At 42.6% G+C, this 57,671-nt stretch carries 61 protein-coding genes and 2 pseudogenes (2 of these 63 only partly in view); 32 read left to right on the plus strand and 31 right to left on the minus strand.

Translation table 11 applies throughout. From position 1 onward, the window contains the following. Positions 1-4, minus strand: the 5' portion of a protein-coding gene (locus CMAQ_RS02760; RefSeq protein WP_012185606.1) for an elongation factor 1-beta. It extends 272 nt beyond the left edge of the window; only the first 4 of its 276 coding nucleotides appear in the window; its start codon is at positions 2-4; its stop codon lies beyond the left edge, outside the window. A 308-nt stretch (positions 5-312) separates the two neighbouring features. Here CMAQ_RS02760 and CMAQ_RS02765 point away from each other — a divergent pair, with 308 nt between their 5' ends. Next, complete coding sequence (locus tag CMAQ_RS02765; protein ID WP_052290688.1) at positions 313-798, plus strand: zinc ribbon domain-containing protein; 486 nt, start codon at positions 313-315, stop codon at positions 796-798. A 307-nt stretch (positions 799-1,105) separates the two neighbouring features. On the opposite strand, the pseudogene CMAQ_RS02770 reads toward CMAQ_RS02765, so the two are convergent. Beyond that, a pseudogene (locus CMAQ_RS02770) lies at positions 1,106-1,258 on the minus strand (zinc finger domain-containing protein); the annotation flags it as partial. A gap of 179 nt (positions 1,259-1,437) precedes the next feature. Between CMAQ_RS02770 and CMAQ_RS02775 the strand changes: the two are divergent. Then, positions 1,438-2,913, plus strand: a complete 1,476-nt coding sequence (locus CMAQ_RS02775; RefSeq protein WP_048062632.1) for a hypothetical protein — start codon at positions 1,438-1,440, stop codon at positions 2,911-2,913. On the opposite strand, the pseudogene CMAQ_RS11000 reads toward CMAQ_RS02775, so the two are convergent. Beyond that, positions 2,910-3,114 (minus strand): annotated as a pseudogene (locus CMAQ_RS11000) (RNA-guided endonuclease TnpB family protein); the annotation flags it as partial. The gene CMAQ_RS02775 and the pseudogene CMAQ_RS11000 sit on opposite strands and share 4 nt — an antisense overlap. 165 nt (positions 3,115-3,279) lie before the next feature. Between CMAQ_RS11000 and CMAQ_RS02780 the strand changes: the two are divergent. Beyond that, a complete protein-coding gene (locus CMAQ_RS02780) occupies positions 3,280-4,239 on the plus strand; it encodes an NAD-dependent epimerase/dehydratase family protein (RefSeq protein ID WP_156769820.1) in 960 nt (319 codons plus the stop codon). On the opposite strand, the gene CMAQ_RS02785 is transcribed toward CMAQ_RS02780, so the two are convergent. Then, positions 4,220-4,750: a hypothetical protein gene (locus CMAQ_RS02785; protein ID WP_048062633.1), complete on the minus strand. Its 531-nt coding sequence runs from the start codon at positions 4,748-4,750 to the stop codon at positions 4,220-4,222. The two genes, CMAQ_RS02780 and CMAQ_RS02785, sit on opposite strands and share 20 nt — an antisense overlap. A gap of 1 nt (position 4,751) precedes the next feature. Then, a complete protein-coding gene (locus tag CMAQ_RS02790) occupies positions 4,752-5,060 on the minus strand; it encodes a translation initiation factor aIF-1A (RefSeq protein WP_012185611.1) in 309 nt (102 codons plus the stop codon). A 151-nt stretch (positions 5,061-5,211) separates the two neighbouring features. On the opposite strand from CMAQ_RS02790, the gene CMAQ_RS02795 reads away from it, so the two are divergent. Then, positions 5,212-5,430: a 4Fe-4S dicluster domain-containing protein gene (locus CMAQ_RS02795; RefSeq protein ID WP_012185612.1), complete on the plus strand. Its 219-nt coding sequence runs from the start codon at positions 5,212-5,214 to the stop codon at positions 5,428-5,430. Here the strand turns inward: CMAQ_RS02795 and CMAQ_RS02800 are convergent. Both CMAQ_RS02800 and CMAQ_RS02805 read right to left on the minus strand, forming a co-directional pair. Further along, positions 5,414-6,394: an aldose 1-epimerase gene (locus CMAQ_RS02800; protein WP_012185613.1), complete on the minus strand. Its 981-nt coding sequence runs from the start codon at positions 6,392-6,394 to the stop codon at positions 5,414-5,416. The two genes, CMAQ_RS02795 and CMAQ_RS02800, sit on opposite strands and share 17 nt — an antisense overlap. 115 nt (positions 6,395-6,509) lie before the next feature. Beyond that, a complete protein-coding gene (locus CMAQ_RS02805; protein ID WP_012185614.1) occupies positions 6,510-7,274 on the minus strand; it encodes a helix-turn-helix domain-containing protein in 765 nt (254 codons plus the stop codon). Between the two features lie 160 nt (positions 7,275-7,434). Between CMAQ_RS02805 and CMAQ_RS02810 the strand changes: the two genes are divergently transcribed. Beyond that, a complete protein-coding gene (locus CMAQ_RS02810) occupies positions 7,435-9,801 on the plus strand; it encodes an ABC transporter substrate-binding protein (RefSeq protein ID WP_012185615.1) in 2,367 nt (788 codons plus the stop codon). A gap of 52 nt (positions 9,802-9,853) precedes the next feature. Here CMAQ_RS02810 and CMAQ_RS02815 read toward each other — a convergent pair whose 3' ends face one another. Next, positions 9,854-11,095, minus strand: coding sequence for a M20 family metallopeptidase (locus tag CMAQ_RS02815; protein WP_012185616.1), 1,242 nt, complete (start codon positions 11,093-11,095; stop codon positions 9,854-9,856). Between the two features lie 73 nt (positions 11,096-11,168). Here CMAQ_RS02815 and CMAQ_RS02820 point away from each other — a divergent pair, with 73 nt between their 5' ends. The 6 genes from CMAQ_RS02820 (at position 11,169) to CMAQ_RS02845 (ending at position 17,135) form a co-directional block, all read left to right on the plus strand. Beyond that, positions 11,169-11,381, plus strand: coding sequence for a DUF3311 domain-containing protein (locus CMAQ_RS02820; protein WP_012185617.1), 213 nt, complete (start codon positions 11,169-11,171; stop codon positions 11,379-11,381). Next, positions 11,378-12,844, plus strand: coding sequence for a sodium:solute symporter family protein (locus CMAQ_RS02825; protein WP_012185618.1), 1,467 nt, complete (start codon positions 11,378-11,380; stop codon positions 12,842-12,844). The genes CMAQ_RS02820 and CMAQ_RS02825 overlap by 4 nt, the downstream gene beginning before the upstream one ends. Positions 12,845-12,978: 134 nt before the next feature. Then, complete coding sequence (locus CMAQ_RS02830) at positions 12,979-14,199, plus strand: acyl-CoA dehydrogenase family protein (protein ID WP_012185619.1); 1,221 nt, start codon at positions 12,979-12,981, stop codon at positions 14,197-14,199. Between the two features lie 108 nt (positions 14,200-14,307). Next, positions 14,308-16,095, plus strand: a complete 1,788-nt coding sequence (gene glmS / locus CMAQ_RS02835; protein WP_012185620.1) for a glutamine--fructose-6-phosphate transaminase (isomerizing) — start codon at positions 14,308-14,310, stop codon at positions 16,093-16,095. 218 nt (positions 16,096-16,313) lie between these two features. Then, positions 16,314-16,802: a protein-tyrosine phosphatase family protein gene (locus CMAQ_RS02840; RefSeq protein ID WP_012185621.1), complete on the plus strand. Its 489-nt coding sequence runs from the start codon at positions 16,314-16,316 to the stop codon at positions 16,800-16,802. 51 nt (positions 16,803-16,853) lie between these two features. After that, a complete protein-coding gene (locus tag CMAQ_RS02845; protein ID WP_048062634.1) occupies positions 16,854-17,135 on the plus strand; it encodes a DUF504 domain-containing protein in 282 nt (93 codons plus the stop codon). Here CMAQ_RS02845 and CMAQ_RS02850 read toward each other — a convergent pair. Beyond that, positions 17,125-18,324, minus strand: a complete 1,200-nt coding sequence (locus tag CMAQ_RS02850; protein WP_012185623.1) for a tetratricopeptide repeat protein — start codon at positions 18,322-18,324, stop codon at positions 17,125-17,127. The two genes, CMAQ_RS02845 and CMAQ_RS02850, sit on opposite strands and share 11 nt — an antisense overlap. Positions 18,325-18,481: 157 nt before the next feature. Between CMAQ_RS02850 and CMAQ_RS02855 the strand changes: the two genes are divergently transcribed. Further along, positions 18,482-19,576 (plus strand): sugar phosphate nucleotidyltransferase, encoded by a 1,095-nt coding sequence (locus tag CMAQ_RS02855; RefSeq protein ID WP_012185624.1) that lies wholly within the window; start codon positions 18,482-18,484, stop codon positions 19,574-19,576. Here the strand turns inward: CMAQ_RS02855 and CMAQ_RS02860 are convergent. The 7 genes from CMAQ_RS02860 to CMAQ_RS02895 form a co-directional block, all read right to left on the minus strand. Beyond that, positions 19,573-19,854 carry a hypothetical protein gene (locus tag CMAQ_RS02860; protein ID WP_012185625.1) on the minus strand — a complete coding sequence of 94 codons (282 nt, stop codon included), beginning with the start codon at positions 19,852-19,854 and terminating at the stop codon, positions 19,573-19,575. The genes CMAQ_RS02855 and CMAQ_RS02860 overlap by 4 nt on opposite strands. A gap of 58 nt (positions 19,855-19,912) precedes the next feature. Further along, on the minus strand, positions 19,913-20,641 hold the full coding sequence (locus CMAQ_RS02865) for a phosphoribosyltransferase family protein (RefSeq protein ID WP_012185626.1): 729 nt from the start codon (positions 20,639-20,641) through the stop codon (positions 19,913-19,915). Between the two features lie 374 nt (positions 20,642-21,015). Then, the gene (locus CMAQ_RS02875; protein ID WP_012185627.1) at positions 21,016-21,984 is read right to left on the minus strand and encodes a beta/alpha barrel domain-containing protein; all 969 of its coding nucleotides are present in this window, start codon (positions 21,982-21,984) and stop codon (positions 21,016-21,018) included. After that, a complete protein-coding gene (gene pyrE / locus CMAQ_RS02880; RefSeq protein WP_012185628.1) occupies positions 21,971-22,516 on the minus strand; it encodes an orotate phosphoribosyltransferase in 546 nt (181 codons plus the stop codon). The genes CMAQ_RS02875 and pyrE overlap by 14 nt, the downstream gene beginning before the upstream one ends. Beyond that, positions 22,517-23,008, minus strand: coding sequence for an aspartate carbamoyltransferase regulatory subunit (gene pyrI / locus CMAQ_RS02885; RefSeq protein ID WP_012185629.1), 492 nt, complete (start codon positions 23,006-23,008; stop codon positions 22,517-22,519). It lies immediately after the preceding gene. Positions 23,009-23,095: 87 nt separating this feature from the next. Next, positions 23,096-23,440 (minus strand): 4Fe-4S dicluster domain-containing protein, encoded by a 345-nt coding sequence (locus CMAQ_RS02890; protein WP_012185630.1) that lies wholly within the window; start codon positions 23,438-23,440, stop codon positions 23,096-23,098. Positions 23,441-23,647: 207 nt separating this feature from the next. Next, positions 23,648-23,959: a hypothetical protein gene (locus CMAQ_RS02895; RefSeq protein ID WP_012185631.1), complete on the minus strand. Its 312-nt coding sequence runs from the start codon at positions 23,957-23,959 to the stop codon at positions 23,648-23,650. Positions 23,960-24,040: 81 nt separating this feature from the next. Here CMAQ_RS02895 and CMAQ_RS02900 point away from each other — a divergent pair, with 81 nt between their 5' ends. Beyond that, the gene (locus CMAQ_RS02900) at positions 24,041-24,487 is read left to right on the plus strand and encodes an SRPBCC family protein (protein ID WP_012185632.1); all 447 of its coding nucleotides are present in this window, start codon (positions 24,041-24,043) and stop codon (positions 24,485-24,487) included. A gap of 13 nt (positions 24,488-24,500) precedes the next feature. On the opposite strand, the gene CMAQ_RS02905 is transcribed toward CMAQ_RS02900, so the two are convergent. The 3 genes from CMAQ_RS02905 to CMAQ_RS10660 are packed head-to-tail and all read right to left on the minus strand — an operon-like array spanning position 24,501 to position 25,530. Continuing rightward, positions 24,501-25,142, minus strand: coding sequence for an ABC transporter permease (locus CMAQ_RS02905; protein ID WP_232203796.1), 642 nt, complete (start codon positions 25,140-25,142; stop codon positions 24,501-24,503). A gap of 36 nt (positions 25,143-25,178) precedes the next feature. After that, the gene (locus tag CMAQ_RS10815; RefSeq protein ID WP_232203797.1) at positions 25,179-25,388 is read right to left on the minus strand and encodes a hypothetical protein; all 210 of its coding nucleotides are present in this window, start codon (positions 25,386-25,388) and stop codon (positions 25,179-25,181) included. Then, the gene (locus tag CMAQ_RS10660) at positions 25,378-25,530 is read right to left on the minus strand and encodes a hypothetical protein (protein ID WP_156769821.1); all 153 of its coding nucleotides are present in this window, start codon (positions 25,528-25,530) and stop codon (positions 25,378-25,380) included. The genes CMAQ_RS10815 and CMAQ_RS10660 overlap by 11 nt, the downstream gene beginning before the upstream one ends. 370 nt (positions 25,531-25,900) lie before the next feature. Here CMAQ_RS10660 and CMAQ_RS02910 point away from each other — a divergent pair, with 370 nt between their 5' ends. Together CMAQ_RS02910 and CMAQ_RS02915 are read left to right on the plus strand one after the other, a co-directional pair. Further along, positions 25,901-26,929: a helix-turn-helix transcriptional regulator gene (locus CMAQ_RS02910; protein WP_048062636.1), complete on the plus strand. Its 1,029-nt coding sequence runs from the start codon at positions 25,901-25,903 to the stop codon at positions 26,927-26,929. 302 nt (positions 26,930-27,231) lie between these two features. Continuing rightward, positions 27,232-27,720 (plus strand): hypothetical protein, encoded by a 489-nt coding sequence (locus CMAQ_RS02915; RefSeq protein ID WP_012185634.1) that lies wholly within the window; start codon positions 27,232-27,234, stop codon positions 27,718-27,720. A 3-nt stretch (positions 27,721-27,723) separates the two neighbouring features. Here CMAQ_RS02915 and CMAQ_RS02920 read toward each other — a convergent pair whose 3' ends face one another. Both CMAQ_RS02920 and CMAQ_RS02925 read right to left on the minus strand, forming a co-directional pair. Next, positions 27,724-29,319, minus strand: a complete 1,596-nt coding sequence (locus CMAQ_RS02920) for a (Fe-S)-binding protein (protein WP_012185635.1) — start codon at positions 29,317-29,319, stop codon at positions 27,724-27,726. Continuing rightward, positions 29,309-30,142, minus strand: coding sequence for a respiratory nitrate reductase subunit gamma (locus tag CMAQ_RS02925; protein WP_012185636.1), 834 nt, complete (start codon positions 30,140-30,142; stop codon positions 29,309-29,311). Before CMAQ_RS02925 ends, CMAQ_RS02920 begins: the two co-directional genes overlap by 11 nt. A gap of 469 nt (positions 30,143-30,611) precedes the next feature. Between CMAQ_RS02925 and CMAQ_RS02930 the strand changes: the two genes are divergently transcribed. Beyond that, positions 30,612-30,845 carry a hypothetical protein gene (locus tag CMAQ_RS02930; protein ID WP_232203798.1) on the plus strand — a complete coding sequence of 78 codons (234 nt, stop codon included), beginning with the start codon at positions 30,612-30,614 and terminating at the stop codon, positions 30,843-30,845. A 105-nt stretch (positions 30,846-30,950) separates the two neighbouring features. Here CMAQ_RS02930 and CMAQ_RS02935 read toward each other — a convergent pair whose 3' ends face one another. Both CMAQ_RS02935 and galT read right to left on the minus strand, forming a co-directional pair. Then, the gene (locus tag CMAQ_RS02935; protein WP_012185638.1) at positions 30,951-31,580 is read right to left on the minus strand and encodes an METTL5 family protein; all 630 of its coding nucleotides are present in this window, start codon (positions 31,578-31,580) and stop codon (positions 30,951-30,953) included. A gap of 39 nt (positions 31,581-31,619) precedes the next feature. Beyond that, the gene (gene galT, locus CMAQ_RS02940; RefSeq protein WP_012185639.1) at positions 31,620-32,603 is read right to left on the minus strand and encodes a galactose-1-phosphate uridylyltransferase; all 984 of its coding nucleotides are present in this window, start codon (positions 32,601-32,603) and stop codon (positions 31,620-31,622) included. 38 nt (positions 32,604-32,641) lie between these two features. Between galT and CMAQ_RS02945 the strand changes: the two genes are divergently transcribed. Genes CMAQ_RS02945 through CMAQ_RS02955 form a run of 3 tightly spaced genes read left to right on the plus strand, consistent with a single transcriptional unit; the run spans position 32,642 to position 35,631 of the window. Next, on the plus strand, positions 32,642-33,727 hold the full coding sequence (locus tag CMAQ_RS02945) for a galactokinase (protein ID WP_012185640.1): 1,086 nt from the start codon (positions 32,642-32,644) through the stop codon (positions 33,725-33,727). 45 nt (positions 33,728-33,772) lie between these two features. After that, the gene (pyk, locus tag CMAQ_RS02950; protein WP_012185641.1) at positions 33,773-35,143 is read left to right on the plus strand and encodes a pyruvate kinase; all 1,371 of its coding nucleotides are present in this window, start codon (positions 33,773-33,775) and stop codon (positions 35,141-35,143) included. A gap of 53 nt (positions 35,144-35,196) precedes the next feature. After that, the gene (locus tag CMAQ_RS02955) at positions 35,197-35,631 is read left to right on the plus strand and encodes a metal-dependent transcriptional regulator (RefSeq protein ID WP_012185642.1); all 435 of its coding nucleotides are present in this window, start codon (positions 35,197-35,199) and stop codon (positions 35,629-35,631) included. A 23-nt stretch (positions 35,632-35,654) separates the two neighbouring features. Here CMAQ_RS02955 and CMAQ_RS02960 read toward each other — a convergent pair whose 3' ends face one another. From CMAQ_RS02960 to CMAQ_RS02970, 3 genes are all read right to left on the minus strand, one after another. After that, entirely contained in the window at positions 35,655-36,065 is a 411-nt protein-coding gene (locus tag CMAQ_RS02960; protein ID WP_012185643.1) for a translation initiation factor IF-2 subunit beta, read from the minus strand. Positions 36,066-36,504: 439 nt separating this feature from the next. Further along, on the minus strand, positions 36,505-37,077 hold the full coding sequence (locus CMAQ_RS02965) for a hypothetical protein (protein ID WP_012185644.1): 573 nt from the start codon (positions 37,075-37,077) through the stop codon (positions 36,505-36,507). Positions 37,078-38,004: 927 nt separating this feature from the next. Beyond that, positions 38,005-38,256, minus strand: a complete 252-nt coding sequence (locus tag CMAQ_RS02970; RefSeq protein ID WP_048062896.1) for a sulfurtransferase TusA family protein — start codon at positions 38,254-38,256, stop codon at positions 38,005-38,007. A 96-nt stretch (positions 38,257-38,352) separates the two neighbouring features. On the opposite strand from CMAQ_RS02970, the gene CMAQ_RS02975 reads away from it, so the two are divergent. From CMAQ_RS02975 to CMAQ_RS03000, 6 genes are all read left to right on the plus strand, one after another. Beyond that, complete coding sequence (locus CMAQ_RS02975) at positions 38,353-39,519, plus strand: cobalamin-independent methionine synthase II family protein (protein WP_012185646.1); 1,167 nt, start codon at positions 38,353-38,355, stop codon at positions 39,517-39,519. A 100-nt stretch (positions 39,520-39,619) separates the two neighbouring features. Beyond that, positions 39,620-40,159: an OsmC family protein gene (locus tag CMAQ_RS02980; RefSeq protein ID WP_012185647.1), complete on the plus strand. Its 540-nt coding sequence runs from the start codon at positions 39,620-39,622 to the stop codon at positions 40,157-40,159. Between the two features lie 2 nt (positions 40,160-40,161). Beyond that, entirely contained in the window at positions 40,162-40,917 is a 756-nt protein-coding gene (locus CMAQ_RS02985; RefSeq protein WP_012185648.1) for a sulfurtransferase, read from the plus strand. A 62-nt stretch (positions 40,918-40,979) separates the two neighbouring features. Then, positions 40,980-43,058: a thioredoxin domain-containing protein gene (locus tag CMAQ_RS02990; RefSeq protein WP_012185649.1), complete on the plus strand. Its 2,079-nt coding sequence runs from the start codon at positions 40,980-40,982 to the stop codon at positions 43,056-43,058. Between the two features lie 153 nt (positions 43,059-43,211). Continuing rightward, the gene (locus CMAQ_RS02995) at positions 43,212-44,120 is read left to right on the plus strand and encodes a thiaminase II/PqqC family protein (RefSeq protein WP_012185650.1); all 909 of its coding nucleotides are present in this window, start codon (positions 43,212-43,214) and stop codon (positions 44,118-44,120) included. After that, a complete protein-coding gene (locus CMAQ_RS03000) occupies positions 44,117-44,434 on the plus strand; it encodes a TA0938 family protein (protein ID WP_012185651.1) in 318 nt (105 codons plus the stop codon). The genes CMAQ_RS02995 and CMAQ_RS03000 overlap by 4 nt, the downstream gene beginning before the upstream one ends. A 177-nt stretch (positions 44,435-44,611) precedes the next feature. Here the strand turns inward: CMAQ_RS03000 and CMAQ_RS03005 are convergent, their stop codons facing one another. Then, the gene (locus CMAQ_RS03005; protein WP_420805660.1) at positions 44,612-45,502 is read right to left on the minus strand and encodes a sulfurtransferase; all 891 of its coding nucleotides are present in this window, start codon (positions 45,500-45,502) and stop codon (positions 44,612-44,614) included. Between the two features lie 111 nt (positions 45,503-45,613). Between CMAQ_RS03005 and CMAQ_RS03010 the strand changes: the two genes are divergently transcribed. Then, positions 45,614-45,880, plus strand: a complete 267-nt coding sequence (locus CMAQ_RS03010; RefSeq protein ID WP_012185653.1) for a hypothetical protein — start codon at positions 45,614-45,616, stop codon at positions 45,878-45,880. A 252-nt stretch (positions 45,881-46,132) separates the two neighbouring features. Here CMAQ_RS03010 and kae1 read toward each other — a convergent pair whose 3' ends face one another. Both kae1 and CMAQ_RS03020 read right to left on the minus strand, forming a co-directional pair. Beyond that, entirely contained in the window at positions 46,133-47,128 is a 996-nt protein-coding gene (gene kae1, locus CMAQ_RS03015; protein ID WP_012185654.1) for a KEOPS complex N(6)-L-threonylcarbamoyladenine synthase Kae1, read from the minus strand. Between the two features lie 82 nt (positions 47,129-47,210). Beyond that, on the minus strand, positions 47,211-47,429 hold the full coding sequence (locus tag CMAQ_RS03020) for a 30S ribosomal protein S27ae (protein WP_012185655.1): 219 nt from the start codon (positions 47,427-47,429) through the stop codon (positions 47,211-47,213). A 156-nt stretch (positions 47,430-47,585) separates the two neighbouring features. Here CMAQ_RS03020 and CMAQ_RS03025 point away from each other — a divergent pair, with 156 nt between their 5' ends. From CMAQ_RS03025 to CMAQ_RS03045, 5 genes are all read left to right on the plus strand, one after another. Further along, a complete protein-coding gene (locus CMAQ_RS03025; RefSeq protein WP_012185656.1) occupies positions 47,586-48,593 on the plus strand; it encodes a phosphate signaling complex PhoU family protein in 1,008 nt (335 codons plus the stop codon). 295 nt (positions 48,594-48,888) lie between these two features. After that, a complete protein-coding gene (locus CMAQ_RS03030; RefSeq protein WP_012185657.1) occupies positions 48,889-50,028 on the plus strand; it encodes a PhoH family protein in 1,140 nt (379 codons plus the stop codon). 83 nt (positions 50,029-50,111) lie between these two features. Beyond that, complete coding sequence (locus CMAQ_RS03035) at positions 50,112-50,549, plus strand: CBS domain-containing protein (protein WP_012185658.1); 438 nt, start codon at positions 50,112-50,114, stop codon at positions 50,547-50,549. A gap of 117 nt (positions 50,550-50,666) precedes the next feature. Continuing rightward, positions 50,667-51,119, plus strand: a complete 453-nt coding sequence (locus CMAQ_RS03040; RefSeq protein ID WP_012185659.1) for a 30S ribosomal protein S15 — start codon at positions 50,667-50,669, stop codon at positions 51,117-51,119. Between the two features lie 74 nt (positions 51,120-51,193). After that, a complete protein-coding gene (locus CMAQ_RS03045) occupies positions 51,194-52,231 on the plus strand; it encodes an aldo/keto reductase (RefSeq protein WP_012185660.1) in 1,038 nt (345 codons plus the stop codon). Positions 52,232-52,576: 345 nt separating this feature from the next. On the opposite strand, the gene CMAQ_RS03050 is transcribed toward CMAQ_RS03045, so the two are convergent. Further along, complete coding sequence (locus tag CMAQ_RS03050; protein WP_012185661.1) at positions 52,577-54,949, minus strand: ABC transporter substrate-binding protein; 2,373 nt, start codon at positions 54,947-54,949, stop codon at positions 52,577-52,579. A 108-nt stretch (positions 54,950-55,057) separates the two neighbouring features. Then, a complete protein-coding gene (locus CMAQ_RS03055; RefSeq protein ID WP_048062640.1) occupies positions 55,058-56,098 on the minus strand; it encodes a TrmB family transcriptional regulator in 1,041 nt (346 codons plus the stop codon). Positions 56,099-56,201: 103 nt separating this feature from the next. Between CMAQ_RS03055 and CMAQ_RS03060 the strand changes: the two genes are divergently transcribed. After that, positions 56,202-57,671, plus strand: the 5' portion of a protein-coding gene (locus CMAQ_RS03060; RefSeq protein ID WP_012185663.1) for a glycosyl hydrolase-related protein. 1,101 nt of this gene lie beyond the right edge of the window; only the first 1,470 of its 2,571 coding nucleotides appear in the window; it begins with the start codon at positions 56,202-56,204; its stop codon lies beyond the right edge, outside the window.

A 57,671-nucleotide genomic window follows, 5' to 3' on the forward strand; every position in this document is an offset into this window, starting at 1 on the left:
CCATTTAATTCACCATGTCCCCTAAAATACGCATTATATAAAATTTACTGTACCAGTTAATTAAAACAGGAGCCACATTTCAGCCTATTTACAGCTGAAAGCCTCGCCTTTTCAAGGTGGGGATACAAGGGGAAAACAGTTCTACGCTACGTGCCTAAGGTGCCTCAGGAAGGTAAGCATAAGGAAGTATAGGGGTGAGTGAGGGTTCCAAAGCCTGTGAAAGTAGAGCCTATAGGTTGTTCTAGCCGTGGACATTAACGAGAGGTATATCTACTTTGGCAACTCAGCATTGTTAAAAGAGTTGAAACAACTGTGGATAGAGCCATGCACTACAGGTTACTTGCCGAGAAGCTCATGAAGAAGTACTCTCATGGAAAGTACAGACCATGGATGCGCAGGAAGAGAATACATGAGCGTATAAGGTACTTCCACAGAAAGGCTAGAAACATTGCCGAGTACTGGGCGAAGAAGACGGCTCTAAAGATAGATCTCGAAGCTAAGCGAAACAGCTTAGCTGTAGCCAGAGAGGACTTGAAAGGGTTAGTGGAAGCTCTAAGAGAGCTACCAAAGACACACAGAGTAAGAATGATAGTGCTCTCCTATAGAAGACTCATCTACTGGATTGACTGGCAGGCAGAAAAGCATGGTGTAAAAGTAGTTGCTGTAGAGCCTAAGGGAACATCGACAACGTGCCCTAGGTGCGGAAACAGGCTTGTTGCAAACGGCTATAAGGCATTAAAGTATTCTACATGCGGATTCGAAGACAATAGAGATGTAATAGCCTTGCTGAATATTTAGAAGAGAATTCTAGTCAAAATGGGAGGAGCTTCTGACCCCCCTCGACTGCCCCACGGATGAAAGATATAGCCCGAATAGATGCGGGGAACCAATGAACCACCCTAAAGGAACCCTCACCCTTTAGGGCGGGGAGGAGGTCAGTTCATTAATCCACGGCATTAAAAATGCGTAAAGAAGTAATAATAGCACTGGGTAAGTCTGGTTTTTAATTTCATGGGGAACCCATAATTAAGCCTCCTTTGATTCTAACCAGGATCCACTTAATTTAATATTGAGGTTAAGCGGGAAGTAATATTTAGACACTTAATTAGGGGCCCTCAAAGCCGCAGACCGGGCACTTGTAGGTATTTCCCTCCCTCCTACAGCGTTCGCACCTCCAAATCTCATATTTACCGCAGTTTGGGCATAGGAAGTGGGTTGCCCTCTTAAATGGCGCAATTGGGCTACCGCATGATGTACAGTAGTAAACCTCTGGTCCATAAAGCTTCGGCCTCGGCCTAGAGCGTGCACTTACTGCCGCCATTACCAGCCACTAATTTAAGTGTTTTTAAGGATTTAGCGGACTTAGGGTTACTTCATTGCGCCTCAGAATAGTGGAATATGAAAAACCTTATTAACAACTACTCATTTACTCAACACATGAAGTGGAGGTACCTGGCCTTAATAGCCGTAGCAGCACTGGTGGTTAGTGTTATTGCGGTTCACTCACTTACCCAGAAACCAACGGCCTCAAGTGACCCTCCAGTTAATTACACTATTACCGTTAACTCATCATTAACCTGCACTGCAGCCAGCGTCAACATGATGATAGCCCAGGAATTATACATTAAGGTACTCATAATAGCCAACGCCACTGGTGAGTATTCAATAATTAATACTGACCTACTGAATGCTTCCCAACTCTTAAGTGAGGCTAATGAAACACTTAACCTTGGTGAATGCATTAAGTCCCTCAACTACATCCAGCAGGCAGTGGGCTATGAGGAGGAGACGTATGTTACCTTAATGAGTAGGCTGAGTCATGAAGGGACTATTAACTACACGTGCCTACAAATAATAGACTTAATTAAGGCTAAGGTTAATGCAGCTGCGGAGTTAAGCCTAAGACTTGGCAATACGACGGCTTATAATGAGACTCAATCCATACTTAAACTCCTGAACTCAAGTAACTTAACATGCAGTGAACTTAACAATATAATGAATGAGGCATCAGTATTATTAAACAGCCTTAAGCATGAGGAGGAGGCGGCATTAGCCAATAGCCTTTACGCTAGGGTTAAGGCCCTGACGGTTACGTACATTAAGGGTGGTGAGTATGGTCGCCTAGCTCAATTAGCGGCGATACGTAATGGCACTTATGGTTCATTCATTAGGGAGGCCTTAATCAATGCACTTAATCAATACGCTAATGAGGTTAATCAAACCATTAATGAATTATTAACTAAGGGTGATTTAATGGGCTTACTATCAATGAACAATACAATTAGTAAGCTTGGCGAGGTTTTAAACATCTTTAAGTCACATGAATTATACTGCATCAACGCCTCCTACGTATACCTGAATACAACAGTGACCCTGGCTAGGGTAAGTTCAATATACCGTGAATTAGGGTATAATGCAACCGAATTAAGCCTAATAGGTCGCATTACTTCCCAGGTTAAGTTAAGTTACCTAAACGGTACATTAGGTTTACTTATCTCAAACATTTATACTGAATACAATGTAAGTGATACATTAAGCATAATGAAGTATATTAATCATACGATTAATAATTATGAAGCGAAAGGCATACTTAAATGGGGTAATGGTGGATACATGGTGGGTATTAGGATGCCTAAGAGCATTGCAAGACTCCTTAACCTAACTTTAAGCAACTTCACGTTATCAATATATGAGTTAAACCAATGCATATCAACATACTCATTAATTAATAACACAATGATTAACATTATTAGGGTTAAGGGCCTCAACAGTACCCTACTCCTAGACCTCGCCCTTAAACTATACTCAATGAGGATTTACTGCCCCATGGCCTTCATGCACGCTAAGTTAGCTAAGCAATCACTGAACTACTTCACCATGTACTTCAATAATTCAACAGGTGTAAGTCACTAACCTCCTCTCCCTAGGTGGTTTATTGGTTTGTGGTTTACCGTCTTCATTCTCACTGCTTCACCGCTAGTGGAGGATTCCCCTCCACCCCGCTCCACTCATCCAACAGTGAACCTTTAGGCCTGCGTTAATTACCTTCCCCATGCGAGGACACTTAAACAAACCACGATAAACCCCCATGAGGGTTAATTCCCCACATAGGGTAATACTCCCCATTCACCATTTACAATAAAGTATTCGAACTTTACCCTGCCTTAAAAGGTAAGGCTTGTTGTTCTTTTGCAATGGCTGCCTTAAGACTAGTCTTAATTAATGTACAGGGGTTAAGTTTTAGAAGGTTCCGTTAGTTCAGTGAATGGGAGGATTATAGTGAGTAGGGTAATTGTGACTGGTGGGGCAGGTTTCATAGGAAGCCACCTTGTGGATAGGCTTGTGAGGGATGGTTATGAGGTCACTGTATTGGATAATTTCAGTAGTGGGGATGTAAGTAACCTTAAGGAGTCGTTGAGTACAGGTAGGGTTAATGTTGTTAAGGCTGATCTTAAGTATTGGGGGGACTGGGTTAGTGAGTTTAAGGGTGCATACGCCGTATTCCACCTAGCCGCTAACCCTGAGGTTAGGGTATCCTCAGTAGAGCCTAGGAGCCACTTCGATAATAACCTGGTTGCAACATTTAATGTGGCTGAGGCGGCTAGGGTGAGTGATGTTAAGTACATTGTCTTCGCCAGTAGTAGTACAGTGTATGGTGATGCTAAGGTTTTACCAACACCTGAGGATCACCCAATAATACCCATAAGCGTCTACGGCGCCACTAAGGCCGCTGGGGAAATTATACTGGATACGTATTCTAGGCTTTACGGTATTAGGGTTGTTAACTTAAGGTACGCTAACATTGTTGGACCCAGGTCAAGGCACGGTGTAATATATGACTTCTACATTAAACTCACCAGGAATCCCAGGGAACTTGAGGTTCTTGGTGACGGTAGCCAGAGGAAGAGTTACCTATATGTTGATGATGCTGTTGATGCATCATTATTCCTATTCAATAAACTAATTAATGGTAGTCTTCAGGAACAGGCCTTTAATGTGGGTAATAAGGATTGGGTTACTGTAATGGATATAGCTAGGATTGTTATTGAGGAACTTGGGTTAAGGAACGTTAACATAGTTACCAGGGCCATGACCCCTGATGGTAGGGGTTGGTTAGGTGATGTTAAGTACATGCTTCTTGATGTTGATAAGTTAAGTAAACTGGGTTGGTCCCCAAGGTACAGTAGCGCGGATGCGGTTAGGTTAACCATTAGGTGGCTTAAGGGGAACGCCCCCTAACCTTAATCCTATACGCCTTAGCAACCTTAAAATTAGTAACCAACTCAATCGCATCCTCCTTGGGTAAAATAACCAAGTCACCCACAGTGGGTTCATTAATCATGCTACCCTTACTGGTCTTAATACTGAAGTAGCTTGAAGTGAACCTAACTATCATAACCCTACTAGGCGCCTTAAGGGCGCTTGGCTTAAGCAGACGCTCCAAGTCCTCTAATACTGAGACTAATTTAGTCTCCTCAACCATAAGGTTACCCCTGGGTACATTACCCTCTGAGGCTTGGTCAAGTATCTTAAGTAACCTAGCCCTAAGTAATGCAATCAGCAGGTCCTTAACCATGCCTAAGTACGTTAATGTTAATGTATTCTCCAATGCCCCACCAAACTTAACATTACCCACCAGTCTACTAATTAACTCCCTATAGGACCTGTAGGGTAACTTCACAAGCTCCTTACTCTCCTGCTCCATCTTAACCAGGTCCCTTAATCTATTTAATTCCTGTTGATCCATCACGCTACAGGGCTAATTCATCAAGCCTATTTAAAACCTCACTGTACTTACTAATCCTCCTAAGTTCATTAACCTCACCCTTCTCATACTTATAAACAACATCAGCCTTGCTGGGTTCAAAATCCCATGGAGCAACGATTAAATAATCCCCAATCCTAATCCACATCCTCTTCCTATACTTACCTGGAATCCTAGCTATCCTGACGTTACCATCCTCGCAAACAACCTTAACTCTATCATCCCCAACTATGTCAGTAACCTTAGCAAGCATCTCCCCCTCATCCGGAACCCTAACCTTAGACTCTGCACTCACAGGAACCCAGCCCCAGGACTCTTAATAAACCTCCCGTCAATCAATATAATTAACCCTACTCTACACGTATACGTGTAGTATACGTATACGTGACTCTGAGAGAGTAACTAAGCAAACTTAATAAGCATCAGTTTAATAAGGATCATGAGTAGTGGTCATTACGTTCAGGGTAATGGTTCTGGATAATTGCATTGGATGCGGAATATGCTGGGCAATATGCCCTAAGGGTGTATTAATTGGTAAACTAAGAGCTAAGGCTGTGGTTGCCTCAGAGGAGCAATGCATGGGTTGCTTCTCATGCCAATACAACTGCCCCTTCAATGCAATAATCGTTAAGGTTAACCCTAAGGAGGTTAAGAGGTTATCTTAAATCTAATCCAAGTGTTTAATTCACCATTACCCTGAATCTCATAGGCCGTCCCAGCCTTAACCTGTCCAGCCAGTCCAGTGGCTGGCCAACTGGTGGCTAATTCAATTGAAGCTGCGTAAATCCTACTGAACCACGGGTAATTTAATCCACCACCCAGTGGTCTCCAAAGCCACATTGACCTGAACACTGATGAATCCCAATTAGCCTCAAGGGTAATACCTAAATCCTCATTAATTAACCTAAACCAATTACCATTAACATTAGGCACATAAACTAAGTCATTAGTGTTAATACCCCTTGGGAACCTTGATAAATCAATCATCCCCCCATCCTTAGATTTAACCATTGGGAAGAAGCCCCTGTAACCAGGTTCAAGTATTGATGAATCACCGTTAAGGTACTTATCAACCTCAACCTCAGTACCCTCAGGTAACTCAAGTGTAGTGCATTCGCTCAGTAAGTCACCGCCGAAGTTTGGGTGATGCAGCCATGAGAATTTTAAATTCTGTCCACTTAAGTTAATTAACCTCTCCTTAACTAAAACCTCATTACTGTTAATTAACCTAATTCGCCTATACAGTTTAAGCGGATACTTCCTCAAGGTCACAATCATGAGCATTGAGTACTCGTCAACCTCCTCATCATACTCAACCCTCCATGGTAAGTAAGGAGTCTCATCATGTAGACCAAAGAATACGCCAGCGTACTTTGAGGCATAGCCGGCGTTGGGAATCACCTCAAACCAACCACCGAAGAAGACTACATTATAGAAGTCCTCTGGTGTTAGGCCTTCTCTAAAATACTCAATGGGTTCAGGATCCTTATGATGGTGAAGCAGCTCATTACCATTGTACCTAATGCTCCAAATTAAGCCACCGAGTTCAGGGATAACAGTGACCTCAAGTTCATTCCTACTAATCTTAATCACCCTCAACCCATTCACAGACCATTCATCATTAATCACACGGATCCCTAAGTTTAATTCAATACACTATATTTTATAACTATTTATTCAATACCTTGGAGAATAACTATAAACCTAATGAATTTAACTCTACATGCTTCTAAAAGCGTGAAGATTAAGGAGTGAAGCGAAGTGTTTCATCATCTAATGGATTGAATTCATCATTAATTATAATGTTCAGCACCCTCTTAATTACTCTACTTAAATTCCTGGATAATGTTGATTCACTCACACCCAATTCCTTAGCCAACTGCCTTACCGTTATCCTCCTCGGCGTATCAAATAACCCATTCTCATGAGCTATCCTTAACAACTTCTCCTCATCACTACTCAACAGTACCTTAACCTTACTCCTCACTATGGCTGCCACCACATCCTCAGGATTCACCGCACTCTCCCTTACTCTACCCACCTCACCATTACCACTAATAATCCCTATAAACATGTCAACAGCCTTACTACTCGGGAACAGGAAGACCCAATGCTCAACACCACCACTGGTACTGTACCCTATCTCTAAACCACCAAGAATGTGAGCCTTAAACCTAGTGGAGTCCGCGTAATCACCCCTAACAACCATTCTAATTAACCTAGGGTAAGTGGAGTTAATGGGTTTAACATCATCAATACTTAAGACATTCCTATGACTATTCAAGGTCTTAAGGAAATTCTTAAAGTCAAGCCTACTACCAACCCTCACCAGAGCATACTCCACTATGAATGGTGAAGAGGAGTCAACGAAACTGCTTAAAACCCTATACTCAAGGTTAAGTTCAGAAACCTTAACAGTCCAGTCTGAGTAATGATAGTAATCTAGGTAAACTAACCTAGGTGAGTTAAGTAAACCATTAAGTAACATTAATGCCTCAGTGTCATACATAATTTAATTACTTCTAAGGGTCTCTTATTAATTTTTTACTACAGCATGCGGTTCCTAGGGTATGCATAATAGTATACTGAAAATTAACAAGAAACAGCATCTCTATGCAGTATTAATGAGCTAGGTGATTTTATAAGGGAGAGCAATAATAAGTTGAACTATGGGTAAAACACTCATATACATACTAGTAACTACGGTAGTACTCATAGTAGTTGCAGCATATAGTGTGGCTATAGTTCAAGCTCAACAGAAGCCTCAAATAATAGGAGGCGCCCCTGTCACAATAATATTAACACCAGGTTCACCCATGTGGAATCCCTATGCGCCAAGTAACATGATTGGTAATACATGGGATTACTTACCATTAGCGGCGTTTAACCCATTGACTGGCCAATGGTGGCCTATTCTAGCTGAGAATTGGACTGCTGAGGTTTTGCCTAATGGTAGTGGTATTTTAACGATTTACCTTAGGCCTGGCTTATACTGGTATAATGGTTCTGCTACATTGCCTTTCACAGCATGGGATGTTTATGCTGAATTCTATATTGGTATGAAGGCTTTTGGTTGGTATGTGCCTTGGATTAACCAATCACTCGTTGATGAGGATATTAGAGTATTAAATAATTACACAATACAATTCCTATTCCAAATCTGGACACCGTACATACCATATTGGCTATTAACAAGTTGGATTGATGTACCATACGCCGCATGGAAACCAATAGTAGATGCATTAAAAACAATGAACGTGACACAAGCAACAAAATACTCAACAAATATTACTGAGTTTGTTGCACCATATTATGGTCTATATCCATATTACGTAAGTTACGTTAGCACAACATATACCCACTTCACCCTTGAGCCGCCTAACTTATTGTCATCATGGTATAAGGTCTTCCCCTTCGCATCATGGGGGTACTATGATCCAACGGCAATAGTGTGGGAGACTGGCGGCAATACACAGGCCTTAAGCGGTATGTTAGCTGGGAAAATAACATATGATTGGATCGGTTTATCTGAATCCCAGCTTAAGGTTATTAATAGCACACCAGGCTGGTCTTCATTCGCCTTACCAGTATTCGCAACGATGGGTATTGCCATTAATCCTCATGATTATCCTTGGAATATTCCTCAGGTCAGGGAGGCTTTATGCGATGTTATTAATAGGACTGAGGTTGCTGCAGCATGGGGCTTAGCCATCAGTAAACCAGACTACTACCCTGAGCCAGTACCCACTGAAGCCATTGATACTTATCCGCCAAGTGTTAGGCAGTTCATTATACCGTGCTCCTACAACTGGACCAAGGCCGAACAACTCCTTGAAAGCCTAGGATTCAAGAAGATTAACGGATACTGGTACACACCAAACGGAACAGAATTAACGCTCTATATTTATGGGACTAGTGGTTGGACTGACTGGATGACTATGACTAGTGATGCGATATCTCAATTACAGGAATTCGGTATTAATGGCAAGTTAATTGGGCAGGATGTTGGAGTATTCTGGAGCACTATAATACCTAATAGTGAGTATGAGGGTGCTACCACGTGGATTATTTTTACTAATGGACTATATAGTAGTATATGGGCGTTCTTAAATGATCCTTGGTGGACTACTGGAGTAGCCATTCAGGCATGGCATAAGGGTAGTGAAGTTTGGCCATTCCAGTGGCCTAATGGTACATGCAGCCCAGTTATCTTACCCACTCAGCCACCTGTCTTCACTAATGGTACCATAGTGTGGTGTGTCAACTCAACATACGGCTACATTAACATAACCAACTGGCAGATGCTTGAGAATATCGCTGCTCCAGGAACACCTCAATATGACTTAATGCTGAAGATAATATTCGCATGGTACTACTACTTCGTTCCAATAGTGCCGCTTTATGATAAGCTTGAGCCGTATGAATACATGACATCTGTAATGGATCCAAACTGGTTATTCCAGCCATGCATAATCAATAAGTACCCAATATTAACATATGAACTAGAAGCCATGCCATGGGGCTACGGTAACTCATTCTTCAGTAACCTACATATAATAATCGCATGGGGTCTTGTTGCACCAAAAGGTGTTGTTCCTCCTGTTGCTCAAGCTATAGCTAATGGTTCATTGTGGACTAAGTATCCTCAGTATGCTGCATTCCTAGGTATTCCTAATCCTGATCCAAGTCTACAGCAGTGTGTTGCATCGTACTTCCATATACCGTATACACCAGTTACTACAACCACTACTTCAACGACTACTACATCGACAACCACTACACCAGTGACTACTACTTCAACGACTACTGCCACAACCACTACTACTGCTACAACAACCACTACGGCTGTTAGTACTGTTACAAGCACAGTAACCAGTACAGCTGTAAGCACTGTAACATCAACAGCAACCACAACAGCAGTATCAACCGTAACCGTGACTAAACCAGTAATAAGCACAGCATTAATAGCAGGAATAGTAATCATAGTAATAGTCATAGCAGCAGTAGCAGCAATAATAGCATTAAGAAGAAGATAAGAAGATAAGCAAATAAAAATATTAAATCAAATTATTAGGTATTTTTGATGTTTTATTGCTTTAAACTTAAGTATTTCTCCACAGTGTATTTTATGGTGTTATGAGTGTTCACTAGGTCCTTTATGGTTACGTATTCATCATAAGTGTGTGCTAATGTTAATTCACCTGGTCCGTAAATCACCGTTGGTATGCCTCTTAGTCTCAAGTACCTTCCGTCGGTTGCCCCAGTCATTATTATTGGCTTAGCCTCAGCTCCTTGTCTACTAATGCCTTCACGTATTAATTGAATTATCCTCTCATTGGAGGGTGTGTAGTTTGGTTCACTGGTGTCTAATACCTCCACTTCAGCTAATTCACTTAAGCCGTTCCTTAACCTATCAATAACGGCACTTGGTGAGACACCGGGTGGTACCCTCATGTCTAATTCCAGTTCCGCGTAGTCTGGAACCATGTTAACCTTGGATCCACCCTTAATTACGCCTGGATTGAAGGATACTGAGCCTATTACGCGTTTAAAATCATCCTCACTTAACCTTAGGCCGCTCCTTAAAGCCCCCTCCAGGTAGACCTTTGCTGAATTATTAACGGCTTCGATTAAATCCTGGGGTAGCTTAATATCCCTGTTCACTTCATTAATAATGCCCTGGGCCTTATCAATAGCCTTGAACAGCTTCATTATTGCATTATCACCAAGTAGAGGCAGGCTACCGTGGGCTGGCCTACCCCTGGTGATTAACTTCACTTGGCTTAACCCCTTCTCAGCTATGCAGTACTTATCGAAGCCTGTTGGTTCAGCAACTATGGCTGCATCACCCACTAGTAAATTATCCTTAACTAAGGCCTCAACACCGGCATGACCACCAACTTCCTCATCAGCTGTGGCGGAGAAGACTAATGAACCAGCACCCTCCTTCTCAATTAATGGCCCTAACTTAGCGAAAACCATCATTATGACGGCTACCCCACCCTTCATGTCTGTTGAACCCCTCCCGTAAACCCTTCCTTCAATAACCCTACCTGAGAAGGGTGGGTGGGTCCATTTATCTGGGTCACCTGGTGGTACGACGTCAGTGTGCCCATTCAGTATGATTATAGGCTTACCCTTACCTACCCTGGCTATTAAATTGGGCTTACCCTTAACGTACTCGTAAATACTGCTTGAGAATCCCCTTTCACTGAGCCAATTCCTAATGAATTCAACAACCCCGGTTACATCACCAGGTGGATTAACGCTATTTATTTGAACTAGACGTGAGGTTAATTCAGCCAACTGATCCCCCAGTTCACTAACCATTATTAACTATTAAATAGGGGAAATTTAAGTATTGCTAGGTAATGCTTTAAAGTGTGGAGGAGTATGACATAATATGGCTATGAATTCAAAGAATCTAATAAAAGTAATACTACTAATAATAGTGCCGTGGATCTTCATAGCGTTCCTTGCACCACTTTACAATAGGTCATCCCCCGAGTTGGGTGGTTGGCCGTTCCTATGGTGGTACCTTTTTGCCTGGGTTTTCATACAACCCATCATAACCTACATAGTTTACCGCATAATAGATAAGGGTGGTGAATCATGATTTTCGCAGCCATTGATTACGCAGTATTCTTCACCCTTATTGGATTAGCAGTGGTGGCTGGATTCCTTGGTAGTAAGTGGAGGGCGCCTGACTTCACTAGGATAGCTGAATGGAGTCTAGGCGGTATGAGGTTTGGGGCATTCATAGTATGGTTCCTAATGGGTGCTGACATATATACGGCCTACTCATTAATATCAATACCCGGTGCAGCCTACTCACTGGGTGGTTTCATTCTCTATGCCGTTGTTTACGGTTCAATATCCTACCCATTCCTATACATTGTTGCAACAAAGTTCTACAGGGTAGCTAAACGCCGTGGTTACATTACGGCTGGTGATTACGTTAGGGATAGGTTTAATAGTGGTGTATTATCATTATTAATATCCTTAACCGGTATAATAGCCATGCTCCCTTACATTGCCTTACAGATAGTTGGTATTAGGTATGTGTTAGATGCCATGGGTTTCCCAGTTATTCCAAGTTTCATAATAGCTTACATAATAGTGGCCTTATTCGTAGCTGTAAGTGGGTTAAGGGGACCTGCCTTGAGTTCACTGATTAAGGATGCTATACTATGGGGTGTAATACTTACTGTGGTTATTGCATTAGGCATACGCTTCAATGGCTTCGGTCCAATATTCACTCAACTCGGTCCATCCCATTACCTAATACCCAGTAAGCTGATGATTGGGTACATTACCTTAGCCCTCGGTAGTGGTATATCATGGTTACTCTTCCCCAACCTCCTAGTTGGGATATTAGGCTCCAAGAGTGAGGACGTTATCAGGAAGAACTCAGTCTTCCTGCCGCTTTACCAAGTTTGGTTAATATTACTGGCATTAATGGGTTTAGTAGCCTTAGCCAAGAACCTAGTCCCAAGTGGGGTCTCAAGCTTAGCCTTCCCCTCAGTCCTAAACGCCTACTTCCCAAGCACCTTCGTGGCAGTGGCCTTTGCAGGTATTGTGATAGGGAGTATGGTTCCGGCTGGGTTGCAAAGCCTGGGTGCAGCCAATTTAATAACCAGGAACATTTACTTAGACTTCATAAACAGGAAAGCCACGGAGAGGCAGCAGGTCCTATGGGGTAGGGTGGCCGTCTTCATAATGGTTATAGCATCCTTAATATTCGCCCTAGTTCCAGCAGCCAGTGGCCTAATATTCTACCTATTAACCTTCTCCTACGCATGGCTTCTTCAAACCCTCCCAGCCATAATACTATCAATGTATTGGTACGACTTGGATAAGTATAGTGTGGCTGCCGGGTGGGCTGTGGGCACTGGTTTAGTGACCTATGGCCTAGTGACCGTGGGTTTCTCCTCCTCACTACTACCCTGGTTCTACGACATCTACGTTGGCCTACTGGGCTTAATAGTGAACTTAATCGTAATGCTTGTGGTTTACGCAATTGTTAAGGCGCTTAAAGTTAAGGTAAGTAGTAGGCTTAATCCACAGGAGTTGCTTTAATCCATCATCATCTCCCCTCTTTTAAAACACACCATTATTTATCCCTGATTCTTAAGTGGGTTTTGTATTCGCATCCATGGTGCTTAACTTAAGGAGCAGCTTACCTTTAAATCTCCCTGAGGCGACTTAGTGAAGTGGACTTTAACCTCAGTCAGGAGGAGGAGTTATTCAGGAGGAGTGTGGTTGAGTTTGCTGAGAGGTATGTTAAACCAAATTGGGTTCTCGTGGATGATGGGAAATACCCCTTAATCAACATTGTTAAGAGAATGAGTGAGTCAGGCCTACTGGGTGTGCCCTTTAATTCAAGGTACGGTGGGCAAGATGGCTCATTCACCATGAGTGCCATAGCCACTGAGGAATTAGCCTACGCAGACCCCTCCTTAGCAACCCCAGTCTTCTACCTACTTAACACCGCCTGGCCCTTCATTGTTCAAAGGTATGGGAGGGAGGAGGTTAAGGAGGAGGCTTTACCCAGGGTGGTTAAGGGTGTCGGCTTCATTGGGATAGCCTCCACTGAACCCCAGGGTGGTAGTGATGTGGCCTCCACTAGGCTTGAGGCCAGGAGGAGTGATGATTCATGGAGCCTCTACGGTGAGAAGAACATTGTCACCGGGGTCTCATTAATAATCAACGACATGGATTACGGGGGCTTCGTCACAATAGCTAGGACTGCTCCCCCTGAGACTAGGCATAGGGGTTTAACCACCCTGCTAGCCTTAGTGAAGAAGGATGGTGTAGTGCTTAACGGCTTCGATTACGGTAGTTATGAGGATATTGGGAGAAGGGGACTTGCCACTAATTACATTAGGTTCAATGGGTTAACAGTTAAGGAATCCTACACCCTCGGTGAGGTTAATGCTGGTTTCAAGATACTGATGGAGGGTTTCGACATTGCCAGGGTACTCATAGCAGCAGCATCAATTGGGGTCACTAGGTGGCTTCTTGATCAATCAAGGGATTGGATTAAGTCCAGGGTTGTTTTCAATAAGCCAATAGCCTCATACCAGTCAATAAGCTTCAAGTACGCTGAATTAGCCACTAGGCTTGAGCAGGCTAGGTTACTTACCTATAAGGCCGCTTGGTTAACCGACAGATACTTCATACTCAATGACTCCTCAGTCGACATACTTACCGTAGCCACCTTTAACGCCATGGCTAAGATGACTGCGGTTGAATTAGCCGTTGAAACTGCCCTAGAGGCAATGAGATGGTTCGGTGGGGCCAGTTACTTCAAGGAATCTAACATTGCCAGGGCACTCCTTGGTGCATTAAGCTACTACGTTGGCGCCGAGGGTACTGGTAATATTATGAGGCTTATAGTGGCTAGGAACCTAATAGGCAGGGAGGTTACTTGATTTTAATTATTTACAACATTAAATTCATACATCTATATATTCAATTTAATTAAGCAGTTAACATATTTAGCCTAACATTTATTAGTTACCTAAGGAGCTAGACTTAAAATGGGTGGAATATTCGGTCTCGTATCCAATATTAGGCCAGTTGCCCCTGTGATTAGGATTGGCCTTGAAAGACTAATGCATAGGGGTATTGATGGAGCAGGCATAGCCACTGTGTATAATAGTGTTATTCACATTAAGAAGGATGCCGGTAAGGTAACCGACGTACACAGTAAGCTTAACTTAGATGACTTACCAGGCTACGTGGGTATTGGACACGTTAGGTCAGCTACACACGGTAGGCCCGTTTACGAAAACACTCACCCTGTCCAAGACTGCACTGGTGGTGTTGCATTAGTTATGGATGGGGTGGTCTCGGATTATGATGAAATTAGGAGGAGGCTTAGTAGGAGGCATAAGTTGGTGTCTAGGACTGATGCTGAGGCATTAGCCCACATTATTGAGGATGAGTTGAAGGATGGTAAGTCAATGAGGGAGGCATTATCCTCAGTAACAAGGCAGGTTAAGGGCTACTACACCATTGCCGTCCTCAATAAGGATGAGGAGAGGATTTACGCACTAAGCATGGGTAACCCACTGGTTATAGGTGTCAGTGACCGGGAGTACTTTGTATCCTCTGAGGAGCAGGCGATACCGGTTAAGTTAAGGTTAGTTTACTTCATGGAGCCTAATCAAATGGTGGTGATGAGTAAGGATGGTGTGGAGTTCTATGATGCATCATCAATGAGTAAGGTTGAGCCATCACCCCAATTAGCATCACAGACAACGGTGGAGGTGGTTAAGGGGTCTTTTCAACACTACATGATTAAGGAAATTTACGAGGAACCTGAGGTATTGGCTAGGGCTGTTAACGTGCTTCAGAGGGAATACCTTGATGATGCAGCCTCAATAGTGGCTAAGGCTAAGAACATAATATTCACTGGTTCAGGAACCTCCTACTACGCCTCACTAATCGGTAAGTATTACTTAGAGGAGTTAGGTGGGGTTAAGGCTGATGCGATACCAGCCGGTGAATTCCCCTACCTGGGTGTTAGATATGTTGAACCAGGCACATTAATAATAGCTATTAGTCAATCAGGTGAATCAACAGACATAATTAGGACTATTAGGTGGGCTAAGAGGAAGGGTGCCATAGTGCTTAGTATTGTTAATAGACTCGGCTCAGCCTTAATGAGGGAATCTAACGTATACCTACCAATGGGTGCTGGACCAGAGTTAGCTGTACCTGCGACGAAATCCTTCGTGGCTTCAATAGCCATAATGCTGCAATTAGCCTACGCAGTTAAGGGGAATGTTAATGATGCTAGGAGCCTAATTAATAAGGCAATAATCATGCTTAATAATCAAATAAACAAGGTGAGGGATGATGTTAGGCGCATTGCTAAACTGGTGTCAAACTACAATAATGCGTACATAATATCAGGCGGGCCAATTGGTTTACCATTAGCCATGGAGGCTGCATTGAAGCTTAAGGAGGCAGCCCAGGTTCACTCAGAGGCCTTCAGCTTCAGGGAGTTTAAACATGGCCCAATAACCCTAATATCCAAGGAATTCCCCACAATAGCCATAATGCCCGGTAATGATGTTGATGATGAAATAATTAACGTTATTTCAGAGGTATGGTCCCGTGGAGGATACACAGTAGTTATCACGCAGGAGGGTAAGGAGGTTACTGGGGATCAAGTCATTTACCTGGAGCGTATGGGTAATAGGCTAATAATACCCTTAGTGTATCCCGCAGTGATTCAATTACTAGCCTACGAAATCGGGGTTGCTAGAGGAATTGACGTTGATAATCCACATAACTTAAGTAAAGTAGTGACGACTTGATGCTAAGGTAAAGTGCATCAATACCATAGATTACCCCCATTTAGACTCATTGCATCCTTACCTACTCCTTAACCTTCATCACCACATCAGGTGGGTAAAGGATGAGGACCCATGTAGTTGAGTTTCGACTAATAAGGTGAAGCAATATTTAAATAACTTTAATACTCTTTGGTTTAAAAGGCAAGGTTTTAAGTATAGGTTGTAACCACCTATAATTCATGAACTGCCCTTACTGGGTTATTAAGGGTAAGTTAGCTGGTTCCTGTGCTCCAAGGGGTGTTAAGGATATTGAGGCGTGGGGTAGAATGGGTATTAAGGCTGTTGTATCACTGATTGAGGAGTTTGAGTTCAATGAAATAGGCTTCCCTTTCAATAATTATGTTGATGCCTTAAGAAGATTCAACATTAGGCTACTTTACTCACCCACTAAGGATGGTGAATCACCACCCCTTGATGAGTTCATGGCCATACTAAGGTGGATTGATGAAAGGATTCATGAAAATGAGCCTGTTCTGGTCCACTGCAATGCTGGTGTTGGTCGTTCCCCCACGGTAATAATTGGTTACCTAATGTATAAGGGTTATAGTTTAAAGGAGGCCTATAGATTTGTATCAAACGTGAATGATAAGGTATCCCTCAGCTTTACTCAAGCATTAGCGTTAGAGGAGCTTGAGAAGCTCATAAGCAGGAGGAGCCTTGTACTTTAATACAGGTATAATGATCCTTAGGGATTACTGTTGCGTATGTTTTTTAAATTCATGAGGATACTAAGGGTAGTGGGTAGGAATAGGCTTAGGGATATTTTCAATAGGATAATTTGGACTAACGTAAGGAATGAATATGAGGTGGTTATATTATCAAGGGGTGAACCAGGTGACGTTAAGGTGTTGCCACTGGAGGGTTTAGTTAAGGCTAGTAAGGATGGTATAGTGATAGGGATTAATGGAGTTGAATCCTTCATACCGTATCACAGGATTCTACTGGTAAGGAGGAGTAATGGGGCTGTGGTTTATAGGAAGGGTATGAAGTTTAATAGTTAAGCCAATTACCCAGAACATTCTTAGCCTCATTAAGCATACCCTCACTTACCTCAACACCAGCCTCCCTCAGTTTCCTCATTAACTCACTGGTGCTTGAGGATAGGGTGAGCCCCATTAGGGTTAAGGCTACGGCAACTTTAACGCCATTAAACCCACCCACCTTCGCCAAGGCCTTAGTCTCCAGGTAAAGCCTAATCTGCCCCTCATTGATACTTAACTCATTAACCACCCCCCTTAACCCTAGGCTCTTAATCGCGTTTATTAAGCCCTCAAAGCCACCGTACCTCTGGCTTACTAGCCAGTCAATGTGAATTATTGTTGCTGTTAAATACTTCATGAATAATCTCCCCTTATCCTCATCACTACTGGTTAATTGAAGTGCCGAACCGTAGGCTGCCTTAGCCTCCTCAGCCACCTCAGGCTCCTCCTGGGTTATATTAAGCAGCATGTCACCAGCCTCCTCGTAGTAAACTGGGTTACTGTCCTCAATGGCGTCTATCAACCTAGCCATGGCGCTGCACCTAGTGGCTTCAATCAAATGCCCCTCACTCCACCTAGCCGCTGAGGAGCATTGAAGGTATGTTGACCTAGCGTTATCTAAGTCACCGTGGGTTAAGTAATACTTAGCTAATTCAATTAGGCCCGTTAACCTAACCTCAAGGGCATTATTCAGTTCCCCCAAGTCCTCGTAATGCCTATACGCCTCTGAGAAGTGGCTCATGGCTTCATTAATTAACCTAAACTCAGCATCATGATTACCTCTACTATGCTCAACACTGGAGGATTCAAGGTTCATGAATCCTTGACACAATTCCATAAGCACCCTTAACCTAAGTGAATTCTCCCCAACCGCATTATTTACTCTACCTTTAAGCAGCTCCATGGCCTTACTAAACCTACCCCTCTCCATTAGTGTCTCAGTTAATTTAATTAATAAGTTAATGCTACTTATATTACCTGGGTCAACACCACTGATTAGGGACACTGCCTTATCACTTAACTCAATGCTGAGCAGTAATTCCACATCACTCTCCTTTAACTCTCTACCAGTCTCCTCAAGGAGGCCATCTGGGAGTTCATTAATGTGCCTAAGTAATGCCCCCTTACTCCTAGGTAGTTCCCTAATCTCCTTAATAACCCTAGTCTTAATGCAGTCTAAGTTCCATAGGCATTCCTCAGCCAGACTCATTTCATTAATCTTAGTGAAGCCTAATTTTTAAACCAAATGCCCTTAATTCAAGTATTGAAGTTGATTGATTCCCATGCGTGGTATTTAACTTAGTTTAATGAGTCTTAATGCTTTGTAGTGTTAAATGTTTATTAATTGGATTCCTACCTAGTAATATATGGTTGATGTAATTATACTGGCAGGGGGATACGCCACAAGGCTTAGGCCCCTTACATTCACTAAGCCTAAGCCCCTGCTCCCAATACTTAATAAGGCTGTCATAGATTGGATCCTTGAATCAGTCACTAAAGTTAAGCCTAGTGATGTCTTCCTATCAGTCAGGTACATGAGTGAGCTTATTGAGAAGCACGTTAACCATAGGTGGGCTTCATTAAGAGATATCGTTAACATAATTAAGGAGGATAAGCCCCTTGGTGACGGTGGCCCCGTCTCATACATAGCCAGTATGCGGGAGTTGGATGATATAGTGGTGGTCTTTAACGGTGATATATTCACTAAGATTGACCTGGAGGATGCAATTAATGAGCATGTTAGTAAGGGGGCTTTAGCCACAATATGCTTAACCCAGGTCAATGATGTGTCACAGTACGGTGTGGTCACGCTTGGTAGAGATAATCTAGTAACGGGCTTCGTTGAGAAGCCTGAGCCGGGTAAGGCACCATCAAACCTTATTAACGCAGGCGTATACATATTCAGTAAGGATGCGCTCAAGTACTTCCCTAAGCCTGGTACATTCGGTAAGTTGGCTATTGACATATTGCCTAAAATGATTAAGGATCATAAGGTATACGGCTACATACTAAAGGGGTATTGGTATGATATAGGAACGATCACATCATACTTAGACGCTAACTTCAGGGCCCTTGATGAGTACTGTAGGGATTGCCCAGCGCCTAATAATGAAGCTTTAATTAAGCCTCCCGCTTTCATAGGGGAGAACGTTACAATAGAGCCTGGGGCTGAGGTGGGGCCTTATGTGGTTGTGTTGAATAATTCAAGGATCGGCGCCCACAGTAGGGTTAAGTACTCAGTCATAATGGATAACACAACTATTGAGAATGGTGCATACGTTGACTTAACAGTATTGGGGTCTGATGTATTCGTGGGTAAGTGGGCTAGGATTGAGAAGGGTGTTGTGGTTGGTGATGGAAGCTACATTGGTGACCATGTTTTAATAAATAGGGATTCAATAATTGGGCCCTTCAGGGAGGTTAACCAGAGCATATATGAGATTGGTAAGATACTTCTTTAATGAACATTAAGTATTATAGCTATTATTAATAGAACCCAACCTATTGCAATTAAAACCCCCAGAATCTTCTTGAAGGCCGCTATGAATACTAGTAGTAGGTATAGTGCGGTTAATGATATTAACAGGGCTATGGCATTACCGTAAGTGTTAGCTAAGGCTGGGTTAGCTTTAAAGATTGTTTCCTGAAGAATATACTGAAGCAGGTTAACTAAACCATTGTAGGCATATACGAAGAGCTTAAAAGCCTCATTCATCACCACTGCAACGCTTATACTCATATATCTGAGTCTTAGTCTTAGTTTATAAGTATTGCATACGTACGGGAAACAGTTTAGGCTACTCAATAGTGTATATTACGTCTAACACTACTCCACTTACCTTACTCCTAATAGCCTTTGCAACATCCTTACTGGCAGCCACAAGTATAGATACTCCCACTATGCTTGCCCCTGATTGCCTTATTATGCTTAGTAATGCATCCATTGTTCTCCCTGATCTAACAATATCATCAATGAGTATTACTGAGTCATCCTTAGTTAGTAATGGCTTAGGTATGTATAAGTTAACCTTCCTGGGCGGTGAGTCAACCATGTAAGTAGCCTCATAGTACTGCTCAAAACCGGCATCCATGTACTGCTTAGCTATTGTTAATTCAGCGTTTAAGGCGTATGACGCCGCCATGGCTAATGGTATACCATCCACAGCTGCGGTAAGTACCTTAGTAACCCTTAACCCAGAGAAGGTCTCGAGAACATGCTTCTCGTAAAGCCTAAGCACCATTGGTTCAAGGACTATGGAACTTAAGTCAATGTAATTACCATTAACCTTAATCAACTTAGAGACAACACTCCTAATATCAGCCATGGGTTTAAGAACCTTAACAATACTCTCCGCAACCTTAGCTGAGGGTAAAACCTCCATGTTAGCGTAACGGCATAGTGTGGATTCAGGTATATTGAGCATGCTTGATAGTTGCTTAAAGGATAGTGAGTAAACCCTCTTAACTGCATTAATGTAGAACACGGCATCCAATTGTAGACCAACCTTCTCCCTCCTCCTCATCATTAAATCAGTTGAGTAAAGGGATTATTAAACCTAACTGATTTAATGGACTGAAATGTTTAAAAACCAAAACAAACACCTAATATTGGTGATCGGCGCCGGCTGAGGTGGGCCTTTCGAGCCCGTGACCCGGGTTCAAATCCCGGCCGGGGCACCAGATAATGTATCTTTCTGCATCTACATTCTGATTCTAAGAATTAGACCTGAGGATGCAGGATTAATAATTCATGTATACGTTAGTTCGCTTACGGGTCAACAATCAGGATTACAGTAAGTGGTTTAAGGTTACTGCTTTAGTGTTGTAACTTATGTATTAATATGCGTATTAATATGCGCATCAGTGTTTAGGATGGGGATTGCCCTTAATTCCCTTTTTACTATCCAGGCTGGAGTCGCCTTAATTCATTAATTATTCTATACACAACTAATGGGCCCTCCATTGCGAAGCCTGTCACTAAACCTATTAAGTCAGCTTCAGCTTTAATGCCTTTAATAATATCAATACCCCTCATGAATCCACCTAGGCCAATTATTAAGCCTCCGTAGCCTATTCTTCGTGTTAATTTAATTAGATTAATTACGATTCCTAGTAATGGTTTACCGCTTAAGCCTCCGTAACCCATGGGTAAGTCAGCCTTTATACTGAGGGTGTTTGCTATGGTTAGGCCAAATGGGTTATGGTTAATGATTAATTTAATGAGCTTAACCTCATCATTAATACTACTCAATAAGGGTAGTTTAATTACTAGTTTATCGTAACCCTTAAGTGAATTAAGTAATTCATTAAGCCTATGAGGCTCTGTCCATGATCCACCGTAGGTTGGGCTGCTTACGTTAATTTCAATGAAATCCACGCAATCCATGTATGGTGTCAATGAGTCCAGTAGTAGTTTAAACTCAGTCTCACTGAAGCCTGCCACACTAACACCAAGTAGTTTACTCCTCGGCCACCTGACGCATTCATTGTTTAAAATACCCTTAAGGAAGTCCACTCCCCTTGAGGGTAATCCCATTGCATTAACCATGGCGTCTAACCCAGGGTACCTCCTCATCCTTGGCTTAGGGTTGCCTCGCCTCGGCTTCAATGTTACGGAACCCACTATGTGGAATCCAATGGGTAACCTACTCATAAGGCTGATTAGTAAGCCATCCTTATCTATGCCTGCCCCAATACCTATTGGTGAATCAATAACCCTGTTAAGCAACCTCAACCTATACGGTAATGCACCCGTTAACCTAGTTAAAGTACCTATTAACACCTTAACTGGGTAAGTCCTGAGTATGAGGTGGGTAACATCGTGGGTTAAGTCAGGTGGTAAGTAGCCTAGTAGTTTACTGGGTTGCATTACTGATTCCCATGGCGTTAAATAGATCCTTAACCGTTAATAGTGACCAAGCCCTATACCCACTTCTCCTAATTGCGTCAAGTCCTCCCTCAAGCCTATCAACAATGACAGCAACCTCAATGACCCTTAATCCATTTTCCTCAAGAACCCTTATTGAGTCAAGTATTGTGCCACCGGTGGTTACTACATCATCAATAAGAAGTACCCCTTCACCACCCTTATAGTAACCCTCAATCCTCCTCCTGGTGCCGTGACTCTTATCAGCCTTCCTAACGTATAATGTACCCTTACTTAACCTATAGGCTAGCATTGATGCCCAGGGTATGCTACCACTCTCAATCCCAGCAATTAAATCAATCCCGCCTCCAATCCTTAAGGCTAACTCCTCAATTATGGGCTTATAGACCTCTGGTATTGATATAGCCATCCTCATGTCAACGTAGTACTTACTCTTAACACCACTTGATAGTGTGAAGTCACCGAACTTAACCACACCGTACTTAACCAATAACCTAGCCAGCTCAATGCTCATTCATCGTTCACCAGTTAATTGAGCATTAATATCATCAATCGTTAAGTATGTTCCACAGTATTGGCATTGGAGAATGGGTTGATCCAGGTGAAGCACCCTGAAGGTTGGTACAGCATCCTCCCTAGGCTGGTTAGTTATGCACTTAGGGTTCCTGCACTTGACAACACCCTTAACGGTTTCAGGGAGCTTAACTTGAAACTTCTTAATAACTGAGTAATCCCTAATTATGTTTATTGTGGCCGTTGGGGCTATTAGGGATACTAGGTTTAATTCATCATTACTAAGCTCCTTACCCTCAATCTTCACTATGTCCTTCCTCCCTAATCTACGGCTATCCGCATTCATAACTAAGGCAACCCTTCCCTCCCCACCCTTTAGTTTAAGCACTCTAAGAACTATTAAGGCTCTACCAGCCGGTATATGATCAATAACTATACCATCCTTAATCTTACTAACTATTAAGTCCCTCTCCTGAACCTTACTGGACATCATTACTCAGTGGTGTGGGTGCTAATTAATTTTTCGTTTAAAGGCATTTAAACATGTTTTAATTTAATTTAAATCAACCACTGCGGTTAATTATGCTGAGATTGGGTTACCAGTAATGCCGTACTTCTGCTTCCACTCCTCAAATATCTTCTGCTCCTCCGGTGTCAACTGCCTAGTTAACCTATACCACTCATTCTTAGCCTTAGACTCAGCTGGAGCCTCACTGCTCTTCCATATGCAGTTCACTGGGCAAACTGGAATGCACTCGAAGTCATCCTTACAGAAGTCCCATATTAACCTCGCCTTACCATTCTCATTCAATTCAAGGGCATTGTACGGGCAAACCGAGATGCATGCACCACAGCCTATACAGGTATCCATATCAACCACAACCCTCTGGTACTTGGCTAGTTCAGGTCCTGTTACTGTGGACATACTTATCACTCTGGGGGCTATCTACGCGTAAATAACGTTTAGCTTATAGACTCCTAAGTGGTTTAACTCATTGAAGTCCACGGTTGATTTATATTTAGTTGACAAACGCAATATCAATTAGCTATATAATGGGTTAAATATTTTCAAAATAATAAACCACACTAACTGAGTTAAGCCACCGCCACCCTGATTACTTAAGCACCACTGCTATTGCAGTAACACTACTTGAATATACTTGTCTCCACGTCTCTTAACCCTATACTTGTGCGTTGACCCATCCTTAAGAATAACCAACTCCCCCCTAATCCCCTTCTTAACAGCCCTCCAGCTTGTTGAGAAGTAGAACTCCCCCTCAGCGTACTTGGATCTGGCTATTGGGTATGCTGCATTATTATATATTATAACGCCCACACTCCAATCAGGAGCCTTCCTAGCAACCTCCTTAACATCTAATTCCTCCTCTCCCCCCTCCTCTTCCTCCTCGTCTCTCTCTGGATGTTCCTCGTCCTCAGCCACCATTAAGTCTCACCTGGCTTATTTATAAAACATACGTCTACTTAAGCGAGAAGGATTTTTAACACCGCACTTATCCAGTGAACTATGAAGCTTAGTGGTCAAAAGCCCTGGGGTGTTGGTGTCAATGTTGAGAACCTGTGGCAGTTAATTGAAAATAATACAATAGCCTTAGTTAAATGCGTACCAGATACCAGTGACATTAAGCAGATTGGGCCCCAGGAGTTTGAGTTCAAGATAATGGTACGCATGGGTCCAGTTAGTGGAACATTTAACTCTAGGGTTAAGATAGAGAGTATTGATAAGGCCTCTGGGAAAGTCGCCATGACCTTGAACTCTAAGGGACCTGGTGCAGTTATGAATGCCTCAATAACAGCCACTATAAGTCAAACAGGGGTATCCTATGATGCTGATGTTAATCTAAGTGGTTTACTTGCAGCTGTTGGTGAGAGGTTAATTAGGAATTACATTGATGGTAAACTTAATGAATTCCTCACAAACCTAGTTAAACTTGCTAAAACCGGTCAATGTTAGGGCATGAATTAAGTCATCTCCTTAGCCTTGGGTTTATTGCCTCATCTATACCGTAAGCTAGTTCTATGAGACTAACCATGAATAAAGTGACGAATAATGTTGGGAAAAGGAAGTACCATATTGCCGACGAGCCATACGCTGCACCAAGCGATAATGCATTATTTATCATGTATCCCCAATTAGTTGGGTTAAATGGTAGAAGACCCAGGTAGTATAGGCCAACAGCAGCATACAGTGAACCCTCCATGTTCAATATTAGGTTAATCCAAATATAGGGCATTATTGTTGGTAAAATCTCCCTAAACAAAATATAACCCCACCCAAGGCCAAGGACCCTGGAAACCTCAACGTAAGGATATTCCTTAGATGACAATACCTGCGACCTAACGGACCTAGCTAACCCAGTCCACCCAGTTATACTCAATACACCAGCCAACACAAGTGGATTAGCCGTATGAATCATTACAGCTATTATGACCGTTATGAGTAGGCTTGGTATCGTTAATAATGCATCATTGAACAACATTATGATTGTATCAACAATACCACCAAAGTACCCTGAAACTAAACCCACCACTAATCCTATTACAGTCGTATATAGTCCTGCCGGAAAACTAATCTCTAATATGAAGGGTGCACCGTTGGCTATATCCACTAGTACTGGTTCACCAATGTTATCTGTGCCGAACCATTATATGGGTGGCCAAAGCCTAGGTGGCTTAAGCGCCATGGCTGGATTTGTTCTATAATTATAGGGCAGGAGTATAGGGCCAACTACAGCCAATATAATGTAGAATACCATCACAGCTACGCCGAATCTAGCGGCATTATTACTTAGAACAGTTTTAACAGATTTAATTAATGCTTGAAGACTACTTGCCGTCGTTACCTCAGCTCTCACTAGTCCTCACCCTTGGGTCTATTAGTGAGTACGTTAAGTCAGCGATAACCATACCTATTACTATGGCTAAAACAATGAATAATAATACACCCATTGCCACAGGCCAATCATCATTTGAAAGCGCATTAACGTAAAAAGCCATAAGATTCTAATTACCAACATAAGCGGGAAATATTCAATCAATAATGTATCCATATTATATTAATCTAAAAACTTGAGTTAATGAGAACTATCATGAATAGGGACCGTGGTAATTCCGTTAATAACTATATAATAACTATCCTGCAGCCTTAGTCAATACTATGCGATACCTATGCAGGTTCACTCATTGACGGTGGCTACAATTTGGGTCTTTAGCCTAATTACCCCTATCTCCCCACGGCTGTTTAGATGGGATTCAAGATTCATGGGGACATAGGACGGAACCCTAACCCACCTCTTAGTTAAGGTATTTCGAGTGTTGAGATGTGCTACATGGTTAAGTTTTTAAAGTTATTAATGTATGCGTGTTTGTGATTGATGCATTATTGCTCATAATATTGTTTAAGGCTGGTGGAATACCGTTGGTTAACTACACTATTTATGTTCCGCAGAATACCACTATTATTAATGTGACTCTACCTGTAACACCCATACCTGATACGATTGAGGCCATTAATGATTCAACTGGTTCACTGATACCGGTTAGCTTATACCCAGGTAATGTCTTAAGCGTGTTTGCGTTTGGTGGTGGTTACGTATCAATAGTGTATTACGGTAATTACACTTTTAATGCTGAATCCCTACTATACTCATTTAACGTAGAATCTAAGGAGAATATAACCATAGTTTTCCCACCCTTCATAATACCATACAAGTTACCCATTAACATAATCTATCCTCCCCGTGTGGTTAATGGTTCAATACTCATTGTGGTTCTTCAACCCGGCAACTACACTATACAGTACGCCTACGTGCCAAGGAGCCTATTAACAGCAACTAATACATCCACGGTTAGCACCAGCACTACCTCTACTGCAACAACCACCACAGCCACGGCCACCTCCTCAACAACAGTGAGTACTACAAGTACTACAGTGAGCAGTAGCACTGTTACTGCCACTGTATCCTCAACCCCGGTTACTTCCACATCAACCACAACATCCCAGGTTACGGTTACTTCAAGTCCAAGCACCACGGTGACTACGGTTTCATCGCAGTCAATTAGCCAGTCATCAGTAACAGCAATCAGTAAGAGTAACGTTACCCCACTTTACCTAGTGATTGCTGTTATTCTAATAGTGGTGGTTTCCGTGGTTGTCTTTTTGAGTAGGCGTAGGGCTCTTGAAGCCTTTGAGCAGCATAACTTAGATGAGGTTGATAGGTTAATTATAAGTACGCTTAGGCAGTACGGTGGTTCACTTTACCAGTCCCAACTACAGCAGTTGACTAATATACCTAAGACAACGCTTTGGCGCCACGTTATGAAGCTTAAGGACATGGGTATTGTGCGCGTGGATAAGGTTAATGGTTTAAATAAGGTTACCTTAATCTCAGGTTAACGGTGGTATTCCATGCTGATGCATTCGGAGTCTTATTTCTTTAAGGTTATGGTTCATGGAGATGCTGTAAAGAGTAGGTTAGTGTATTAAGTAAGGTAATTAACGTAATTAATTAAGATATTGAGAGGAATGTTAATCATGGAATAAGGCTAAACACCAAAGACAGGGGTCTCAAGTCTTAAAGGTTATTTAAGTGAAGTAGTTTAAGCTTGGAGTGGGGTTTAGTTATGTGTAAGAACTTAATAGGGATCACTACTCCCAGCATTTAATGCTTTAGAATTAGATTCTAGAGGCTTTATATTATGATAATTGAGACTTACGATATTAACGGTAGGAGAGTACTGGTTGCCTTCACGGAGTCCGGGATTGCGTATAGGGATATAACGAGTGTTCATAGGTGGTATAGGCGCTTCTTCATCCCGGGTATAGTGGCTAGTGTACTGCTTGTAGTGGGTTCAATAGCCTACGCCATAGTAATGTATCAGAATGCAGTAGTACACTACCAGTATGAACCATACTACGTACTGATAGGTGGATTCGCAGTATCATTAATTATCTTAGCCGTTGTGAGGCTTAGTAGGCCTAGGGTTGATTGGCAGGCAGTGGTAATACCTATTATTCAAGTATGGTCAATCATAGTTTACGTTAGGAGTGGCTTAGTTTACGTGTATAGGTATGGTTCTCAAATGCCTGAACTAACCCTTAAGCTAAGGGGTAGGGAATTAGTTAACCTGCTTAATTCCCTTAATAATGAACCATGGGTAAGGAAGGTAATGGTGTATGAGCAGTAGGCGCTACTGAGTGGTGAAGTCCAAGTAGGGTTCCTTCAAGTCAACCATTGCGTTAACGACTAATTCAGCTAAACCACCGTAGTGAATATTGTAAAGCTCAGTGACCCTATAGTGGGTTAGTAAATCCCTTAACTCACCCTTACAGTTGGAGCATGGTGCACATACGTATTTCGGAACCTTGGGGTCAATTGAATCCTTAAAGGCTTCAAGGATTTGTTTAAGCTTCATTCTTGAGGCGACCTTAATCCTCCATTCAGGGAAATTGAGTGAATTCATTATGGCGAAGCCACTGCCACCACCGCAGCAGTAATTGTAGACGCCGTGGGGCTCCATTTCCCTAAACATGGGTGCAATCATCCTCAACACCTCCCTCTGGGGTTCAACTATGCCGGCTAACCTAACTATGTTGCATGGGTCATGGAGGGTCACTGGGAAATTATTCCTACCTGGGTCAAGGTTGAGTTTACCGCTCTTAACAATATCCCTAAGCATTGGTAGTACGCTCTCCCTGGGTATCCTGTAATCATCCTTAAGCAACCTATCAGCAACCACAAGAAGGGCCTTAGTGGCGTGTCCACATTCACCAATAACGATTCTCTTAACCTCAAGCTTCCTGGCAACCTCAATATGCTTCATGGCTATTCTGGCTAATTGAGCATCATCATACCATACACCGTAGTTAACGGCATCATAACCCACTAACTCACTGCTAAGGGTCCAACTAACCCCAGCCTCCTCAAGAATTATCGCGTAGGCAGCTGGATTCTCAGGCCATGAAATATACTCACCAGCATTATGAATTAACAATACATCGGCACCCTTCTCATCAACAGGTATTCTGATTCTTCTACCAAGCTTCTCACTTATTAAATCCTCCATGAACTCAACCATGTTCATGAAAGCCTTCGGACTCATGCCTGTTGAGGAACCTGTCTTAAGCTGAAGCATAGTACCCTTCTCGTGGAGTGCCGTGGGTGCAATGCCCATCTCCATGCTTAGCAGTTTCCTTATCTCATGGGCTATTAACCCATTATCAATACCCAGTGGACAGGCTTGAACACACCTCCTACATAATGTACACCTATAGGCTAACTCACCCAGCCTAAGAATCGTACGCGCATTAAGCTCAATATTAACCCCAGGCTTCTTAAGAATATACTTATCGTAAATCCTCCTAAGCACCTCAGACCTGTACGTTGGCCTATAGGCATCCTTCCTCCCACTGGCCACGTATATTGGGCAAGCCTCAGCGCAGTTCTGGCACTTTGCGCAGTAATCCAGTGAGAGGAGTAGTGGTTGCAGGAATGTCCAATTACCTTCCATTGAAGTTAGCTTCCTTAAACCATCCAGGAACCCTTTAATAAGCCTCTCCTCCTCTTCCCTACTCCTGGGTTTCCAGGGTACATCAATGGCCACATACCCATCAAGTTCAGTTACGTAGCTACTTGACCATTCAGGCTTAGGTTCAGTTAAGGGGGGTTCTAGTTCAGGCTTATCGTAGGGTGGTGGTAGAGGCATTAAGTCACTTAGGCTTATCTTAATTAACCTACCCTCACGCCTACCTATATCCCTTATCCTAACCACCTTCTCATCTCTCATTATTAATCACCCTTGCGTTATCTTCCCATGATCCATTTGACTTAATGTGGAGTGCACTCCAAGGCATCCTAAGTCTCATTAATTCCTCAATCCTGCGGCTTAATTCACTGGAGCTTGGTTCATCATCCCAAAGAACCCTATGATACGTGAAGTACTTACCAATGAAGTGGGTTATCTTGGAGAAGGGTATGTAGGATACAAGTAGTTGAAGCACCATGACGTGGATCAGTATCACTGTATTTAACTGTGGTGGGTTCATGAATGGATTAAGGAGGCTTGATGCAAACGCCCTAGCGTAGTTGAAGCTTGGGTCACTGAACCATGAGGCTAAGCCCGTTGCTAAGGCTAAGAGTACTATGAGTAGGTTGAAGTAGTCTGAGATAATTGTGTAATCCCTTAAAACAGGGTTAATAAGCCTCCTAACCAGTAACCCAACACCCCCAGTCACCGCCAATAATGCACCAGCTCCACCAACTATTATCGTAATGTAGTAGAGGAAGATGGACCAGGCGTTACTTGATGGCACTGGTATGTGGGCGTATACCTCAGTGACTGATCCTAGGAGTATTAGTAGGAACCAAACCAGTATTAGGTATATTCCTAGGTGAAATGGGTAAGTGAGGGCCCAGAGCCTCTTATTATTATTGTAAATCCTCTTTATGAACAGCATTTCACTAAACAGTTCCTTAAGTTCCCCAATCACTGATGTGACTCTACCCTTAGACCACCAAAGCTCCTCCTCTAAGTATCCTCCACCGTACCTTACCTTACTCGGTGATTCATGAGGCACTGGGTAGAGTTCCCACCTTAGGTGAATGGGCATTGATGACCATTTACGCCACTTATACGCAATACCAACTGCGAAGATTAATACTGCGGCGTAGGATGTGAATCTAAGTAATTGGGTTAACGTAAGTAATCACCCTTATTAAGTGGCTTACCATGTATCTTGGGAATCATTAACCTTAATGATAGGTTCTTAAGGTATACCATGCGCCTTAACCATTACTGTAAATATTTATTAATTATTTCACATCAATAATGAAAACTACTTAAGTCATCACTGGCTTTAACCTCCATTCATAATTACGCGGCTCATAGCAATCATAACTTAGCATTACCTTAGATGATGAGAAGCCTGGCATAATCCATGATTAATAATGAGGTTATTAAACCTTATGGGGGAATATTAGCTTCAACTCAGTATCATTATGCATGGAGTACATTACCTTACTCAATTCAATACCGCAATATGTTAAAACATTAATAGGAGCCTCCAGTGTATTCCCCTTGTGAAGTTGTTTAAGTGTAGTTTATGTGGATTTGAGGTTCCCTTTAGTGAGGTCATCTACATTAAGGGTAATGTAGTTATCTGTAGAAGATGCTTCCCCACGTATTACGTTAAGAACTGTATCTTCCTAAGGAGGAGGCTCATTGGGGAGAATCCACAGGCCTGCTCCTTCTGCCAATACAGGAAGAATTGCGACTCATACATTGCTTCGCTCAAGGGTTCCCCTGAGGCCTAATCTTTAATACTACATGGGGGCTTACCTAAATATAAGCCGTGAGAAATAGTGGGTAATTCATCGAGTGAAGCATTATTGATTCAGCCACATTATCAATTAATCGCCTCACGTAACCCTAATTACGTAAACCTCAATGACTCTCCTCGGCTTCCTATGATGCCTATAGGTGTATGGTATACTTAACCTAAACCCGCGTGCAACCTCAATGCTTCTGCCCAATGACTTAACCACCTTAATAACGTAATCCTCAGTACCCTCCTTATGTATACTGTAGGTTACCTTAGATAAGTTAAGTGAAGCCATGAGTAGCTTAATATCAGTTCCTCTTGGACTCCATATACCGAAGGGTGGATTCTGGAATACGGTATCCAGCGGCTTTGCGAGAGCTGGCCTTGTGAAGTCCATAACTGCAAAATCAACAGTATTAAGTAAGCTTAATTCACTCAAGTACCTGTAGGCGTCCCTTACCGCATCCTCATCAATATCAGAGCATACGACTTGGGTTGAACCAAGTAATGCAGCAGCCGCTGAGAATCTACCTGTACCGCAGACTGGATCAATAACTCTTCTCCCAGCAACATCACCCTTAAGGTAGGCTAACCAAGCAACCTCAGCCACCACGTCGGCATCGGTGACGTACTGCTCCAGCTTAAGCTTAGGCCTACTATATCCTCCTATACCCTGTATAATAGCCTCAAGCTCCCTCTTCCCCCTAATGTAACTCCCCTTAAGCATTAATGCTTATCACGTTGAATAGTTAATTAAACTACGGATTTAAGTGCAGTTACCCAGTGGGTTAAGGATTGGGGCGACTTTACGGCAGGTTTCCCTTAATTCCCTAGCCTTATCCTCAGGTAGTGAATCATAGGTAAAGGTCCATAATCCCCATTCAACACCAGCAGCATACTTAAGCTTACTGGCATCCCTAAGCATTGGGTAGAATTCAACATGCATGTGGTAGGATTCATCATTCTTAACCGGGCCTTGGTGGAAGGCCATTATGTAGGGCATATCCCTACCCAACACGTTATCAAGCATCGCCGTGGTTACCCTGAGGGCATCAGCTAATTTAACTAACTCATCATCAGTTAATTGAGTCATCTTCTGAACATGCCTTCTAGGTATTACGTGAATCTCATAAGGCCACATGGAGTAGTAAGGCTTCACTACGTAGAATTCACCATTAGTGTAAAGCACCCTTTCCCCAAGCTTAACCTCCTCATCAAGTATACTGCATAGTAGGCACTTACCCGTCCTCCTCATGTGCCTCCTCATGTTCCTTAACTCAAGCCTAATCCTCAGGGGTATGTAGGGTAAGGCATACATTTGACTATGCGGGTGGGTTAAGGATACCCCTATCTCCTTACCCTTATTCCTGAAGAAGTAAATGTACTTAACGAAGCCAGTGCCCTCAAGTTTAATCATCTGATCCCTAACACCCTTCATCACTAGGGTTAAGTCATCTAGGGGTATTTCATGGAGATCCTTAAGATCATGCTTAGGTGACTCAACAATAACCATGCAGTAGCCTAGGGAACGCTTCGCCTTAAAGCCATTGACACCACGTACCTTTGGGGCATTGGGTGAAAGCATGGGGAATTTATTGGGCAGTATTAGGAAGCGCCAACCCACCCCAGTCTCCTCATTACCTTCATCAAATGGGCAACGGTCACTGGGTTGCCATGGCCTAGCCTCCCTAACGCTGGATACCATTATCCACTCCCCTATTAATGGATTATACCTAAGTTCCATTGCCATGGGTTAGTGCTTATTAAGGCTAGTTAAATGCATTATCAATGATAGTTTCATCAGCCCCAGGCAGGGTGGATCTATTCAACACTCACCAGGACTATAAGGGGTTACCTGTGGTTCCAGCTGCAGTGGATCTAAGGACTACTGTTGAGGGGGAGTTGAGGATGGGTGATGTTATTAAGGTTAAGTCAATTAACATGAATGAGGAGGTTGAGTTAAGGATGAGTGATGAATTGAAGGTTGGGCAATGGAGCAGTTACGTATTAGCCGCATTGAAGGCTTTATCAATGCACGGTTACTTCATAGGTGGTGCCGAGTTAACAATAAGAAGCAGTGTACCCGTGGGTTCAGGGTTAGCCAGCAGTGCTGCATTACTGGTTTCAGTGGTGAACTGGTTCAATAAGGCTTACGGCTTAGGCTTATCTAAAAGGGATATTGCTGAATTGGCCTATGAGGCTGAGCACAATGTAATGGGCATACCCTGTGGTAGACTTGACCAATACTCCTCATCATATGGAGGCCTAATAATACTAGAGACTAGGCCACCCTACAGGGTTGAGGAACTGGGTGTTAAGGGCCTTGACTTCATTGTTGTTGACTCAGGGGTTAGGCATAGTACAATGAATGTGCACACGGTTAGGCAGAGGGAGCTTAGGGAGGCCCTCAGTATGCTTAAGGAGTCCATACCGAGGAGTCATTGGGATAAATTAAATAAGCCACTTGATGAGATTGATTGGGATTGGTTAGCCGCAGCGGCTAAGGATTACTTAAACACACTGAGTGACGTGCATAGGAGGAGACTTGAATTCACAATACTCATGAATGAGTCAACAAAGAAGGCTATAGTTGAGTTGAGGAAGAGTAAACCGGATAGGAGGGTTTTAGGTGAAATCATGAATGAGCAGCATAGGTTACTTAGGGACCTATATGAAGTCAGTATACCGGAGCTTGAGGAGATTAAGAGGGTCCTCGACCTCAATGGCGCATTAGGGTCTAAGATAAGTGGCGCAGGCATGGGGGGTTCAATAGTGGCCTTAGCTGAGGATAGGAAGGAGGCTGAGAGGATCCTTGACTCCATTAAAAGTAAGTGGAGGGGTTGGGTTGTATCAATTGATCAAGGCGTGTCATAAATATTAACGTGATTTATTTAAAAGGGGGTTAAGGCAAGGTGTCGTATGGTTGGTAAAGTTAAGATAATGGCCACAATTGGACCCTCATCAGAGAAGCCTGAGGTTGCTGGGAAACTAATTAAGTTAATTGATGGAGCAAGGGTTAACTTCTCCCACGGTGACTTAAACACCTGGGTAAGTAGGATTGAGTTAATTAGAAGAATTAACCCAAGCATCCCCATACTCGGTGACTTACCGGGACCAGGGGTAAGGACCGGTGAAATGGTTGACCTACCCTTCAGTAAGGGTGACTCCTTAACATTTAAACTGGCTAATGAGGGTAAGGGTTACGTACCAGTACCTGTTAAGGAGTTCTTCGATATTGTTGATAAGGGTGATGTAATAATAATGGATGATGGTAGGATAAGGCTTGAGGTGACTGGTAAAGGTAGTAATGAGGTTACTGTAGTTGCCTTAACAAACGGCATAATTAGGACGCATAAGTCAATAACAATTATGAATAAGGATTACCCACTCCCCATACTTGGTGATAGGGATAAGGAGGCCATTAAGGTTGCCGCCAAGTACAACCTAGAGTACCTTGGGTTAAGCCACGTTAGGAGTGTTGAGGATATTGAGAGCACTAGGGAGTATTTAAGGAGCCTTAATTATTCACCAATGATTATTGTTAAGGTTGAGACAGCCAGTGCCATAAGGAGTATAAAGGATATAGCCTGCAATGCGGATTACGTCATGGTGGCTAGGGGTGACTTAGGCATGGTGTTTAACCTAGAGGAGGTTCCTAAGATTCAGGAGAAGATAATTACAGCAGCCCACTCCTGCGGTAAACCGGTAATGGTGGCTACGCAGCTCCTTGAATCCATGGTTAATAACCCGGTACCCACCAGGGCGGAGGTTGTTGACATCATGACTAGTGTGCTTCAGGGTGTTGATTCACTTCTTCTAACCGATGAAACAACAATGGGTAATTACCCAGTTGAGGCTGTTGAGTGGCTTAGGAGGATAGTTAGTAATTACGAGGATCAAGTAACCCCAGGCTTTAGGGCTGATTCATCTGTTTTTGATGAGAGAATGAGGTTTGCCCTAGGGGTAGCTGAGTTAGCTGATAGCATAGGTGCTAAGATAGTCGTCTTCACTAAAAGCGGCTTAACAGCGGTTAGGCTTTCCAGATATAGGCCTAGGGTACAGATACTGGCTGGTACACCGAGTGAGGCAGTGTTCCGTAGGCTTAAGTTGCTTTGGGGTGTTGAGTCTAGGGTCATTAATGACCAAGACTACGATAAGGGTATGGTGGATACCTTAAACGAATACATTAAGGAGGGTTTAATAAAGCACGGTGACTTAGTGGTATTAACCTACGGCCTTAGACCAAATGTAAGCGAGTATGAGCATGTGATTAAGTTAATTAGGGCCTAATTCATGGTTAATTAAGGCTTAAGTTATTTAAACACCCCCACTATGCTTAACACATGGTTGACCTAGGGGAGGTTACCGTGAAGGAGCTTGAGTATTTAAGGGCAATTAATGGTGAGGGTTCACCAATATCAATAACATCATTATCAAGGAAGTTAGGTAGATCAGCCTCAAGCGTCTATGAGGAGATTAACCACTTAGCCTCAAAGGGCTTCGTAACTAAGAACCCTGATGGAGTCTGCCTAACAAGTGACGGTAAGCTGCTCCTTGAGTTGGTTGATAATAGTCACAGGATAATTGAAACCTGGCTTGTTAGCCTAGGCTTCAGTGTTGAGGAGGCTTGCAGGCTTGCGTCTAAAATGGAGACAACAATGCCTATTGAAGTCCTCAGGAAGCTTTACGAGAACATGGGTAAGCCAAGCTCCTGCCCACATGGTAAACCCATAACCTTCGAGGACACGGCATTAAGGGCGGTGAATACCCATAATTAAATCCACTTCAGCGATAAATAATCCTAGGCCCTTCTAGGAGTCCTGGCTCCACAGGCTGTGCAGACAAGTACGTATATTCTATCCTCTTTAACAAGGTATGTATCTATGGAGCCGCAGACCGGGCATGTTACGTAAAGTTTAATGTACCTATCGTAAACCGCCTCAAGGGTTCTTGGAGTGCGTTCAGCATAGATTACTAGGGATCCATTAGAGTCAACATTACCTGGTACAGCTAATTCCTTAATGAAGAACCTAGCCATATGCGTAACATCCCTATTCAACCTATCGGCTATATCCTTAAAGTTCCTAATCATAGTCCTCCTGGGTTCAATTTCAACACTAAGCTTAGGTATCTCCCTCCTCCTCTCAACCTTAGGTGTCACTATCTTGTAAGCCCTCTCAAGTAGCTTAAGGTAAGTTGGATCAACCGACATTAACCCAACCCCACAGTACCCACTTATAAGTGTATAGGAATCACTTAATTATCAGTTACCTTACCATACATACCTCCTTAATATAGGCTGCGTCAATCATTATTAGCTTACTATTCCTTAAACAGTTCGTTTACGACTATGAGTAAGAAACCTTATTAGTCAATTTTACTGGGAAATCATTACATACCATATCCCCATGGAGTGCATTGCCTACGGCTTCCTGCTGAAATTATGGTCGTATCCTTAAGAGCCGTTAAGAATCATCAGTAATAATACTAGTAGCAGTAAACTTGGTTAGCAAGGGGCTATTATTAAGGCTTAGCTGGTTAATTAGGGAATGATGCAGGATTCGTAATCAGCGCAGGTCAGTTTCACTCACTCTTCAGCACTGCAATGTATCATCATACCATTAATGCATTTATAAAGGGAATTTAAGGCTTTATACCATGTTTACAATATGCGTAGTCATTATTGCTAGGGCGATTACCGCTATGGCTATGTTCATGGGTTTGGAAACATCATGCTTCATCAACACTTGGGCCAGTTTATCCAAGGTTAGCCCTATGATGAATATAAACATTGATGATACTGCTATGAATAGTACTATATAAACCATTCCAGTGATTAATCCTACCTCAGCCGCCATCACTGCCACTAGAACCTTAGTTGGTGTTATTGCTAATGCACCTTGAATTATCCCAGAGCTCATGGATCCCTTAACACCGATCTCTAATTCCTTATTCATGAGTTCACCAATTAGTAGTGCCGCCGCGAATGCCATACCCACTAGGTTTCCTATTAATTCCAATTCCTTATTCATTGCAATGATGAGTACCAGGGGTATTGATATCAATATGAAGCCAATACCGTGAGATAAACCAAAGAGTAAGTATTCCCTTTCATCCTTCAGTAGCCTTAAGGTTGCTATGTGGTCAGGCTCCACTGCATGGGATGCGCCTAGTAGTATCACTGTGACTAGGGTTGTTGCAGGTGATATGACTAATAAAGCCATATCCCAACGCCCCTAGAACCATGTATTTAACTCTTTATGGCAGTGTTAATAGTGGATGCAGCCTAATTTCCGGTTATTAATTCCCATGAATCATGGGGACTCATTAAGTATGCTTAGCTCAGATCAGTGTTAAGCTGGGTTTGTTGAGTATAGACATGGCTAATGCTATAATGAGGGCCTTCGGAAAATTAATGAGCAGTGCATTGGATGGATACATAGAGTTTAATGTTTCTACTTGTTTTCTTTAGGTGGTTTATGGTTTACCGCTTGCATCCTCATTGTTTCATGAGGAGTTACCCTCGCTCTCGCATCCCTAGGATTCAGGAATATGTAGAATGAACCTAGAGCTTAAAAGCTCCATCCCTAGAAGGAGCAAGGCTCATCATCTTCTTTGGTCAATAATTATTGATACTATTATGGATTCACCTATGAATTCATCAGATGACAAGATTACCGAATTAAGATAAGTATGAGTATACAACTAGTGAATCGTAACGCGGTAGGTCAAATAAGGCTCATTAGTGAGACTGGTGGTAAGTAGTAGGAAGCCTAATGTTAAGGTTATGATGGGGCAAGCCAGAATCCTCTGCAGCATTAATAATATTACTATCACTAATCTTGGGTTATGAAACGGCTTCATCACTAGTTAAGGGTTTAAGCACTGGCTCATCAATTAGAGATTTACTTAAGGGACTGGGTTACAGTTAATGAAAACATCAACAAAATACTCAATATAATGGAATTGACGAAACCTGGATTTAAGATTAAGAAGGTAATTAATGGATCCACTACGTGGATCATAGGTATTATCCATTAAAATGATTTATTCATACCAATTTATAACCGATAACTAATCCCTTTGGCCCTAGGTTTATGCCCTTACCTGCTAAATATTAGCCATTTTACGGTGAAACTATATCATTCTCATTACTGCTTCCTGGCTACTATTCTATAGGTTCCATTACCTATAGGTTCAATACTGATTACTTCACCATTAAGCTCCTCTACGGCTGCTGGAACTGTTTCACAGCTTAGTGGATTATCTATAAGTATTTCCACCTCATCGCCTCTACTTAATTGCGTAAAATACTTCCTAGTGAATAATACTGGGTATGGACATGCGTAACCTCTTAAATCTAGCTCATACCTACCACTACTACTTCTCCGAAGCTCAACCATAACCACTAGACTATAATAATATTGAAAAACATTCTACTGAAGTTATAAAATACATTTAGGGATTAGCTTAATACCTTATAATTCACTGAGCAACCTATGAGTGATTTATTTGCAACATCAGTAGTAGGTAGTTGGCCGAGGCCAAGGTGGTTATTGGATGCGCTTAAACGCAGGAATAAGGGTGAGTTAAGCATTGATGATTTTAATAAGATCGCCGATGAGGCTGTGCTTCTTGCCATTAAGTACCAGGAGGATGCTGGTATTGATGTGATTACTGATGGTGAACAGAGACGCGACAACTTCTACTCATTCGTCGTTGATAAGCTTAATGGTGTTAAGTTAATGAGTGCAGCAGAGTTACTGGATTACGTTGAGAATAAGGAGATGTTTGAGAACGTGCTAAGGGCCCAGGACGTGCCATCTACTTCAATAAGGAACCCGGTGGCTGTGGATAAGGTGAGTTTAAAGAGGCCCCTTGTCTCAGATGAAGCATTGTTCCTCAAGGAGCATACTAGAAGTCGTATTAAAGTGACTATACCGGGACCGTACTTACTCACGAGATCCATGTGGGTTAAGGCATTGTCAGGGGGAGTTTACCCAACTAGGTATGATTTAGCCAAGGATATTACTAAGATACTTAGGGAAGAGATTATTAGGCTTAGGGATTTAGGCGTGGATTTCATTCAACTGGATGAACCAACACTAATGGAGGTGCTTTACGGCAAGTATGGTGTTGGCTCAACATTCATGTGTGCAGTGCTTGCTGCTAGAATGGATCCAACCGAGGAGTTGGAGTTCGCTGTAAACTTGATAAACGAGACCATTAAGGGTATTGATGGTGTTAGATTAGGTATCCACGTGTGTAGGGGTAATTGGACTAAGAATGAGAAGGCTTTATTAAGCGGTGACTATAGGCCATTGTTACCATACCTCATGGAAACTAAGGTAAAGCAGTTGGTTCTTGAATTCTCAACACCAAGGGCTGGTGACGTGGATGTTTTAAGGGATTACGCCAATGAGAAGGAGATTGGCCTTGGCGTCGTTAATCCTAGGAGTGATGTTGTGGAAAGCGAGGATTTTGTAATTGAAAGGGTTAAAAGAGTCATTAAGTTCCAGGATGCAGGTAAGGTGTGGTTAAACCCAGACTGCGGTTTCGGAACCTTTGCAGAGGTTCCACTGGTTAATTCGGAGATTGCCTATAGGAAGCTGAGAATTATGGTTAATGCAGCCAAGAAACTGAGGCAAGAGTTTACGGGCAAGTAGAGTAAGAGTTCTTCATTTAAATCTTAAACCTGAAATATTTAACAATGCATTTAATGCATTCATAATTGTGTATTTCTACTAGCTACGTATTAGTGTTGTTATGGTTCAGGTGGTGGGGTTTAATGGGCTTGATTTGGATGCGTTGAGGAGGATTGTGGATGAGATATCTAGGAATCCATCCATGGTTAAGCAGACTAGTACTTGGGTGGCTAGGACTAGGTGGTTGGGTGGGTTTAGGGTTAAGGCTTATGTTAGGAACTTCACAGTGGAGTTTGATGAACCAGATTCCCTAGGTGGTTCAGGGAAGGCACCAAAACCTACTGAGTACATTCTAGCCGCATTGGGTGCTTGTTTAACCATAGGCTTTATACTTAATGCAACTAAGAGGGGTGTGAGGGTTAATGACTTGGAGATAGCCCTTGAGGGTGATTTAAACAATGTCCTAGTATTCCTAGGATTAAGTAATGAGGGTCATCCAGGGTATAGGGAGATAAGGGTTAAGGCCTACATAAACACAGACGCCCCAGAAAACATTGTGAAGGAGCTATGGGAATACACAGTGAAAACATCACCAGTAGGCAATACACTAACCAACACCGTTAACCTAATCACCGATGTAAAGGTAATCAATGAAGTGTAAACATGATAAGAATAATAAACCTAAATCAAATTAAGGATGCTGTTGAGGATTATTTGCTACTTGACGCAAGACCATACATTGACTACATGAGTAAGGGCCACATACCTGGAGCAGTTAACGCTCAGGTTAGTAGGATTATGGATGTAATAACGGGAGCCATTAAACCTATTGGTGAATTGAATGCAGTATTTAAACAATGGGGTATTGATGAGGATAAGCCCATACTCATATATGATGAGTATGATGGGCAATTAGGGGCTAGACTTGCATGGACCCTTGATTACTGTGGTCATGATAAAGTATTCCTGGTCAGGGAGTTCTTCAGTACCTATGCCAATTCAGGTGGGCAATTATCCTATAAATTGGAGAAGGCCACCCATGAGGGTAATTTTAAGTGCAGACCCAATGAGGGAGTTAGGGCCACTGCTGAATACGTGCTCTCTACATTAAACAGTGCCCTAATCATAGATGCTAGGAGCCCCGAGGAATTCATAGGAGGTAACCCTGAGGTGCCGAGACCTGGTCACATACCTAATGCAGTCAATATCCCATGGCTTGAATTACTGGACCCTGATGGATACAGGATTGTGGATTTAGGGCTTAGTAGGGATAAGGAGATTATCGTCTACTGTGACTATGGCTTGAGGGCATCGGTGGTATACTCCGTGCTTAGGCACTTTAACTATAAGGTTAGGCTTTATGAAAAGGGTTACATGGAGTGGGGTTCTAATCCAAATCTACCTGTAGTTAGTGGCTAATACTCTTCACTTAATTATAATAAGCACGGATGGTTTATTATACAGAAGTGGTAAGTTGAATTATGAATGAGGAGGTAAGGTGCCTTAGAGGTAGTGCTTCACCATACATTACGGATGCCTTAAGTAGCCCAGTTAAATGGTGGGGTTGGTGCAGTGAAGCCTTTGAGAAGGCTAGGCATGAGGGTAAGCCCATATTGATTGATGTAGGTGCTGGTTGGTGCCACTGGTGTCACGTTATGGATGAGGAAACATACTCTGATCCTGAGGTTGCGGAGTTGCTTAATAACTACTTCATACCAATTAAGGTTGATAGAGATGAGAAACCTGATGTGGATAGGAGGCTTCAGGAAATCGCCATGCTCATCAGTGGTCAGGGTGGTTGGCCATTAACAGTGATACTGACGCCAAACGGCGATCCACTATACGCAGCCACATACCTACCACCAAGGGATAAGGCTGGGCTTCCCGGAATGGTTAAGGTGCTTAATGCCACCCTTAATGCACTTAGGTTTAAGTCCAGTGAAGTTGCTGAAGCTGTTAGGCAGGTTAGGGAGGCATTGAGTCAAGAGGAGTCAGCAACACCCAGTGAACCCTCATGGGATTCCCTGGAGTCTGTGATTAATGATATAGTGAGTCTTCATGATGATGAATACGGCGGCTTTGGCACCATGCCCAAGTTCCCGCAGCCCACTTTCCACACACTACTACTGCATATGGGTTACCACGGTGATGAACACCTAGTGAAACTGGTTACATACACTTTGAGGAGAATGTACTATGGGGGTGTTTATGATCAACTTGGTGGTGGATTCCATAGGTACTCAGTGGATAGGGAATGGCTTATACCTCATTTCGAGAAGCTACTGATTGATAACGCAGAGTTACTGGCTAACTACGCTGAGGCATACGCGGTAACTGGTGATGTTGATTTAAGAAATGCAGCCATGGGCATCACCAGTTACTTAACGAGTGAGCTTTGGAACCCGGAGGGCGGCTTCTATGCAAGCCAGGACGCGGACGTGGACCCAAGTGACGAAGGTGGCTACTATAGGTGGAGTATTGATGAATTACGCAGTTTATTGAGTAACGAGGAGTTTGAACTTATCTACAGATACCTTGGAGTCTATAGATTTAAGGATAGTGGGGAGAAGGCCGTGCTCCATGTGGCCATGAGCCTTACTGAAGCGGCGAGACTCGCCGGTATAGAGCCTAACAGAGCTGAGGAGGTTTTGAGGAGCGCCATCAGTAAGTTGCGGCAGGCCAGGAGTAAAAGGCCTAAGCCTAGGATTGATAGGACAGTATACACTAATTGGTCCTCTGCAGCAGCTCTGGCACTGATGGAGTATCACGATTACGTAAATCCAGGAACGCTAAGTTACGCAGTGAAGACCGTAGATTACATAATGAGTAAGCTTTACATTAATGGTGAGTTACGTAGAGGCTTCAGGTCCGGGCCCCTTTACATGGGGAGTCTGGACGACTACGCATACACCTTAATAGCATCAATACAGGCCTTTAGCCACACGGGTGAGGTTAAGTACTTATCCTTCGCAAGGGAATTAGCCGAGGGTTTAATAAATAACTTCGAGGCAAAGGATGGGGGATTCTACGACACTAAGCTGTCTAATGATTCACCAATAGGTATGAGGGTTAAGCCAATATTCGATACACCTAACTGGAGCCCCAACGCCCTAGCCATAATGGGATTACAGGATATGGCGAGGTTAGGGCTGATTAAGGGTGATTCCTTGGATAAGGCTGTAAAGTCACTATACCCATTGGCAACCAGGTACGGTAGATCAGCAGCATCCTACTTCATAACCCTATGGAGGTATTTAGCTGAACCACCGAAGGTTATTATTATTGGCGACTCTAGGGATGATGAGGCATTCCTAAGCCTATGGAAGATAGCCTTATCAACATTCAGACCCGGTAAACTAGTAATACCGTTAACAAGGGATTATGTTAACGAGTTTACAGGTGACCAAACTATCAGTTACATGGTTCGGGAGCAGAGAAGGTTAAGTAGGCCACTGGCCTTTGTATGCGCATACACGGCATGCTCCATGCCAATAGAGAAACCGGAATCGCTAAGGCAAGTTATAGAGACATTCATGGTTAATAGGTATATGAACCGGTAAAATCAACAATACGATACTCTACTGCATTAGCTAAAGCTAGTCTTCAATAATATTTAAAGTGATCTTGGAATTTAATTAATAAAGCTTTCGCAGACTTGCTGTAAATAATGTTATTTAAGCAGGGCTTAAATATAAGCTTGAGGCATATGCGTCATGCCATTATGCCCCATCTGTAGGGTTAGGTTTAATGATTGGAGTGATGTTGCAGCTCATTTTAACGAAATGACTAAAGTTAATGATGCAGCTCATGTGATGTGGTTGAATAGGAATATTTCATCTAGGGAATTAAGCATTGATGAGTTAAGCGTTAGGTTAAGGGACTTATTCAGGATTGGTAATGGACTTGGTTCATGGATTAGGGATATTTTCATCAAAAGATTCTACGGCGATAATCCTCACCCCTTCATGGTAGCTATGCAGAAGCCTAATAGGGCAGTGCTCCTGGGCTACGTATTGGAGCATCAACACTTCCTTAGAAATTGGGTTAGGGTCCTAGCTACCATAGTGGCTAAGACTGATAAGGATGATGTGGTTAGGTATGAGCTTGAGAATATGTCTGTGGAATTCCTCGGTTACCGCAATAGGCCATCACACTACGAGCTGCTTATTAGAATGGGTGAATCCCTAGGCATGAGCAGGGCTGAAATACTATCCACACCACCATTGAAGGCAACATTGGATTCCATTAACGTATGGCGTAGAATAGCCAACGAGAGGACGTGGGTTGAAACCATGGCTGCAATGCATAGTCTTGAGCTTGCCGCGGATAAGAGTCTACGTAAGTATGGGGCTAGGATGCATTACTTCAATGAGGCGATACTATCATCCCCAGAGTACCCTGATGCTGTTAAGGAGTTCCTTAGGGAGGGTTATGAGGCTGATGAACATCACGCTGGCGAGGCATTGGAGCTGGTTGAGAAGTATGCTGGTGAAATGAACCTTATTGAGGAGGTTCAAGTAACAGTGCTTGAATCCCTTGATGCACTGCATAATTACCTATGGGCCCGTTTACAGAGGGCTATGATGATTGATCCTGGGCTTATTAAGGTGATTACGCAATGATAATCGAGGTCAATGGTAGGCAAGTAGGTACTAAGGAGACTGGATGCGCGCTCTGCGGTGCCACTTGGGGTGAGTACTATGATGAGGTTGATGGAGAGAAACTCTTCTTCTGCTGTGACTTATGCGCAAAGGGCTTTAAGAATATTATTAATGAGATTAAGAGAAGGACAGGTTGGAGTAGGATTGATAAGTTAACCATGGTCGGCAACTACTATAAGGGTAGGACAGGTGTAGCAATGCATGGTAATGAGCAGTTTAAGTTTTACGTTAAGTTTAACGATGATGCAGACATAACTATATTCAATGAACTGTAAGCATTATGATTAAGTTAAGTTTAAAACAATCTTATTAAGCTACCTAATTACATGAAGGAACCTAAGGATGATCATTAGGTAGGTGGAACATGTTCAGTAAGGTAAAGGTTAAATATAACTAAATAGATTTGAGAAGGGGAAGGGAAAATGATTAATTTGGTTTTAAGGTACCTTAATTTAAGGTTCATTACCCTTCTTAACTGGTGCACCAACAGCATTACCCCACTCGGCCCAAGAGCCGTCATAAACCCTAACAGCTGGGTAACCAAGTAGGTACTTGAGTACGAACCATGTGTGGGAGGCTCTTTCCGCAATCCTGCAGTAGGTTATTACCTCCTTATCTGGTGTTATTCCATACTGGCTGTAAAGTCTCCTTAATTCCTCAACGGGTTTAAACTCACCAGTGTCTGGGTTCACGGCTAGGCTCCAGGGAATATTGATGGCACCTGGTATGTGCCCACCCACCTGAGCATGCTCATTAGGGTATTCTGGTGGTGCCGTTATCTCACCAGTGTACTCTCTAGGCGACCTAACATCGACAAGCGCTAGACTTTTACCAATCTCACCCTTGTTGAGTCTATTCAATATCTCCCATAGGTAAACCCTATGTCCACCCCAGTCAACCTTCTTAACCGTGTACCTGGCCCCAACATCCTTGTAATAATGCGGCTCCTGGTGACCACTGCATGTGGGCCCATTCTCCTTAGCCCACTTGGTACGCCCACCATTCAGTAACCTAACGTCCTCATGTCCATAAACCTTGAAGAGCCAGAAGGCGTAGGCTGCGAACCAGTTATTATAGTCACCGTAAAGTATAACAGTAGTATCATTAGATATGCCCCTCTCCTCCATGTACTTTGCGAATTGATCAGGTTCAACGAAATCCCTTCTCACTGGATGCCTAATATGATCCTTCCATGTCAATAATGCAGCACCCGGCAAGTGCCATGCAAAGTATGCGGTGTTCGGATCATAGTCAACCTCCACAACTCTAACCTTTGGGTCATTTAAGTGCTTCCTCATCCACTCAGTATCCACAAGCACCTCGGGATGCGCATAGCTCATAATTAGCCTAAGCTAATAGATTTTAATAAACGTCTTGTAAAAAGCATATTATACACGAGATTGCAGAAATTTCATGTATAAAAAATATTTTAAAACACGCTGTGAAAAGCACCTATGGCCATTAATATTACAAAGACTGTTAAATTTGATAGGAATGAATCATGTGAAACTGGATTAAGGCATCCTATTTACACGATTATAGATGAGTTAAAGAAATTGAATCATAATGAGGGAATAAGAGTACTTGTTAATGATTATGATTGGGTTTTAGTTATTAAAAACACAGTTAACCTAATGAAGAATTTCTGCATTACGGATAATGGTAGTAATACTGAGTTATTTCATGAACTTATAATTTATAAATGCGTACTCAATCCATAGGAAGAAGATTCAAGTGAGTTATACGAAGTTTTGGTGATTTAAAAATTCATTAACACCATAGGTAGATTTATGGCTAAGATAATGAAGGTTAATTATTATTGAAATAGGATAAGTCACTGATATAATGAATGACAAGTCTAGCTCCTTCTGTAGTTGGTTTAAGCTCCCACTGGTAACATTAAAATGCAGAGAGGGCTCAGAGGCATTAATTCAGGTTTATGCATATTTAAGAACAGGTTACTCCACCTAGATTCATGAAACCGTACTGGTAATCCAGGGTATTGGGACTTCATCAATTCTCCACCTCTGCTTAATTACACTATCCTCAATACTAATGCTTACGCCACTTTTATAGGCCAGTAAACCAGTCCAAGCAATCATAGCTCCATTATCACCAGCATACTCAGGGGGGACAACGTGCAGTGTCGCCGTGTATTCTGATGCAACGATCTCCATTATGCTTCTTAGTATGGGGCTTCTGGCTACGCCGCCGGCTATCACTATCTCCCTCTTACCCAGTAGTGCTAATGCCCTCTCAGTCACCTCAGCCAGCATGTAGTATGCCGTGTTAACTATGGATAAGCAAACATTCTCAACCCTCCTCCCCTCCTTAACCAACTTCACTGCTGCAGTGTATAGGCCTGCGAAGGACATGTCCTGTCCCTTAACAGTGTAGGGTAACTCTAACATTACCTTACCTCTCCTGGCGCATTCCTCAAGGTGTGGTACACCTGGGTTAGGTAGGCCAAGGAATCTGGCGAACATGTCGAGGCAATTACCCACTGATATATCCATTGTCTCCCCAAAGACCCTATACCTACCACCTGAGTAGGCGGTTACCATGGTGTGTCCACCTGAGACTAAGAGTACTAATGGGTCCTTGGCACCCGTGGTCATTTTAGCTATCTCAATGTGGGCTACCCCATGGTGGACAGGCACAAGGGGTTTACCGTACTTAATGGCTATGAACCTAGCCACAGTTGCCCCAACCCTTAATGCTGGTCCTAAGCCAGGCCCCTGGGAAAAAGCCACTGCATCAAGGTCACTTAATTTAACCTCAGCCTTATCTAATGCCCTCTTAACTAAATGCGACGCCTTCAATGCGTGATGATCCGCAGCCTCCCTTGGGTGAATACCTGAGCCCTGGGGTGGTGTGTAGGTTTCATTCTCATTAGCCAATACCTCATTATCATTAACTATCCCCACCCCTATGGTGTGGGCTGTGGATTCAATGCCGAGAATTATCACAAGCCTCACGAATCCTAGTTCTATTTAAATCCTCACTCAACCCAGTGGATTTATTATGATTTAGAGTCATTAATTTGAGCCTTCACCTACCTCTACTCGGCCTCTGTCTTGGTGCTTGGCTTTCAAATATAGTGTAACCGCATTTACCGCAATGCCACCTGGGTACTGGTTCCTTGTGGTAAGCCATTACTGAACCACACCTAGGGCATAGTCTCTTATTAAACCTAAACACACCCTTCTCCATGTCTATGGTATACCAAGTGTGTGCCCTTGCCTTAACAGCCTTACTCATACTTAACATTCGGTTACCTCCCTTTTTAAAAATAGCTGTCTAATGTATCGCCCACCCTGGTGCATTGCATTTAAATTCACGTGAAGTGTGGTTGGGTTATGAAACTGGTGTTTAAGGTAATGGGTAAGGAACAACCTTTATTAGGCTTAACTAATTAGCGTTCACGTGAAGAATCCCATTGAGGTTAGGAAGATTCAAGTAGCTGGTAAGTCCTCCTTAGCCGTAACCATACCCAAGAGGTGGGCTGAGGTACTTGGGATTAATGCAGGTAACCCAGTCTACCTGGAGTTTAGGGGTTATGAGATTGCCGTATTGCCTGCATTAATGGTTCATGAGGTTGAAACACAGAGGGTTATTGAGGTTAAGCCTGGTGAGAGTTCTGATTCAGTTATTAGGAGGGTTATAAGCGCGTTCATTAAGGGTGCCCAGGTAATTAGGGTTATGTTCACTGGTAGTGTGGATAGGGAGTTAATTGATGAAGTCACTAGGGAGATCAGTGTCCGCGTACCCATAGTTGAGACCATAAGTTACGGTAATGGTGAGGTCAAGGTAACTGTACTATCCCCCACTAGTAATATGCCTATTAAAAGCTTCATAGCCAGGATGAGTAATGTTGTTTCAGGAATGTTTAAGGACGCCTTAAGCCTGATTAAAATAGATCCTGAGGAGAGACTTAGTATGGCTAGGGATATAATGGATAGGGATTACGATGTTGATAGGAATTATATGCTTATACACAGGTTAATAAACATGGCTGTGAATGGTTTAATAAGCGTGAGGAGCGTTGAGATTGATGATAGGCCTGAACTCTTATCCTGTCTCCTGGTCTCTAAATCCCTTGAGAGGTCAGGTGACCATTCCTGGAGGATTGCCCAGTGGATGCTTGAGATTGGTTCAATTAATGAGGATGTTGCAGACCTAATACTGGCCCTTGGTGATGAGGTTAGTGACCTTCATAAATCCGCAGTATCCTCCTTCCTAAGTAGGGATGTTGATAAGGCGCAGGCCGTGTTAGATATGAGGAATAATATTGCTCAAAGGAGGGTTGAGGTGAGTAATATGCTTAAGGCCTACAACATAACGGGGCCATTAAACCTCGTGATTGAATCAATAGGTAGGTTAGCTGCCTACGCGTACGATATTGCTGAAATAACTCTTGACACGTACTTATGAACCATACCTTTAAGGGCATCACCGTGTTTAACATTAATCCCCCATCAACATCATGTACTTAACCTCTATTGAATTAATACAGCATCTACATAATATTAATGTTAGTAACCATATCAGGAATTAGCATTAAATTACAATAATCATGATCCTTACATTAATGTACCTAAAGCCTCATTATACATAAGGGGTTTAATGCTTAAATCGCCTATGCCTCACTGCATATATTGAGGATTCCAGTGGGCTTGAATGATAGCCTTAGCCTTATAAAATTTAAAAGTAAGGTGGGGTAAGGTTCATGATGTCCAGCCTATTTGATAATGTTAAGCCACTTACAATGGGGCAGGAGAGGTTAATTAATGTACTTAAGGATGATGGTAATGAGGTTGTTGGAGCCTTTGGCCCAACTGGGACTGGTAAAAGTTTCATAACGGTGATTTACGGCATCTCAGCGGTATTAAGTGGTCGATTTAAGAGGCTCATAATAGCTAGGCCTTTAATAGACATAACCAGTGGTAAGCTTGAATCCCCTGAGGAGTTAGGTGACTTATACTATAGGGTTGCTGGGCAATACCTGTACGACATATTAGGCGACATGGTGCCTAGGGATGATATGGAGAAGATGCTTAGGGATGGTAGAGTTATAGTGACTGATGTTAGCTACCTAAGGGGTAGGACCTTCGATGAATCAGTGATACTGCTTGATGATGCACAGCATGCTCCCCCAGAGAACGCTGCTGAGGTTCTTATGAGGATGGGTAGGAACGCTAGGTTGATAATTGCCGGTGATCCAATACTGCAGAGGCCATTGGGTATTGAGAAGGATGGCGCAACGTTAATGAGGGAGGTTCTGCTTAATGAGGAGAAGGCTATGGTTGTTGACTTAGGTTTGAAGGATATAATTAGACCTGGAGCTAAGAGGGGCCTTAAATTAATGTTTGAGCTTAGGTTAAGGAGAAGGAGCCTGAATGATGATGAGAAGAAGTTAATGGATGTTATAAGGGTTCATGCCCCAGATGCGGATGTAGTCACTGTGGTGGGCTTTAGGGATATTAAGGAGAACCTAGACATAAAGTCTGAGAATGCCCCAGATGCATTAATAGTGGCTAAGGAGGGTTACTTAGGTAGGGTTGTGGGTAAGGGTGGGGAGAGGATTAAGGCTATTGAGAATGATTCAGGCTTCAAGTTAATAAGAACGGTTGAAATGAGCCTTGACTTTAAGCAGTGGATTAGAACAATACATCCAATAAGCTGGATAATTAAGCACATTGTTGATGTTGATTTCGCTGGACCTGAGTTACAAGTGATCTTGAGGAGGGAAATGGGGGCCTTCGTTGGGCCTAAGGGAACCTACATTAGGCTTCTTGATAGGGTTTTCAAGAGGTTATTGAACATTGGCGTGAGGGCTATTGAGGAGGAGCAGCCAACGGAGCAATAGCGTTGTTTAAGTGATTCGACTATTGTCGTATAAATATTCTGCAGTTGAAAAAGTTTATTTACCACACCTCCCTCAGTCCCCTAATGTCAGTGAAAATTAATCAACTAATGAGGAGTGGAGTAATATCAGTAGATGCTGCAACACCCATAAAGGAGGCGGCTAAGGTAATGACTAGGAATAACGTAGGCCTGCTCGTGGTTATGAGTAATGGGAGAATGACCGGTGTAGTCAGTGAGAAGGATATAGTAAGGGCAGTGGCTAATGGCGTAAACCCAAGCGACCCCATTGAGAAAATAACCACTAAGAGTGTAATATCAGTGAACCATGAATCATCACTACATGAAGCAGCTGAGCTAATGCATAAGTTAAACATAAGGCACTTAGTGGTTGTTGATGATAATAATAATCCAGTGGGTGTAGTCTCAATAAGGGATATTGTGGGTGAATCAATTAGATTAAGGACACTTGCTGAGCAGGGGGTAGTTAATGATACTGAGGAACCAATACCATGCACTGATTAATTCTAGGCAATATCATTTAATTATAGGCTAATAAAAATCATTACCTTTCTTAGATTCAATTCCCTTTAATAGGAGGGGTCATTTAAAGTTTATAAAACTAGGGGATTAGGACTCACCGTGCCGCATAGGTCTAGGCATAAACGTGGTAGTAGTGGATCAGTTAGGCCAGCAACTAAGACAATACCACCGTGGTTAAGCTACAGTCCTGAGGATGTGGAGAGGCTTGTGGTTGAATTAGCTAGGAGGGGTTTCACACCATCACTAATAGGTGTTATACTTAGGGATCAGTACGGTATACCACTGGTTAAGATTGTTACAAATAAGAGAATTACTGAGATACTTGAGGAGAATGGACTCAAGCCCCAGATACCTGAAGACCTAATGGCATTAATTAGGAGGGCGGTTAACATTAGGAGGCATCTTGAGGAGCATCCCAAGGATATGTCAGCTAAGAAAGGCTTATTACTAACTGAATCCAAGATACATAGGTTAATTAAGTACTACAAGAGGACTGGCGTACTTCCATTAGACTTCACCTACAGCCCGGAGAGGTTTGCCATGGCGACTTAAAGACAAGAATAATGAAATTAAATAACGCCTCCTTACCTCAGTAATAGTTAAAAGGGTTAAAGACTAACCAGCTTATGCAGTATGTTAAGCTTGGTTGGTCTGGGGTTAAGGTTTCACAACTATGCCTCGGCATGTGGCATCTTCCTCCTTCTAGGGTTAGGGATGAGTATGGTGTTTATAAGGTTGATGAGGAGGAGTCTGTTAGGATAATTAGGAGGGCTATTGACCTGGGTATTAACTTCATTGATACAGCCAACGTATACCATGGGACGATGTCTGGGCCGGATTACATCCACGCCGGTAATGCTGAGAGGATACTGGGTAATGTGCTTAAGGGGTATGATAGGGAATCACTAGTCATAGCAACAAAAGTTAGATTCCGCATGGCACCCTGGCCCAATGGCGAAGGATTATCTAGAAAACACATTAGGTGGCAAATAAAGGAATCATTAAGGCGGCTTAATTTAGATTATGTTGATTTATATCAAATACATGCCCCTGACCCCGATACTCCTAAGATTGAGACTCTTAGGGCTTTGAATCAGCTTGTTGAGGATGGTTTAGTGAATTATATTGGTGAAAGCAATCACCCAGCACACGACATAGTGGAATTCATGGAGCTAGCCGACAAACACAACCTAGAACCCTTCACAACAATGCAGGAACCATATAATTATATTGAGAGGTGGATTGAGAATGATAAAATACCTGTAGCTAAAAGATACGGCATGGCAATACTAGCCTACATTCCATTAGCCCAGGGAGTATTAACGGGAAAATACGTGGACTTTGAGAAGAAGACCTGGAGAATACCTGAAATGTCCAGGGCAGATTACATAGAGGGCATGAGGCGCAGGTATTTCACTGATAGGAATCTTAAAATACTCATGGAGTTCCACGAGGTGGCTAAGGAATTAGGTGTAAGTGACTCCCAGTTAGCATTAGCATGGATGCTTAAGAAGGGTGAAAGCCTTGGGGTAACTATAATACCCATAATAGGTGCAACAAGCGTTAAGCAACTTGAGGAGGATTTAGAAAGCCTAAACGTTAAAATAAATGATGACGTAATGAAGAGGCTTGAGGACATATATAAGACCTACACCTCCCAATAATCATTAAATAATGATAAAAGGATCAAATTCTAAGTTTCATGGCTCATACATTGACTAAAATATAGATAACTCACTAACCTTTAAGGAGGTAAGCTTCTATGTTGAGACCTTAGAGCATTCATCCATTGATTACTACTTAAACCCCTCAATATAATCACCATTATTAATAAGGCTTTAAGTACATTATAGCTTCCTAAGGACTAGAATTAAGTTAGGAATAAATACAAGCTAATAAGAATTCTAACATAAGGCCTTAAAATATTTAAACTATTAATGAGCATGATAGGTTTAGGGGAATAAAGGGAAAAGAAGATAGTTTTAATTTAATTAATCATTGATTCATTTTCATCTTCTTAATGCTAGTACTGCTGCTACTATGGCTATGACTATTACTATGATTACTATTCCTATTACTAGTGTTGTGCTTATTACTGGTTTTGTGACTGTTACTGTGCTTACTGCCGTAGTGGTTGTTGTGCTTACTACTGTGCTTGTTGATGTTACAGTGGCAGTACTAGTCACAGTAGCAACGGCAGTTGAAGTAACAGTGGTTGTTGAGGTTGTTGTGGCCGTAGTCGTTGAAGTCGTTGTAGTTGAAGTAACTGGAGTATACGGTACATGGAAGTACGATGCTACACAAGCCTGCAACTGAGGATCAGGATTAGGTAAACCAATGAATGCCGCATACTGAGGATACTTAGTCCATAATGAACCATTAACAATAGCTTGAGCTAGAGGAGGCATCACGCCTTGAGGTGCGAATCCACCTAGGAATACTAAGTCTATTGTATCGAAGGATGCTCCTGACATTCCATGAGGATACTCTAACGTGTATGCTGCTTCGCTGTACTTAGATGCATTAAACGGTATGCACTTCATTAACCACCCCATATTAACATACTTAGGTACAGCACCCTGAGCTATCGCCTCAGTACCTATTTGAATTGCTGGTACCCAGTACTCGGACCATGCGTAGAATGCCTTAATTAACTCATAGTATGTTGATGAACCAGGCTCAGCAGCCGTTATGGCATCCTCCCAATTGGTTAGGTTTATGAGACCATAGGTTGAGTTAATGCACCAGATAATTGTATTATTCGGTATAGGTAGGTTGGTGGTTAATGGTTTACAATACCAGCCGGTAATCTGATTACTCTGAACAATCGGGTAGGCGAAAGGCGTAGTGGTGCCGTTAATACACCATGCTGCTGGGAATAATGCAGGGCCATTCCATTGAGCTGAAGTTAAGGAAACCCAGAATGTATCATAACCACCCTTATTAAGGCCTGCATATATGAAATCAACATTATCAGGTAATTTACACGTAGTCTCCTCAGTGGAATATGTTGCAGCCTCAACAGAAATGACCTTAGTTGGTATTCCAAACTTCCCTAATTGTGCAGCTATTTCAGAACTTATGGTTAACCAGTCAGTACGCCCGTCGGTGTATAGTGTTAGTGTTAGTGGTGTTCCGTTGGGTAGGTACCATTGGCCGCTCTTATAGGTTAAGCCAGCTGATTCAAGTAACTGAGAGGCGTAAGACCAATTAACAGTATAATTAATAACCATGCTCCTAATGCCTTCGGGTATTGTTGACCATAGACCAGGGACAACATTAGGAGCTGGGGCTGGTGCAAGTATCCATACTGGATAGTAGGCGTATGGTGGCGGTCCCCATGCTAGGGTTGCCTCAGTCCTATTGATAATGTATGCAAATGCTTGTCTGACAGCAGGAATATTAAATGGGTAGTATGCCGGTATTGAGAATCCCATGGTTGAGATATCTGGCATTGGGTTAAATACGTAACCATCCTTAATGGCGACCTGATATGTTGAAGGTGGTGCAGTCCACCCAAGTACGAAGAAGTTACTATGGGTAGCCATTAATTCAAGTAATTGAGTTGTTCCTGAGGAGAGTGAAATATAGGCATTTAACTCTGGGTAGTATTGCCATGTGTGGAATGGAAACACGCTACCCCACTCAGTCAACAACTGCTGGGGCACTAGTTGAACAGTAATTGTCTGTGGACTAACGTGACTAGCATAGTATGGGCCTAGGCTCCAGTATGGTACAACCATTTCAGTTATATTCTTCTGCCCAAAGGTGTAGGCTTCACTGGCATTCATTGTTTTTAACTCGTTTACTACGTTCTCCCAGACTGGCCATGGTGTTTCAGGCCTGGTTATAAGTATGAATATCCACTCTGTGGGTGACCATACATCGAAGTGGAATTCAATGGTGTAATTATTAAGCACTATTATGTCCTTATCAGCATTCTGAGGACTAATCCAAGGTGAATATGCATTAAAGGCTTTCGCCTCAATGTAGAAGTATGCGTAAACATCCCATGCGGTGAAGGGTATTGTGGCTGAACCATTAAACCAATATAAGTTATGCCTAAGGTAGATTATCAAGGTCTTATTCTGAGGAAACACAGTCCAATTACTGGCTAAAACAGGCCAAAACTCATTAGTAGTCGGGTTCCATAATGCTAATGGCGCATAATCACTGGCCCACCATATTGGCCAAAGGCTTAGGGATGAGAATGGGTTATACCATGGGGCAGGCCATGGGGGGACAACAACGTAGTACCATGGTGCTGCATAGTAAAGGGTGTACGTGGGGTATGATGACTGAGCACTAGCTATACTTATTGACATAACTACTATTGCACCTAGTATTAACCATATATGTCTAGAGATACTTAGTTTGCCCATACATTTTAGAAACTGAGAACTAGTATTTAAAGTTTTCCGAAATTACTATAAAAGTGTAGTATGAAACTAGTATTCACTAGCTCTTACCCACCATTATGGTAATTCCCCTTATGCATTGGGGCTTATGCTTTCTATTACTACTTCCTGTGCCTCGATATCCTCTAACTCAGCGTCATATCCTCCAATAGTGTATTGATTGCCATTACTCCTTACCACAATGTTAGATACTCTATTAAGCATGTTAACTGATGATACAACCCCCCTAACCTCTATTGGTTCATTATTCTTCAGGAGTATGCCTTTAACCGATACAACAGGGTTATAGCCATGTGTTAATAATGCTTCAAGGGTCAGTAAGGCAAAGTGTATGTTAAGGAATTTACGCGGGTACTTGCCCCTACTTGGGTCTACGTATAGCGCATCCTCTGATTCCTTCCACGTTGAATTGAATATTGTGAGGAATCTAGTTATTATGTCTTTATCCTGAATTATGTAGCAATGAGACCCCTCATTAACTGTTAGTGATCTCCTGCTTGCGTAAACACCCTTACTAAGGTCTGCGGCAAGTAGAAGGAAGTCCCCAAGCTTATTCACCTTAATCCACGCGGCATCCTCATACTCCCTCAGTGGATGAAGATCCTCTTCGCTAATACTTGGGTAAACCAGTAGATATAGTCTAACTCCTCTTCCTAATGCATCCATGAATAGCCTTAGGTTCTTCCTAAGAATCCAACTAGGTATCTCACCATATAACTCCACCTGTGCATTTGAAATAACCTCCACTAGGCCGTTATTTAAGCCATCTATCCCATATGAAACATATATTTGGGAACTACTGCGTATTGGCGATTCTATTCTTTTAACAACCTCCTTAATTGATGAGAACGATGAAATATAGGTATCTATTATTGTGGAGAGGTTATAGGCACTGTACTTCTTAGGCCTACTGCTTGAAACCTTTATGAACCCCCTCCTAAGTAGGCTTGATAATATATTATATAATTGAGGCTGGTGAACATCCACTGACTCCAGTATATCCTTAACACTTGCCTCACCCTTCTCGGCTATTGTTAGGAAGACCTCAGCCTCCCTATTGGTTAACCCCATCATAGTTAATACCCTTAATAAGTAATCTCTATCTATAGTCATACCCCACTAATTGTACTCATCAACTTTATTTATAAGGTTAATGTTAAGTATTTAAAGTCCTTATACCAATATTCTTAAATACCAGTATGTATGCAACTAAATAATGCGTAACATTGATGCCTGGGTTAAGCCCACTGGTTTCATTACTAAGAGTGGTTTAAGGGGTCTTTTAATATACGTTAGGAACAAGTCACCTTACCAAGTTAAGTTCACTGTTAATGACCGTGAATTCACTGCTGGTTCAGGGTTAAACTGGTTCCTTACTGAGGTTAAGCCCAATGAATCTATTGAGGTTAAGTTCGAGACAGGTGAATCCTATTCATTTAAGCCTAATTTTCAGGAGCCTAGGAAGTTTAGGGTTCATATTGCTCCAACCGTCCATACAGACTACGGTTATACTGATGTTCAATCTAGGGTTGAGGAGATCCACAGGGGTAACATGGATGTTGCCCTTAAAATATCCTCTAGGGGTGGTAAATTCGTCATTGAGGTTACTGAGCAACCCTTCGGTAGGATTATGGAGCTTCTGGACGCTAATAGGAGGGGCCTCATAGGTGTTCAAGCCTTCCCATTAAACGTATTAACCGGGTTATGTAATCATGAGGAGTTGATTAGGTTATTTTACGGTGTTAGGGATTTAAGGAGAGCGGGTTTCAGTATTGAGACGGCTGCCTTAAATGATATACCAAGCGCAGTGTACGCGTTACCAAGTGTCCTGGCTTCATGCGGCATTAAGTATTATATTCAGGGCGCTAATCCAGATAGGGGACCATTGCATAAGTTGAATACTTGGCTTAAGTCACCCTTCAAGTGGATTGGACCTGATGGTAATGGGGTATTGGCATGGTTTAGCGGTGGTTACGGGGGCTTAATACCAGGTTTCCATGGTTACCACCAGGGTTGGTCAGCGGGCTTATTAATAAGCCTGGATAGAGCTGAGGCTGGTTTAGCACACTTCCTAACGACACTTGAGGAGAGGGGTTACCAGTATGAGAATGTTCTACTCTACGGAATGTTCATTGATAATTGGCCTGCGTCGGATAGGTTCATTGACGTTGTGAGGGAGTTTAATGAGAAGTGGGAGAACCCCCAGTTAATAATCTCTACTACAGATGACTTCTTCCATGAGATTGAACGCGAGGTTAACGGTAAGATCAATAGTATTAAGGGTAGTTTCGGAGCCTACTGGGAGGATGGGGCAGCTTCAACGGCTAGGGAGTTGGCTGCATTAAGGCTGGCTAAGAAGCTTCTGTATTTTGCTGAAGTCGCCTACGCTTTCGATTACATTAAGGGCTTAAGGTATCCTAAAGGGGATATTGATGAGGCTTGGAGAAGCGTAATTTACTTTGATGAGCATACGTGGGGTGCATGGAATTCAGTCAGTGATCCCTATAATCCAAGTGTCCTAGAGCAGTGGCGTATTAAGGCTGGTTTCGCTGATAAGGCCCTTAATAAGGCTATGGAGTTGACTAGGGGTGATTACGTCAGTAATCCATATCCATTCACGGTCAGCGGCATTATTGAGAATACTTACGTTGAGTTACCGTCAATGGCCTCAAGACCATTCATCAGG

Source organism: Caldivirga maquilingensis IC-167, assembly GCF_000018305.1.
Lineage (GTDB): Archaea > Thermoproteota > Thermoprotei > Thermoproteales > Thermocladiaceae > Caldivirga > Caldivirga maquilingensis.

Bases quoted from the DNA above. Each gene is read 5' to 3' on its own strand.
- CMAQ_RS02775 (WP_048062632.1), top strand. From the start codon at position 1,438: ATGAAGTGGAGGTACCTGGCCTTAATAGCCGTAGCAGCACTGGTGGTT.
- CMAQ_RS02805 (WP_012185614.1), bottom strand. From the start codon at position 7,274: ATGTATGACACTGAGGCATTAATGTTACTTAATGGTTTACTTAACTCA.
- CMAQ_RS02810 (WP_012185615.1), top strand. From the start codon at position 7,435: ATGGGTAAAACACTCATATACATACTAGTAACTACGGTAGTACTCATA.
- CMAQ_RS02815 (WP_012185616.1), bottom strand. From the start codon at position 11,095: ATGGTTAGTGAACTGGGGGATCAGTTGGCTGAATTAACCTCACGTCTA.
- CMAQ_RS02820 (WP_012185617.1), top strand. From the start codon at position 11,169: ATGGCTATGAATTCAAAGAATCTAATAAAAGTAATACTACTAATAATA.
- CMAQ_RS02825 (WP_012185618.1), top strand. From the start codon at position 11,378: ATGATTTTCGCAGCCATTGATTACGCAGTATTCTTCACCCTTATTGGA.
- glmS (WP_012185620.1), top strand. From the start codon at position 14,308: ATGGGTGGAATATTCGGTCTCGTATCCAATATTAGGCCAGTTGCCCCT.
- CMAQ_RS02840 (WP_012185621.1), top strand. From the start codon at position 16,314: ATGAACTGCCCTTACTGGGTTATTAAGGGTAAGTTAGCTGGTTCCTGT.
- CMAQ_RS02845 (WP_048062634.1), top strand. From the start codon at position 16,854: ATGAGGATACTAAGGGTAGTGGGTAGGAATAGGCTTAGGGATATTTTC.
- CMAQ_RS02850 (WP_012185623.1), bottom strand. From the start codon at position 18,324: ATGAGTCTGGCTGAGGAATGCCTATGGAACTTAGACTGCATTAAGACT.
- CMAQ_RS02855 (WP_012185624.1), top strand. From the start codon at position 18,482: ATGGTTGATGTAATTATACTGGCAGGGGGATACGCCACAAGGCTTAGG.
- CMAQ_RS02860 (WP_012185625.1), bottom strand. From the start codon at position 19,854: ATGAGTATAAGCGTTGCAGTGGTGATGAATGAGGCTTTTAAGCTCTTC.
- CMAQ_RS02865 (WP_012185626.1), bottom strand. From the start codon at position 20,641: ATGATGAGGAGGAGGGAGAAGGTTGGTCTACAATTGGATGCCGTGTTC.
- CMAQ_RS02875 (WP_012185627.1), bottom strand. From the start codon at position 21,984: ATGCAACCCAGTAAACTACTAGGCTACTTACCACCTGACTTAACCCAC.
- pyrE (WP_012185628.1), bottom strand. From the start codon at position 22,516: ATGAGCATTGAGCTGGCTAGGTTATTGGTTAAGTACGGTGTGGTTAAG.
- pyrI (WP_012185629.1), bottom strand. From the start codon at position 23,008: ATGATGTCCAGTAAGGTTCAGGAGAGGGACTTAATAGTTAGTAAGATT.
- CMAQ_RS02890 (WP_012185630.1), bottom strand. From the start codon at position 23,440: ATGTCCACAGTAACAGGACCTGAACTAGCCAAGTACCAGAGGGTTGTG.
- CMAQ_RS02895 (WP_012185631.1), bottom strand. From the start codon at position 23,959: ATGGTGGCTGAGGACGAGGAACATCCAGAGAGAGACGAGGAGGAAGAG.
- CMAQ_RS02900 (WP_012185632.1), top strand. From the start codon at position 24,041: ATGAAGCTTAGTGGTCAAAAGCCCTGGGGTGTTGGTGTCAATGTTGAG.
- CMAQ_RS10660 (WP_156769821.1), bottom strand. From the start codon at position 25,530: ATGGCTTTTTACGTTAATGCGCTTTCAAATGATGATTGGCCTGTGGCA.
- CMAQ_RS02915 (WP_012185634.1), top strand. From the start codon at position 27,232: ATGATAATTGAGACTTACGATATTAACGGTAGGAGAGTACTGGTTGCC.
- CMAQ_RS02920 (WP_012185635.1), bottom strand. From the start codon at position 29,319: ATGAGAGATGAGAAGGTGGTTAGGATAAGGGATATAGGTAGGCGTGAG.
- CMAQ_RS02925 (WP_012185636.1), bottom strand. From the start codon at position 30,142: ATGCCCATTCACCTAAGGTGGGAACTCTACCCAGTGCCTCATGAATCA.
- CMAQ_RS02935 (WP_012185638.1), bottom strand. From the start codon at position 31,580: ATGCTTAAGGGGAGTTACATTAGGGGGAAGAGGGAGCTTGAGGCTATT.
- galT (WP_012185639.1), bottom strand. From the start codon at position 32,603: ATGGCAATGGAACTTAGGTATAATCCATTAATAGGGGAGTGGATAATG.
- CMAQ_RS02945 (WP_012185640.1), top strand. From the start codon at position 32,642: ATGATAGTTTCATCAGCCCCAGGCAGGGTGGATCTATTCAACACTCAC.
- pyk (WP_012185641.1), top strand. From the start codon at position 33,773: ATGGTTGGTAAAGTTAAGATAATGGCCACAATTGGACCCTCATCAGAG.
- CMAQ_RS02955 (WP_012185642.1), top strand. From the start codon at position 35,197: ATGGTTGACCTAGGGGAGGTTACCGTGAAGGAGCTTGAGTATTTAAGG.
- CMAQ_RS02960 (WP_012185643.1), bottom strand. From the start codon at position 36,065: ATGTCGGTTGATCCAACTTACCTTAAGCTACTTGAGAGGGCTTACAAG.
- CMAQ_RS02965 (WP_012185644.1), bottom strand. From the start codon at position 37,077: ATGGCTTTATTAGTCATATCACCTGCAACAACCCTAGTCACAGTGATA.
- CMAQ_RS02970 (WP_048062896.1), bottom strand. From the start codon at position 38,256: ATGGTTGAGCTTCGGAGAAGTAGTAGTGGTAGGTATGAGCTAGATTTA.
- CMAQ_RS02975 (WP_012185646.1), top strand. From the start codon at position 38,353: ATGAGTGATTTATTTGCAACATCAGTAGTAGGTAGTTGGCCGAGGCCA.
- CMAQ_RS02980 (WP_012185647.1), top strand. From the start codon at position 39,620: ATGGTTCAGGTGGTGGGGTTTAATGGGCTTGATTTGGATGCGTTGAGG.
- CMAQ_RS02985 (WP_012185648.1), top strand. From the start codon at position 40,162: ATGATAAGAATAATAAACCTAAATCAAATTAAGGATGCTGTTGAGGAT.
- CMAQ_RS02990 (WP_012185649.1), top strand. From the start codon at position 40,980: ATGAATGAGGAGGTAAGGTGCCTTAGAGGTAGTGCTTCACCATACATT.
- CMAQ_RS02995 (WP_012185650.1), top strand. From the start codon at position 43,212: ATGCCATTATGCCCCATCTGTAGGGTTAGGTTTAATGATTGGAGTGAT.
- CMAQ_RS03000 (WP_012185651.1), top strand. From the start codon at position 44,117: ATGATAATCGAGGTCAATGGTAGGCAAGTAGGTACTAAGGAGACTGGA.
- CMAQ_RS03010 (WP_012185653.1), top strand. From the start codon at position 45,614: ATGGCCATTAATATTACAAAGACTGTTAAATTTGATAGGAATGAATCA.
- CMAQ_RS03020 (WP_012185655.1), bottom strand. From the start codon at position 47,429: ATGTTAAGTATGAGTAAGGCTGTTAAGGCAAGGGCACACACTTGGTAT.
- CMAQ_RS03030 (WP_012185657.1), top strand. From the start codon at position 48,889: ATGATGTCCAGCCTATTTGATAATGTTAAGCCACTTACAATGGGGCAG.
- CMAQ_RS03035 (WP_012185658.1), top strand. From the start codon at position 50,112: ATGTCAGTGAAAATTAATCAACTAATGAGGAGTGGAGTAATATCAGTA.
- CMAQ_RS03045 (WP_012185660.1), top strand. From the start codon at position 51,194: ATGCAGTATGTTAAGCTTGGTTGGTCTGGGGTTAAGGTTTCACAACTA.
- CMAQ_RS03050 (WP_012185661.1), bottom strand. From the start codon at position 54,949: ATGGGCAAACTAAGTATCTCTAGACATATATGGTTAATACTAGGTGCA.
- CMAQ_RS03055 (WP_048062640.1), bottom strand. From the start codon at position 56,098: ATGACTATAGATAGAGATTACTTATTAAGGGTATTAACTATGATGGGG.